Raw genomic sequence first — 56,036 nt, 5'->3', positions numbered from 1 at the left:
GGGCCGACCACCCAGCCGGGCAGGGTGTAGGGGCCGAGCAGACCCAGCAGGCTCAGCGCGCGTACCGCGGCGGCCGGCAGCAGTCGCAAGCTGAGTTCGACGCTGGCTCGCACGCTGAGATCCCCGATCCTCAGCTCGGCCAGCCGCCGGGATTCATCCTCGATTCGTTCCCGCAGCACCCGCAGCGACCAAGCCGGGCGGCCCGTGAGCTTGCCGCTGGCGATTCGGATCGCCAGCGGCAGGTTGCCGCAGCAGTCGAGGATCGCGTCGGCCTCCCCCGGTTCCCGCTCGACCCGCTGCCACCCGACGATTCCGGTGAACAACTCCCGCGCCTCTGCCGGGCTCAGTACGTCCAGGTCGATGTGCCGAGCGCCGGGGAGTTGCGTCAGCAGAGTGCGGCTGGTGATCAACACGGCACAGCCCTCGGCGCCGGGCAGTAACGGCAGCACCTGATCGGCGTGACCGGCATCGTCCAGAACCACCAGCATATGACGGTCCACCAGCAACGATCGGTAGAGCGCGGCTCGCTCGGACAGGCCGTTCGGGATCGCGCTGCCGGCGATCGAGAGCGCACGCAGTGCCTCGGCCAGCATCAGCCCCGGGTCCCGTGGCTCGTCCGATGTTGCCGCGAGGTCGAGGTAGAGCTGGCCGTCGGGGAAGTTGGCGCTCGCCAGCCGCGCAGCGTGCGTCACCAGGCAGGACTTGCCGACACCGGGACCGCCCACGACGACGGCCACCGGGGCCCGGTTCGGCGCCGACCCGTCGAGCATCCCGGCGATCTCGGCCAGTGCTTCGGCCCGGCCCACGAAGTCGGGTACGTCGAGGGGAAGTTGACGCACCGGCATCGCCATTGCCGGCTCGGGAGCCGCCGGGGCGGGGCTCTGCGGTGGCGTGGCCGCGGGGCCATGTGCCGGGATCGTGGCCGCCAGGGCGGGATCTGCGGTCAGGATGCGCTGATGCAGCGCCTGCAGCGGCGGGGTGGGATCGACGCCGAGTTCGTCGGCCAGTGTCCGGCGCAGCCGCTCGTACACCTGTAGCGCCTCGCCTTGTCTTCGGCACCGGTAGAGGGCGACCATCAGGTTTTCGACGACCTGCTCGTCGTAGGGGTGCTCGCGGAGCAGAGCGGTCAGTTCGTCGATGACCTCTCGATGACGCCCCAGGTCGAGTTCGATGGCCAGGCACTGTTTGTGCGTGGCAGCGCGTTTCTCGTTCAGCCGTGCCGCATCGATCTCCAGGGCTTGGCTGGGAGTGTCGACCAGGGCGTTTCCGCGCCAGCAAGCGAGCGCCCGCCGCAGCGCGGCTGCTGTCTCGAACGGGTCCGTGTGCTGTGCGGAGAGATGTCGCTGGTGGTCGAACTCCAGCAGGTCGAGTTGATCTCGAGCCAGATGGATCTCGTAGCCGCCGCGCCGCGTGCTGATCAAGGAGCCGGGTGCTCCACAGGCGACGAGGTTGCGGCGCAGCCCGGAGACAGCGTCCTGGACCTGGCGGACCGCGGTGGCGGGCGCGTTCGTGTCCCACATCACGGCGACGAGCCGTTCCATGGCGACGATGTTGTTGGCGTCGATCAGAAGTGCTGCCAGCATCTTGGCCTGCCGCGGCCCGTTCAACGGGACCGCGCGTCCGGCGATCTGGGCGTGTAAAGGCCCCAGTAAGCCGAATTTCATGCTCCCCCTGGTACGTGACGATGAGCGCCGATCCCCCTGGCTGACCTCGCACTAGGACGAATCTAGGACGGCCGACGGATCTGTGTCCATAGCGTCTCTGCAGCACGGCTCACCGAAGACGCGTGGGCAGGCAATGGGTGCGGAGGGTGCTTCTCCACACCCACCACCGCACCACTTCCGATCGGCAAACGACAGAAGGAGCATTCATCAACCATGCTTCACAACTGGAAGACCTTCGGCGCACTGGCAGTCGCAGGTTGCTGCGCCATGATCGGCCTCACCACGGGCACCGCTGAGGCACAGACGCAAATAAAGACCGGCAACGTCACAGCAGTCGGTCCGTACAACGACAACGGCAGGACCGGCAACTACCAGTTCGTGGCGAACAATTGGGACAGCCGTTACCAGCGCTACCAGCAGTCGTTCGTCTGGGTGTCCGGGCAGGACGGCGGCAAGGACATGGCCCACTGCCTCCGGGGCAACGGCGGAGGGAACTGGTACGAGTCCTCGATCGTCGCGCGCAACGGTACGAACTCCTCGCACTACGACTGCACCAACAACGGCACCTACAACCAGGGTTTCGACCAGGTGGGCGTCGACCTGAGCAACTGGTGACAGGTGCCCGCGCAGGCAACAGGTGCCCTGGTGCGTCCCGTTCGGGGCGCGCCAGGGCACACCAGTCGAAGGAGGAGGCCCCGACGATGCTGGGCAAACACAAGCCTGTTGCGGTCTCGCTGGCCCTGATCATTGCCGCGATGGTCGCGGCGGGGTTCGCGTATTTCCCGTCCGACGACGGCCAGACGGACCGGGCGACGGCCAACACCCGCCGTTTCGTGCTGATCCTGGCAGGTGTTTCCGGCCGGTCGGAGTCGGAAAAGTTCGACCTCGAGGTTGCCGCTCGCACGGAGGCCCTGACCTCGACATGCATGAAGTCGCACGGCTTCCAGTACCTGCCCAAGAACCCGCACAGCGTGGTTGATGTCGAGGACGCATCAGACTTTTCGAGCCTCGACTACGCGCGCAAGCACGGGTTCGGAATATCGGTGTTTCCCCACTTCGCCCCTGAGGCCAAGGCAGCCAAGAGCTATCTGAAGACCCTTTCTGCCGCTTCCCTCAGGGCTTACGATGCGGCCCTTCCCGGTTGCGTCGACAGCTCACAGCGTACGACCGAGAAGGAATACGGAATCCCGGAGGCGAACTCCGAGTGGGCTCGGGTGGACGGTGAGGTGCAACACGACGGACGTTACCGATCGGCACTTGAGACGTGGAGATCCTGTGCGGCGGCGGCCAATCATCCGGCGCAATCCCGCCTCGCGCTCATTACGGACCTGCGCAAGAAATACACGTCCGTGATGGCAGGCATTCAGGGCGGGGACCACGCGCTGCCCCAGGACAGATTGGCTGCGCTGGCCGCTCAGAATCCTACGTGGCGAAGGTTCCATCAATCGGAACTCGATGCCGCCGTGGCAACATTTTCCTGCTCGCAAGCTGCCGATCGGACCTATGTTTCCCTATTTCTCCACTACCTGAACCGGAACGGTTGAGGGCGGCGCGCCGGAGGGAGCCGCCGGCCTCAGAGGTCGCCGGGTGTCCCCAGCCCGGTCAGCGCCCCTACCGGGTCCAGGTCCGGGGTGCCCCGGGGCCACCAGTCGTCCCGGCCCGGTTCCGATTCGTAGGCGTACCACAAGCCGTCGCGGCCCAGGCGGAGTTGGACATGGCCGTGAGGATGGGTGAGGTGGTTGCGCCAGGGGCGGAATGCCGGGAGGTCGGCGGCCAGGAGCAGCGGCCGGGCCCGGTCGAAGCGGCCCGCGGGCGGGTCCCAGGGCTCCTCCAGGACGGTGAGTCCGTCGAGCCCGCCCTGCCGCCAGGCGGCGACCGCGCGCGCCAGCTCGGCCGGGGTGCGGCCGGCGGCCGAGGCGAGCGAGGAGTAGAGGGCGCGGGTGCCCGCGGTGAGGCCGGAGCCGGGGCGGGCCGCCGCGAGACGTACCGCGTCCTGCCACAGCGTCAGTTCGCCGACCGGGTCACGTCCGCTGCCGAGCAGCGCGTGCGCCCGTGCGGCGGCGTCCGTCGCCAACTGGTCCAGGGCGAAGGGGTCGGGTCCGCCCGGGGACGCCGGATACACCGGGGGCTGCTCCGGGTGCGGGGGCACCGGCAACGGCGGTGGCAGGGGCGGGAGTTCGCGTGGGGCCAGGGCATCGGCCGCGCGTACGCCGGGCAGGGGCGCGGGTCCCTGTTCCTGCGCGGCGCGGGCCGCCCGGGCGGCATTGCGGCGGGACAGCGCGTCCAGGAGCTCGCGCTCGCCGCGGCCACGCAGCAGAAGCAGCACGAAGGGGTCGGCGTCGAGCAGGCGTGCCGTCTGGTAGCAGAGCGCGGCGGCGTGCTTGCAGGGGTGGCCGGAGTCGGGGCAGCTGCAGCGCGGTTCGAGGTCGCCGGGGCCGGGCAGGAGCGGGACTCCGCAGTCGGTGAGGGACTGCGGCAGTTCCTTGTCGAGCAGGGCGGCGATATGGCCGGGCCGGTCGGCGGCCGCGTCCAGGAACCGCTCCCAGTCGGCCTCGGCGAGCGTACGCAGCCGCACCTGCACGCGGTACGGCCGCGGGCGGCTGCCCTGCACATAGGCGAGGAGGAGGCCGGGCGTCACGGTGATGGCGTCCACGTGTCCCTGCGCCGCGTACCCGCGTCCGCGCGCCAGCCGCTTCACATCCAGCGCGCCTTGCTCCAGCGCGTCCACCCAGGCATTGCCCCACCAGGTCTCGGCGAACCCGGCGCCCTCCGGCGAGGTGCGGGGAGGGAAGGCGGGGAAGGTCCGGCGGAGTTCACCGTCGCGGTGAGGGGTGGCCATCGTCCGGGGGACGGGTGGGGGCGTGGGGGTGGTGGGGGGCGGGGACGGTCTATCGGGGCGCGAGTCGTCGTCGGCGGTCGGCCGGGAGGCTTTGGTGGAGGGCTCCGGGTCGTCCGCCGACGAGGGCATCCTGAACCCGTTCGCGAGCAACTGCCGTACGTCACGCGCCACCCGCGCACGGTCGACGTGGCCGGTCCCACCGCTTCGGGACGGGGAGGGCGGTCGGCGTGGCGCATCAGGCGCCGATGTCTCAGCCTGCGCCGCGGTCTTGGCCGCCTCCTTGCGGGCAGTGCGCAGCGCCTTCCGAGCGACATCACCGGGGCGCCCGGGGTGAGCGGTGGGCCGGTCGTCGCCGGCTCCCTCCGCGGTGGCTTCCGCCGTGCCGTCGCCGTCATCGGCGTCCGCCCCCGAGTCATGCCGGGCGGAGATCGCCTGCCGAAGCGCCGACCGCGCGACATCCCCGGGCCGCGCCTCGTCGGCGACGGCAGGCGCTTCCTGCGTACCGGCCGTGCCGTCGGTCTCGCCTCCCGGCAACTTCGCCCCGCTCGCCCGGTCCCGGGCCTCTCGCAGTGCCCGGCGTACCACGTCACCCGGACGTGGCTGCCCGCTCGCCGGCGTCATGACGACCTCCGCAGCGACACCAGGTCGGACAGCTCCCGGTCCGTCAGTTCCGTGAGGGCGGACTCGCCGGAGCCGAGGATCGCGTCGGCCAGGGCGCGCTTGGACTCCAGCATCTGGGCGATGCGGTCCTCGACGGTGCCCTCGGTGACGAGCCTGTGGACCTGGACCGGCTGGGTCTGGCCGATGCGGTAGGCGCGGTCGGTGGCCTGCTCCTCGACGGCCGGGTTCCACCAGCGGTCGAAGTGGATGACATGGCCCGCGCGCGTGAGGTTCAGTCCCGTTCCCGCGGCCTTCAGGGACAGGATCAGCACCGGGGTCCGCCCGCTCTGGAAGCGGTCCACCATGTGTTCGCGCTCCGGGACCGGCGTACCGCCGTGCAGGAGGTCGACGGGGACGGCGCGGGCCGAGAGGTGGGAGGCGATGAGGCGGGCCATCCCGACGTACTGGGTGAAGACGAGCGCCGAGCCGTCCTCGGCCAGCAGGGTGTCCAACAGCTCGTCGAGCAGGGCGAGTTTGCCGGAGCGGGCGGACAGGCCGTCGCCGCGCGCGTCCTCCTTCAGATACAGCGCGGGGTGGTCGCAGATCTGCTTGAGCCCGCCGAGCAGCTTCAGCACCAGGCCCCGGCGGGCCATGCCCTCCGCGGTCTCGATGGCCAGCAGCGACTCGCGCACCACCGCCTCGTACAGCGCGGCCTGTTCGCGGGTGAGAGGGACCGGGTGGTCGGTCTCCGTCTTGGGCGGGAGCTCCGGGACGATGCCGGGGTCGGACTTCTTGCGGCGCAGCAGGAAGGGACGTACCAGGCGGGCGAGACGGGCGACCGCCGCGCTGTTCTCGTCGGCCGCGCCGTTCTCCACGGCGCGCGCGTGCCGGGCGCGGAAGGACTTCAGGGGGCCGAGGAGTCCGGGGGTCGTCCAGTCGAGCAGGGCCCACAGTTCGGAGAGGTTGTTCTCCACCGGGGTGCCGGTGAGGGCCACCCGCGCGGGGGACGGGATCGTGCGCAGCGCCTTGGCCGTGGCCGAGTACGGGTTCTTGACGTGCTGTGCCTCGTCCGCGACCAGCATGCCCCAGGGTTGCTCGGCCAGTCGCGCGGCGGTCGACCGCATCGTCCCGTACGTCGTGAGGACGAAGCCGCCGTCCAGGCCGTCCAGGGTGCGTTCCGGGCCGTGGAAGCGGCGTACGGGGACGCCGGGGGCGAAGCGGGCGATCTCCCGCTGCCAGTTGCCGAGCAGGGACGCCGGGCAGACCACCAGCGTCGGCTCGGTGCGGGCCCGCTTCAGGTGCAGGGCGATGACCGTGATCGTCTTCCCGAGGCCCATGTCGTCGGCGAGGCAGCCGCCCAGGCCGAGGGAGGTCATGAGGTCGAGCCAGGCCAGGCCCCTGAGCTGGTAGTCGCGCAGGGTGGCGTGCAGACCGGTGGGCGGTTCGGCGGGCCGGAGTCCGGCCGTCAGGCGGTCGCGCAGGTCGGCGAGCGCGCCGACCGGCACCGCCGGCACGGTCTCGCCGTCGACCTCCGCGCTGCCGGTGAGCGCGACGGAGAGCGCGTCGACCGGGTCGAGCAGGCCGAGTTCGCGCTTGCGGGCCTTGCGGACGAGGGCCGGGTCGACGAGCACCCAGCGGTCCCGGAGCCGTACGACCGGGCGGTGGGCCTCGGCGAGTTCGTCCATCTCGGCCTCGGTGAGCGGGTCACCGCCGAGGGCCAGCTGCCAGCGGAACTGGAGCAGTTCCTCGCTCTCGAAGAAGCCGGTGCCGTCGGTCGCCGAGCCCGGTGCGGCCCGTACCACCGCGGCCGCGCTCAGGTCCTGTGCCAGGTCCCTGGGCCAGTGCACGGCGACCCCGGCCGCGGCGAGCCGGGTGGCCGCCGCGCCCAGCAGTTCACCGAGTTCGTCCTCGGACAGGGCCAGTACGTCGGGCACGTCCTGCTCGGCGAGCCGGTCCAGCGGCGCCCACACGCGGGCGGCGCGGCGCACGGCCAAGGCCGCGTCCACGCGCGCGCGGGACCCGAACGCCGTGTCGGCGTCCCCCGCCCACAGGGCCGCCGCGTCGGCCACGAGGGTGGGGTCGGCGAGGCTGTGCACCTGGACGATCGCCGCGCCCGCGCCGCGCGCGCCGTCGCCGCCGGGAGTGGCGTCGAACAGGTGGTACGCGGAGAGGTCCAGGCGGAGCGAGATCCGCACGCCCGCGTCCATCCCGGCGGCGACCTCCGCGGCCCACTGGTGCGCATGCGGCAGATGCTGGGGGTCGCGGGCGGCGAAGGGTTTGCCGGAGGTGTACGGCGCGGCCGGGGTGCGGGGCAGGGTGTCCGCGACCGCGTCCAGGAAGGAGCGCAGCAGCGCTTCCGGCTCGGGCAGTCGCAGCGGGCCGGGGCCGGGCAGGGGCACGGCGTGTCCCTCGGCGGGCAGGGCCGCCGCCACCGCGCGCAGATGGGCGATGTCGTCGGGTTCCAGGGGGCCGGCTCGCCAGGCGTCGTGCCCGGTCGGGGTCAGGCCGGGGAGCAGCCGGCCGCGGGCGGCGAGGCGCAGCGCGTGCAGGGCGGCCGCGCCCCAACAGGCCGTGGCCGGGTGGGCGGCGGGGTCGCGGCGGGCCCGCACGAGCACCGGTAGGGCCTCGTCGAGCGGCAGGGACAGCGCGGGCACCTTCCTGCGGCGCACCCCGGCTCCGTGCCGTCGTACGACGGTCAGTTCCTCACCGTCGGTGGCGGGCAGGTTCGCGTCGGCGGCCAGTGGTTCCCCGTCGGGGTCCCAGAAGGCGACGCGGCCCTCGCGAGGCAGGGGGGCGGGCAGATAGACGGCCGCGAGACGCACCGGGACCGGCTCCCGCGGGGTCCCGTTCCCCCGCGCGCTCCCCGCCACCGCGGCCGTGCCGCTCATACGTCCTGCCACCTCCCACCCCTGTGTCGGATCAGACGTCTTCGACTGTACGGGCGGGGACTGACAATCGGCCCCGGCGGGCGCCGGGGCCCACCCGTCAGGGCACCGTGCGCGAGACGACGTACACCATCGGGAAGTTCGGATCGGCCAGGTTCACGACCACGTCCTGGGTCGGCGCCGGGTTCTTCTGCTTGTGGGCCATGCCCCACCACGGGCCGGGGCCGGTGAAGTTCCAGCCGGTGATCTTCTGGTCGCGGGCGCCGATGGCGATGTCGTCCTTCTTCAGGTCGTTCCGGTCGACGCGCATGCCCTGAAGGAAGCTGTCCAGTCCGGCGCTGTTGGTGCGGAACTGGACGTAGAGACGGCTGGTCTTCCAGTTGTTCGTCTCGTAGTAGGCGAGCTGGTCGGCGGGATGCGGGATCGGCACCTGGTACAGCCGGCGCTGCACCTTCGACGGCCAGCCCGCGGTGAGGCCGGTCGCCGAGTACTTCTGTTCCTTGTCCTTGCCGCTGTTGCGGCTCTGGTTGGCGGAGATCACCAGGTAGCCCGCCGGGACCCCGATGAGCAGCACGATGATCAGCAGGGTGAGTGCCCGGCGCCTGGCCTTGTGGCGCGGGTCCTCGGGCGGGCGGCGCGGTTCGTCCGGCGGCGTGGCCTGGCGGGGCAGGGAGGCGGTCATGCGGTGTCCTGGGTACGGCGGGCCGCCACGTACCGCTCGTAGCGTTCGTAGCGCTCCACCCGGCGCCGCTTGGCGCGCCGGAACCGGCGGGCGACCAGGCGGGCGAGGTCGGCGGCGCCGACCATGCCGGCCTCGGGGCCGAGCTGGGCGCGGGTGATCCGGGCCTCGGGGCGGTAGCCGCGGCCGGTGAGGTGGCGTTTGAAGGCGTCCCGCGCGGGGCCGATCAGCAGGTCGTCGGCCGCGCTGACGCCGCCGCCGATGACGAAGCAGGACGGGTCGAGGGCGGCCGCGAGGTTGGCGATGCCGACGCCGAGCCACTGGCCGATGTCCTGGAGCAGCTCGATGCACATGGCGTCGCCCTCGCGGGCCAGCTCGGTGATCATCGGGCCGGTGATGTCGGCGATGTTGCCCTTGACGTGCTCGATGATCCCGTAGGCCACCGGCGAGTCGGCGGCGGCCAGCTCCTTGGCCTCGCGGACCAGGGCGTTGCCGGAGCTGTACTGCTCCCAGCAGCCGCGGTTGCCGCACGGGCAGCGGTGGCCGCCGGGCACGACCTGCATATGACCGAATTCACCCGCGACGCCGTACTTGCCGCGCTTGACCTGGCCGTCCTCCAGGATCGCGCCGCCGATGCCGGTGCCCAGCGTGATCATGACCAGGTGGTCCTCGCCGCGCCCCGCGCCGAACCGCCACTCCGCCCAGGCGGCCGTGTTGGCGTCGTTGTCCACGAGGACGGGCACCGACAGGCGCCCGGAGATACGGTCGCGCAGCGGTTCGTTGCGCCACGACAGGTGGGGCGCGAAGAGCACGCGGTTGCGGTCGGCGTCGACCCAGCCGGCCGCGCCGATGCCGACGGCGTGCACGTCGTGCCGGTCGGAGAGGTCCAGGACCAGTTCGACGATGGTGTCCTCGACGACCTTGGGACTCTTCGACTTGTCCGGGGTCTCGGTGCGGACCTTCTCCAGGATGTTGCCGTCGGCGTCCACAACGCCCGCCATGACCTTTGTGCCGCCGATGTCGATCCCCACGGTGGGGACCCGGGGCGCGGTCAGGTGAGAGCGGCGTTCCCGGGTGCCCACGGTGCGCAGCACCGGGGCCCGGCGGGAGCCGATGGGGGCGGTGAGGTCGCGGTAGGTGCTCATCGGGGCCGATTCTGCCTCACCGTCGCCCCGAGTGCCGTACGGGGGAGCGACGGCCCGCGAGGCCGCATGCGTCGCATTGTCCGGACATTGCGACGAATGCCGTCATCGGCCGGGCGGCGGTCAGGACCGTACGAGCAGCTGGAACTCGAAGGAGTAGCGCGAGGGGCGGTAGGTGTGGTCGCCGAACTCGACCGCGCGGCCCGTGTCGTCGAAGGTGGTGCGCCGCATGGTGAGCAGCGGGGCGCCCTCCTCCTCGGCGAGCCGCTCGGCCTCGGGGGCCGTGGCGCCGCGGGCGCCGATGGACTGCCGGGCGCTGTGCAGGGTGATGCCGACGGAGCGCATCAGCCGGTACAGGCCGGTGGCCTCCAGCTGCGCGGTGTCCAGGTCGAGCAGCCCGGGCGGCAGATGGTTGATCAGGTACGCCATCGGCTCCCCGTGGGCCAGCCGCAGCCGCTCGATGCGGTGCACGTCGCTGCCCTCGGCGACCCCGAGCGCGGCCGCGACCTCGGCGGAGGCCGGGACGACGGTGTTGACCAGGACCTTGGTCGCGGGGCGCTGACCGGCCGCCTCCAGGTCGTCGTAGAGGCTGCTGAGCTCCAGCGGCCGCTTGACCTGGCTGTGCACGACCTGGGTGCCGACGCCGCGACGGCGCACGAGGAGTCCCTTGTCGACGAGGGACTGGATGGCCTGGCGGACCGTGGGCCGGGACAGGCCGAGCCGTGCAGCGAGCTCGATCTCGTTGCCCAGGAGGCTGCCGGGAGTGAGGTCTCCGTGCTCGATCGCGGCCTCCAGCTGCTGGGACAGCTGGAAGTACAGGGGCACCGGCGAGCTCCGGTCCACGGTGAGGGCGAGCGACACGGTCGGGTCCACTTCTGGTTTCGGCACGGGCCGAGCGTAGCTCTGTGAATGGTTGACGGGAAGTTGTGTAGTTTGATTGTCCGGACATACGCATTGACAGCGCGGCGGGTCGCCCCTCACTTTGTTTCCATGCGCATCGGGGTCATCGGCACGGGCCGCATCGGAGCCATTCATGCGAACACGCTCAGCCGCCATCGCGATGTCGGATCACTGATCCTCACGGACCGGGATCCGGCGCGGGCCCAGGCCCTGGCGCACCGTCTGGGAGAGACGGCCGCGCCGGGTGTGGACGAGATCTTCAAGTGGGGCGTGGACGCGGTGGTGATCACCACGGCGACCTCGGCGCACGCCGAGCTGATCGGCCGGGCGGCACGCTCCGGTCTCCCGGTCTTCTGCGAGAAGCCCATCGCCCTCGACCTGCCGGGCACGCTGCAGGCACTCGGCGAGGTCGACGCGGCCGGGACGGTTCTGCAGATGGGGTTCCAACGGCGCTTCGACGCGGGTTACATGGGCGCGCGAGAAGCGGTGCGCTCGGGGCGGCTCGGGCGGCTGCATACGGTCCGGGCGATGACCTGCGACCAGTCCCCTCCCCCGGTCGAGTGGCTACCGCTGTCCGGCGGGCTGTTCCGGGACACCCTGATCCACGACTTCGACGTGGTGCGCTGGGTGACGGGGCGCGAGATCGTCGACGTGTACGCGACCGGGTCGGACGCCGGGCCCGCGATGTTCCGCGAGGCGGGGGACGTCGACACGGGCGCGGCCGTCCTCACCCTGGACGACGGCACCCTGGCCACGGCGACGGCGACCCGGCTGAACGGGGCGGGCTACGACGTCCGCATGGAACTCGCCGGGGAGCGGGACACCGTCGTGGTGGGCCTGGACGACCGTACGCCGGTCGCCTCGACCGAGCCGACCGGACCACCCGCCGCGGACAAGCCGTGGACGGGGTTCCTGGAGCGCTTCGGCCCCGCGTACGAGGCAGAACTGTGCGCCTTCGTGGACGTGCTGCACGGCGCCCGGGCCAACCCCTGCGACGGACGGGAGGTCCTCCAGGCCCTGCGGGTCGCCGAGGCCTGCGAGCGGTCCCGCCGCGAGCGAAGACCCGTACGCCTGATGGAGATCCCCGGCGGCGCCGCGTCCGCGCTCGGCTGAGAGCCGTACGACGGGAACGACCGCCCCGCAGGTCCGCAGCCGCTACCAGCGCACCGGCAGACTCCGCACCCCACGCATCAGCATCCCCGGCAGCCAGTCACCGGGCGGGCCGTCCCGGGTCACCCCGATCCTGCTGCCCTCGGACAGCCGGGGGTCGGCGAGGCCCCACGCGCCTCCTCGTACCCCACGACGATCCAGGTCTCGTGGTGCTGGTCGGGAGCCGGACGCGGTGCACGGGCTGTAGTTCCCGCAGGCGCGCGTAGACCGGATGCGGGTCCCTGCGGAACCCGTCCCCGAAGTCACCCAGGTCAATCACCGAGTAACCGGAGGATGCCCCGTCCTTCAGGGCGGGGAGGAACCCCGCTTCCCGCGTAGCGGGGCACGGGATGGAGCAGTCGCCGTCAGGGCGATTGGTCGTCTCCACCGTCCGGGCTGAGCGCGACCTCGAGCAGGTGGACGATCTCGGAGTTGAGGGACCGCCGGTCGGCACGCGCTCTCTCAACCAGGCGTGCATGCAGGTCCGTTGGCAGGCGGAGAGAGATCCGCTTCTGGTCTTCCCGGCTAAAATCGTGCCATGACGACACCAAAGAAGCACTCCGGGGATACCGGGCACGCCCGGTACACCTACCGGCTTCGCGTGCCGTCGACCGCCCGCGTCGCCCTGCTCGCCGAGTGGGACCGATGCCGGTGGATCTGGAACGAATGCGTCGCCAAGTCCCGGCAGGTACACGCCCACAACCGGGCGCACCCCGACGACAAGCTGACGTGCGGCCCGGCCCAGCTCGACAAGATGCTGACCGAAGCCCGCGCTAGGACGCGGTGGCTGTGCGAGGGCGCATCAGTTCCGCAGCAGCAGATCATCCGCGACTTCGCCAAGTCCCGGTCCAAGGCGCTGAAGGACATCGACAGGTGTCTGCCGATGCGGCAACGCGCGGGCATGCCCCGGCCGAAGAAGAAGCGTGAGGCGCTGCCTACGCTGAACTACACGCAGCGCGGTTCCGGCTGAAGGACGGCCGCCTGCACCTCGCGGGCGGCATCAGCCTGACGGTGGTGTGGTCCCGCGAACTGCCCGCCACGCCCTCCAGCGTGCGCGTGTACCGCGACACGGTCGGGCACTGGCACGCGTCGTTCGTCGTCGCCACCGAGACACAGCCACTGCCGCAGACGGGCGCCGTCCTCGGTGTGGACTGGGGCGTCAAGGAGACCGCCACCACCACATCCGACCCGCACGACCTCCCCACCCGCAGCACGGGCGCAAGGCTCAGGCGAAGCTGACCCGGTACAACCGGATGATGGCGCACCGCAAGCCGAAGAAGGGCCAGGCCGGATCGAAGGGCTACCGCGAGGCGAAGAAGTGGCGCGCGAAGACCCACGAGAAGATCGCGCGTCAGCGGCAGGACACCGCCCGCAAGTGGGCCAAGCGCGTCGTCCGGAACCACGACGCCATCGCGGTCGAGGACTTCCGGCCGAAGTTCCTGAGCCGTACCATCATGGCCCGCAAGGCCGCAGACGCGGCGATCGGCGCCGCCAAACAGGCCCTGGTCGAGATGGGCCGCAAGCACGGGCGGGACATCCGCCTCGTGCACCCCGCGCACACCACCATGGACTGCGCATCGTGCGGAGCGAGAACCAAGCACGCACTTCCTCTTTCGGAACGTACCTACACCTGCACCGCGTGCGGAGCCGTCTCTCCCAGGGACAAGAACTCCGCACGCGTGATGCTGGTCCGGGCTGGTCTCAACCCGGCTGGTGTCGGGGGCGCAAGACCTGCGGGAGCACCGCTCCCGGAGGCAGTCTGAGCCAGGAATCCCCTCCGCCAGGGAGGGGAGGATTCAATTGGCCCATGGTCTCCCAAAACCCCAAACCCCAATCCATCTCGGACAACCCCCGAAGTCCTCCGGACCGGTCCCAGTGCACAGACAACGCACGGCCGGCCCGACTAGCGCACCGGGTGCTCGTTGTTTCCTTCCTCTCCCTCTTCCAGCAGCCCCGCGTCGTAGGTCAACAGGGCGATCTGCACGCGGTTGTTGAGGCCGAGCTTGGCCAGGATGCGGGACACGTACGTCTTGACGGTGGCGACGCTCATGAACAGCCCGGCGGCGATCTGGGCGTTGGCGAGCCCGCGGCCGACCGCGACGGCGACCTCCCGTTCGCGGTCGTTGAGGCCGGCGAGCCGCTCCCGCGCGCGGGAGCGCCGGGTGTCGGCGGGGGTGCCGGCCGCGTGCTCCATCAGCTGGCGGGTGACGGTGGGCGACAGGACGGGATCACCGGCCGCGACCCTCCGCACCGCCTCGACGATCTCGGCGGGCGGGGTGTCCTTCAGGACGAATCCGGCCGCACCCGCGCGCAGGGCGCGCAGCACCTGTTCGTCGGCATGGAAGGTGGTGAGGACGACGACCTGAGGGGCGTCCTCGCGGCCGCGCAGCCGCTCGGTGGCCGTGAGCCCGTCCACCGACGGCATACGGATGTCCATCAGGACGACGTCCGGCAGGGTGCGGTCGACGATGGCCTCGACCTCGCTGCCGTCGGCGGCCTCCCCGACGATCTCGATGTCGTCGGCCCCGCCCAGCATGAAGGACAGGCCCGCCCGCACGAGGGGATCGTCGTCGACGAGGAGCAGTCTGATCGCAGTCATGGGCCTTACGTAATCACGCTTGTGGGACGGCGCATCACGGTTGCGGGACCACCGATCACGCTTGTGGGACGGCGCATCACGCCCCACGGCGTCACGCCCCGCCCCACGGCAGTCGGCCCCTTACCTCGAACCCGCCGTCCGCCGTGGGTCCGTGCTCCAGTCGGCCCCCGGCCAGCGTCGCGCGCTCGGTCAGACCGATGAGGCCCTGGCCGGAGCCGGGGACGGGCCGGGGCACCGACTCGGGGGCGGGGTTGTGGACCGAGACGGCCAGACCGTCGCCGGGGGCGCCCGTGACGGTCACCGTGACCTCGGCGCCGGGGGCGTGCTTGCGGGCGTTGGTCAGGGCCTCCTGGGCGATGCGGTACGCGGTGCGGCCCACGGAGGCGGGGACGCCGGCCGGGTCGGTGACGCGGTTGTCGAGGCTGACCTTCATGCCGGCCTCGCGGGACTCGGCGACCAGGGCGTCCAGCGCGGCGAGCGTCGGCTGGGGGCGGCCGGTGTCGTCGGATTCGCCCGCCCGCAGCACGCCGATGATCTCGCGCAGGTCCTGCAGGGCCTCGTGCGCGCTCTCCCGGATCACACCGGCGGCCCTGGCGATCTCCTCGCGGGGCGCGTCCGGCCGGAACTCCAGGGCTCCCGCATGCACGCTCAGCAGGGTGAGCCGGTGGGCGAGCACATCGTGCATCTCCCGGGCGATGGCCTCCCGGGCGAGACGCTGCGCCTGCTCGGCACGCAGCCGCGCCTCCGTCTCGGCGCGCCGGGCACGGTCGCGCAGGCTCAGCACGAGCTGCCGCTTGGAGCGGACGAACAGGCCCCAGCTGATGACCGAGACGGTCATCAGCGTGGTGAACGTGACGCCGGCCGCGTAGGGCAGGTCGGGGTCGGGGCGCAGCCAGTAGAAGCCCGGCATCAGCGCGAGGCCGATCCCGCCGACCCAGGCCACGTACCGGAAGGGGCGGTGCACGGCGAGCGTGAACAGGGTGACCAGAGCGGCGCCGCCCGAGGTGTTCGAGAGGAAGCCGACGGGGATCATGGCGACGGCGAGCCCGACCGGCCACCGGCGGCGCAGCCAGACCGCGGCGCAGGCGAGCACGCCGAGCAACTGGTCCACGACGGCCAGCGCATGGGGCGTGTGGGGGTCGTGATGCAGGGTGTCCGCGGCGGCCAGGCCGAGGGCGACGGCCAGCAGGAAGCAGGAGAAGTCGACGACCCAGTCGCGCGCGGTGCGCCGCGGCGGCCGCCCGTCGAGTCCGGCGTCCGGGTCGAGTTCGTGCACCACGGCGGACGGGAACAGCCAACGGCGTCCCACGAACACCTGCGGCGCCTGCGCCTGTTCGTCACCACTCACGGTCGACAAATCTACGCAGCGCGAGCCCGCGCGGTCTGCCCGTGCGCAGGATCGCCGACCAAAGTCGAGGCGCCGTGGACCTTCGGTGATCCAGCCCGGTGCGAGGACCGACTTCCGGCGGGACGGGACTCGCCCCGCGGCCGATGCGTGGGGGGAGACCGCGGGGCGAGAGTCGTGCCATGAAGAAGCTGCTGGAAGTGACCGGATTCCTTGCCCTGATGCAGGGCGTGCTGGGCCTGGTGCACGAGTTCACCCACTGGGGCGTGGGTCTCGTGCAGAAGGTCGGCTTCCTCGACGGCTACGAGGTGTACGCGAGCCTCGCCCTGGTGGTGCTGGCGTTCGCGTTGTTCGCCGCCGCGGAGAGCCGGAGGCCGGGCTGAGCGCGGGCCCGGCCTCCGGCTGGTCGCACCGTTCTTACGGAATCGGCTACCGGCTCAGCAGCCGAAGTCGATCAGGTCGAACGTGGCGTAGTGGTCCGCCGTGTAGTAGTCCTCCTGGTACTCCTCACCGGTGACGATGCGCCGCGCACCGCGCGTGGAGGAGCCGGGGGTCTTCACCGTGTACTCGTGGTAGTAGCCGGTCGGCTGCTGGGGCAGGACGCGTTCGCGGTTCTGGAAGACGACCCCGTCCTGCGAGTACGGGAACGGACCGCCCTGGTCGATGAGCCTCAGGGTGGTGTACGCCTGCGAGGGCAGGTCGCTGTAGCAGATGCTGCCGACGGACGAGGCAGCCGCCTCCGCCGTGGTGGCGGAGACCGTACCGCCGACGAGGAGGGCGGACAGGAGGGCGCCCGCGGCGCCGATGCCACTGATTCGTGGGGGGAATCTCATGGGCCCATGATGACGCGCGTAGACAGTGGCATGTCAATGACAAAGTTGAAGGTTTTCCCTTCAAGCCCGATGAGTTTTCAGGGAGTTAACCTGCGGACCACGGTCCCCACGCGGCTCCCACAGGCGCGCTAGGCGTTGTCCGGAAGCTCGTACGAGCCGTAGTCGGGGCGGCCCGCGAAGTCGTACGTCTGGATGGAGACGCCCGCCGCGGTGATCCGTCCCTCGGTGTGGCGGAACTTGGTGGGTGTGGCGCCCTCCTGGAAGAAGCGGCGGCCGGCGCCGAGGACGACCGGGAAGGTCAGCAGGTGGAGCGTGTCGACGAGGTCGAGGGACAGCAGGGAGCGGACGAGGGCTCCGCTGCCGTGGACCTGGAGCTCGCCGTCCGTCTGTTCCTTGAGGGCGGTGACCTCCTTGGCGAGGTCACCGCCGATGACCGTGGTGCCGGACCAGTCGGGCGCGGTCAGGGTCGAGGAGGCGACGTACTTGGGGAGTGCGTTGAGCCTGGACGCGATCGGGTCGGCGGGGTCGGTCATCTTCGGCCAGTACGAGGCGAAGATGTCGTACGTACGGCGCCCGAGCAGGAAGGCGCCGACGCGGTCGAAGACCTCGGTGACGAACCGGCCGAAGTCGTCGTCGCCGTACGGAAAGCTCCAGCCGCCCTGGTCGAAGCCGCCGCTGGTGTCTTCCTGGGGGCCGCCCGGCGCCTGGTAGACGCCGTCGAGGGTGACGAACATGGTGGAGACGAGCTTGCCCATGTCGGGTGCCTTCTTCTTGGTGTGGGGTCCGTTGTCAGCAGTGCAGACCCCGGAGGCACCCGAAAGTCATCGGTCCGCCCGTCGGAGGGCGGGATCAGCCGCCCAGTTCCTGGTGGCGGGCGGCCAGGGCGGTGGCTCCTTCCTCCGTCAGGGAGCCGAACAGGCGCAGGCGGGAGATGCCACCGTCGGGGAAGATGTCCACGCGCGCGTGCGTGCCGACGGCGGGGTCCGGCAGGACGAAGCGGTGGTCGGTGTCGGGCTGGAGGCGGGTGCGCGGGAGGATCTCGCGCCAGTCGCCGCTGTCGCCGTTTCGCACGGACACCGACGCCCAGCCGGCGCTGTTGCCCTTCAGATAGGCCGTGTCGATCTCGATCGCGCGGATCCGGGACCGGGCGGCCAGCCGGTAGCTGATCCAGTCGTTGCCCCGGTCGCGGCGGCGGCGTGTCTCCCAGCCGTCGTCCATCTTGCGCGAGCGGCCCGGCTGGATGGTGTTCGTCGCCGGGGAGTAGAAGAGGTCGGAGGCGTCCTCGACCCGGCCTCCGTTCTCCAGGGCGACCACGTCGAAGGTGCCGAGCGCCTCCAGCCAGCCGGGGTCGGGCACGACCTCGCCGTACACCCGCAGGCGCGCGATACCTCCGTCGGGGTGCTGGTTGACGCGCAGGTGTGTGAAGCGCTGTTCCACCGAGACGGCGAAGCCGTTCGCCGCGTGGCCGCCGACGGGCGTGCGCGGGACGAGGGTCGTCCACTTCACGTCGTCACCGAGCAGTTCCTGAGGGGACGGGGCGCCCGGCACGGACGTGCCCTCGACCGACACCGCCTGCGGGTAGTTGCCACGGAAGTGGGCCGTGTCGACGACGATGCCCCGTACGACACCGGGCGCGCCGAGGCGGACCAGCGCCCAGTCGTGGTCCTCGGCCGTGGGCCAGGGGTGCTCGGCGGAGGCCCCGCGGCGGCGGCGTGTCTCCCAGCCGTCCATGATCTTGCCCTTGTGCCCGAAGTGCTCCGGGTCGAACTCGGCCCGCCCGGGCACCAGCAGGTTCTCCCGCTGGGCGAAGAACTCGTCGTTGGCGGCGATGACACCGGCGCCGAGCTGCCGGTCGGCGAGGTTGGCGTGGTGGGTGAAGGGGAAGTCGGCGGTGCGGTAGTCCGCGTACGGGTCACCGCCTCCGTAGGGGTTCGCGTCGCCGGTGAAGCCGGCCGGATCGGATGGACGCTGTGCCGTCACGGTGATCAGGTGTTCCTTTCGGGAGTCGGCCGCCGCGGATGCGGGAGATCAGGGGGTACGGGTCAGCAGTCGGCCCTTCGGCTCGGTGAACTCGCCGTCCGCGACGATGCGTTCGCCGCGCAGCCAGGTGGACTTCACCACCCCGTACAGGGTCTTGCCCGCGTACGCCGTCACGCGGTTGCGGTGCTGGAGGGCCGCCGGGTCCACGGTGAACGTTTCGTCGGGGGCAAGGACGGCGAAGTCCGCGTCGCGGCCGGCCTCGATGGCGCCCTTCTCGGACAGGCCCACCAGGGCCGCCGTACGCGTCGACATCCAGCGCACGACGTCCTCCAGGCCGTGGCCGCGCCGGCGCGCCTCGGTCCACACGGCGGCCAGGCTGAGCTGAAGGCCGGAGATGCCTCCCCAGGCGGTGGCGAAGTCGTCGGTCTTGAGGTCGGCCGTCGACGGCGAGTGGTCGGTGACCACACAGTCGATGGTGCCGTCCGCCAGCGCCTGCCAGAGCAGATCCTGGTTGGCCGCCTCGCGGATGGGCGGGCAGCACTTGAACTCGCTGGCACCGTCCGGGACTTCCTCGGCGGTCAGGGTCAGATAGTGCGGGCAGGTCTCCACCGTGATGCGCACGCCCTCGGCCCGGGCGGCGGCGATCAGGGGCAGTGCGTCGCTGGAGGACAGGTGCAGGACGTGCACGCGCGCGTGGAGGCGCTTCGCCTGGGTGATCAGGCTCGCGATGGCGGTGTCCTCGGCGTCGCGCGGGCGGGAGGCGAGGAAGTCGGCGTACTTGGGGCCGCCGTGCCGCGGGGCCGCATCCAGGTGGTGCGGGTCCTCGGCGTGCACGATCAGCAGGCCGTCGAATTCGGCGATCTCGGCCAGCGACCGGGCCAGTTGCTCCTGGTCGAGGTGCGGGAACTCGTCCACGCCGGACGGCGACAGGAACGCCTTGAAGCCGAAGACCCCGGCGTCGTGCAGCGGGCGCAGGTCCTTGACGTTGTCGGGCAGGGCGCCGCCCCAGAAGCCGACGTCGACGTGGGCCTTGTCGGCGGCGACCCGCCGCTTGGTACGGAGGTGGTCGACCGTCGTGGTCGGCGGGAGGGAGTTGAGGGGCATGTCGACAAGGGTGGTGATGCCGCCGGCCGCCGCGGCGCGGGTGGCGGTCCAGAAGCCCTCCCACTCGGTGCGGCCGGGGTCGTTGACGTGCACGTGGGTGTCGACCAGGCCGGGCAGCAGGACGTCGTCGGCGAGGTCCGCCAGGCGGGCCGCGGACGGTACGTCGGCGTCGTACGGCAGTACGGCCGTGATCTTCCCGGCGGAGACCATGACCGAGGCGGCCCGCGTCCCTTCCGCGGTGATGACGCGTGTCGAGCGCAGTACCAGTTCGGCGTCGGACACCCGGGCCCCTCTCTCTGCCGCCGTCTTGCTTCCAGGAAACGGGATGTACTGCCACGTAACGGAATTCAACGTTCTGTTGAAGGAGTCTTCACTCCCGTCCTTGCGCCGTCAAGAGGCACACTTCTTCCCAGTGCACCCGGCGCCATTACTCTGGACGTTTCCATAAAGCGGAATTAGAATTCCAGCAAGGAGAACGTAGCTACCTACGAGCAGGGAGTCAACCGACTGCCGGGTAGGCTGCTGCCCTTCCTGCCAGTCCCGAAAGGAACGCGCCGTGCCGTCGTCCAGCGCCAGCAACACCGGCTCCGCCAAGTCCGCCGGTGGCGGGGTCCAGTCCCTGGAGCGGGCCTTCGATCTGCTGGAGCGGATGGCCGACGCGGGCGGCGAGGTCGGTCTGAGTGAGCTGTCCGCGAGCAGCGGGCTGCCGTTGCCCACGATCCATCGGCTGATGCGCACGCTGGTCGTCTGCGGCTATGTACGTCAGCAGCCCAACCGCCGCTACGCCCTCGGCCCGCGTCTGATCCGCCTCGGCGAGTCCGCTTCCCGGCTGCTCGGCACCTGGGCCCGGCCCTACCTCGCGCGCCTCGTCGAGGAGACCGGGGAGACGGCGAACATGGCGCTGCTGGACGGCGACGAGGTCGTCTATGTCGCCCAGGTGCCGTCGAAGCACTCGATGCGCATGTTCACCGAGGTGGGCCGGCGGGTTCTGCCGCACTCCACGGGCGTCGGCAAGGCGCTGCTCGCCCATGTCCCCGACCACGAGGTGCGCGCCCTCCTGTCCCGCACCGGCATGCCGGCCGCGACGGAGAAGACCATCACCACGCCGGACGCATTCCTGGCCGCCCTGGAGGAGGTGCGCCGCCTCGGGTACGCCGTGGACGACAACGAGCAGGAGATCGGCGTCCGCTGCCTCGCGGTCCCGGTACCGGACTCCCCCACCGCCACCGCCATCTCCATCTCGGGCCCGGCGGGCCGCGTCACGGAATCGGCAACGGACAAGATCGTGCCGGTACTCCAGCAGATCGCAACGGAACTGTCCCAGACTTTGGCGAGCTGAGCCCGCCGGGGGTTCGACTCCCTCGCTCTTCGAAGCCGGAAGCCGCCGACGAGCAGCAGCCCGCCCCGGCGCACACCGGTCCGGCCGGGGTCGGCGGCACGACCGCCATCGGTCCCGGTTCGTGGTGCCTGAGCGGGGGGGGACCGCAGTCAGCAGTCGGCCCGCCCAGTCGCCCGTCGACGTCGACGGGCGACGTCGACGGGAAGATAGGACGGCGGTCACCGTGAGCGTTCTCCGCAGGCGCCCGGGACCTCGACCGCCGCGTCCGGGTCGCCCATTCGTGCGCGAGCCCCTTCAGCGTCGCGGCGGCTCCCCGAACAGGTCCACCGCGTCCCGGACCTCCGACAACCCCCGTGCCAGCGCGCTGACCGAGCCGATCGCGCCCGCGATCAGGAGCAGGGAGCGGCGCAGGCGGGGTATCTCGGGGATGCCGCCGGAGGTCATCGCGGCCAGGGCCGCCAGTTCGTCCTCGGCTATGCAGCGGTCGGGGAACTCGGCCGGGTGTGCGGCGAGTTCGCGGCGCAGCCGGGACACCGCGGTGCGCAGTTCCGCCACTCTCGAGTCTTCGTCGCTGCCGGTCACCGGCCTCTGTCCCAAGCTCCGCAACACAGCCCTCCCCCTCGCACGCCGTCGTGTGCGCACTGCTGCCCCGTGGCGTAGGTCCGGCGCCGGGCGACGCGGGTCAGTAAACGCCACCCGGTACGGGGAGCGCCACTGCGCGGACCGAAATTCAGTCCATCGAAACCGGGCACCCCGCCCCGCGTCAGGTATGCAGGACACATGACGGACAACCAAGGCCGGATCGCCGGTCTGCTCCTTGCCGCGGGCGGCGGAAGGCGGCTCGGCGGTCGGCCCAAGGCACTGCTCGAACACCGGGGACGCCCCCTGGTGGAGCACGCGGTCGGGGTGCTGCGCACGGCCGGATGTGATCGCATCCATGTGGTGCTGGGCGCCCGCGCCGACGAGGTCCGGAAACGGGCGGACCTGAGCGGCTGCGTACTCGTGGACAACCCCGGCTGGGCCGAGGGAATGGGGTCCTCGCTGCGAGCGGGGCTCGATTCGCTCACCGGTACGGGCGCCCGCGCGGCCCTGGTCTCGCTGGTCGACCAGCCCGGCATCGGCCCCGAGGCGGTCGGCCGCGTCCTGGCCGCCCACGAGGACGACAGGTCCCTGGTCTCCGCCGCCTACGACGGCGTACGCGGACACCCGGTCCTCTTCGGCTGCGCCCACTGGGCCGGCATCGCCCGCACCGCGACCGGTGACCGGGGCGCCCGCGCCTATCTGAAGGAGCACGAGCGGGAGATCCGGCTCGTCGAGTGCGGCGATGTGGCCGAACCGTACGACATCGACACGACCGAGGATCTGATCCACCTTGAGTGAGCGGGATGGCACCGAGAGCCACCTTGCCTCGACCCGGAGAATCTCGACGTCAACAAACTATTGAAGTTCCACGATGAGGAAACTAGTATCCACTGTTCAGAAGCGCCCTGCCGCTCCCCGGGCGTCCTCAGTCCTACCCGGTACGACTGGCACCCGGTGCCACCGCTGAAGGAAGTGACAGCTCATGTCCGCACCAGCGCCGTCTCCGCTGGCCATCGTCGACGCCGAGCCCCTGCCCCGGCAGGAGGAGGTCCTCACCGACGCGGCGCTCGCCTTCGTGGCCGAGCTGCACCGGCGGTTCACGCCGCGCCGTGACGAGCTCCTCGCCCGCCGCGCGGAGCGCCGCGCCGAGATCGCCCGCACCTCCACGCTCGACTTCCTCCCGGAGACTGCCGCGATCCGCGCCGACGACTCCTGGCGGGTCGCCCCCTCGCCCGAGGCCCTGAACGACCGGCGCGTCGAGATCACCGGCCCCACCGACCGCAAGATGACCATCAACGCCCTGAACTCGGGTGCCAGGATCTGGCTCGCCGATTTCGAGGACGCCTCAGCGCCGACCTGGGAGAACGTCGTCCTGGGCCAGCTGAACCTGATCGACGCCTACACCCGGAACATCGACTTCACGGACGCCGGTTCGGGCAAGTCGTACGCCCTGAAGGCGAATGACGAGCTGGCGACCGTCGTCATGCGGCCCCGTGGCTGGCATCTCAATGAGCGGCACATGGTCGTCGACGGCGAGCAAGTTCCCGGCGCCTTCGTCGACTTCGGGCTCTACTTCTTCCACAACGCCCAGCGGCTGCTCGACCTCGGCAAGGGGCCGTACTTCTACCTCCCGAAGACCGAGTCCCACCTCGAAGCCCGGCTGTGGAACGACGTGTTCGTCTTCGCGCAGGACCATGTCGGCATCCCGCAGGGAACCGTCCGCGCCACCGTGCTCATCGAGACGATCACGGCCGCGTACGAGATGGAGGAGATCCTCTACGAACTCCGCGACCATGCCTCCGGGTTGAACGCCGGCCGCTGGGACTACCTCTTCTCCATCGTCAAGAACTTCCGTGACGGCGGGCCGCGTTTCGTCCTGCCGGACCGCAACGCCGTCACGATGACCGCCCCGTTCATGCGGGCGTACACCGAACTCCTCGTCCGCACCTGCCACAAGCGCGGTGCGCACGCGATCGGCGGCATGGCGGCGTTCATCCCGTCCCGCCGCGACGAGGAGGTCAACAAGGTCGCCTTCGAGAAGGTCAAGGCGGACAAGGACCGCGAGGCGAACGACGGTTTCGACGGCTCCTGGGTCGCCCACCCGGACCTGGTCCCGCTCGCCATGGAGTCCTTCGACAAGGTCCTCGGCGACCGGCCCAACCAGAAGGACCGGCTGCGCGAGGACGTGCACGTCGAGGCGGCCGACCTGATCGCGATCGACTCGCTCGGGGCCAAGCCGACGTACGCGGGTCTGGTCAACGCCGTGCAGGTGGGCATCCGTTACATCGAGGCGTGGCTGCGCGGCCTCGGCGCGGTCGCCATCTTCAACCTCATGGAGGACGCGGCCACCGCCGAGATCTCCCGCTCGCAGATCTGGCAGTGGATCAACGCGGGCGTCGAGTTCGAGAACGGCGAGACGGCGACCCCCGAGCTGGCCCGCAAGGTCGCCGCCGAGGAACTGGCCGCCATCCGTGAGGAGATCGGCGGCGAGGCCTTCGCGGCCGGCCACTGGCAGCAGGCCCACGATCTGCTGCTCCAGGTCGCCCTCGACGAGGACTACGCGGACTTCCTCACCCTGCCCGCGTACCAGCAGCTCACCGGCTGAGACCTCATCCTTCCGAGTGGCCCAGGGACTTTCCCGGGGCCACTCGGTCGCGTACGGCCCGCTTCACCGCCGTGGGCTCCGGGAAACCCTGCTCCCGCCGGTCCCAGACCACCTCGTCGCCCACGCGGACCACGAAGACCCCGCCCTTGCCGGGCTTGAGGGCGAGCTCGGTCAGCTCCTCCTCGAAGGTCGTCAGCAACTCCTGCGCGAGCCAGGCGGCACGCGGCAGCCAGCGGCACTGGGTGCAGTACTCGATCTCGACGCGCCCGCTCATCCGAGGTGCGCCGACCAGTCCTGTTCCGCCGCCGGCCTGCCGTGCAGGTCGGGAACCCGCTTGAGCCAGTTCGGACGGCCCTGCTGGGTCCTCGCCGCCCGGCCGGCCTCCTCGGCGGCCAGCTCCTCCCGGGTGGGGAAGTCGGTCGGGAGCCAGGCGGCCGACGCCCGCACGCGCGCGTGGAGGTAGTCCACATACGTCCTGCGCACCTCGTCCGGCGTCGTGAACCCCTCGTCCCCCCTCAGCCAGGCGTCGGGGACCCCGGCGACGATCTCCCGCAGCAACTCCTCCGTCACCCTGGGCGCCAGCTCCGCGTCGGCCGCCCGGGTGTCGGGCGCGTAGTGCCCGAGGGCGTGATGGCGGAAGTCGTACGCCTTGGCGGGATCCGACGCGTCCCAGCGGTGGTGGAAGACGAGGGCGGCGCCGTGGTCGATCAGCCACAGGTGCGGGGGTACGGTGCCGAGGGTGGGCCAGACCATCAGGTTGGAGCTGTGGACCGTGCGGTCGACGTTCACGGTGAGGGCGTCGAGCCAGACGATCCGGCCCGCCTCCAGTGGATCGACCCGGAAGGTCTTCGCAACCTCCGGGGTGAAGTCCTTCGCGCCCGGCAGATAGTCCATGCCGAGGTTGAGGCCCTGGCTCGCGATGTGCAGGTCCCGTACCTCCTGGTGCGGCTCGCTGTCGGCGATCGCCGGGTCGAAGTGCACCAGGACCAGCTCGGGGAACCGCAGCCCCAGCGCCCGCGCGAGCTCGCCCACGATCACCTCGGCGACCAGCGCCTTGCGGCCCTGCGCGGAACCCGTGAACTTGACGACGTATGTGCCGAGGTCGTCGGCCTCGACGACTCCGGGGACGGAGCCACCGGAGCGCAGGGGTTCGATGTAGCGGGTTGCAGTAATCTGCCTCAGCATCTTCCAACGCCTCGAAGCGCGCCTGTCTTACGTTCCATGGCCGACTCCACTCCCCGGCAGCCCGTCATGGCAGTACGTCCCTTGCTTCCGGCCTCCGGCACGAAGCGAGCATAGTAACCAAGCGTGACAGCCGGAAAGGAGCGGCCGAGCCGTCTGCCGGCGTCGCCACCGACTTCCCTGCCGGCAGCATGATCGAGGCCCAGGTGTGCCGCAGCACGTGGAAGCCGTCCTTCGGCGGCGCCTCCCACTGCCACTCCTTCGCGCCCTCGGCCGCGGCGGAATGACGCCGGCCTTGGCCGTCGCCGGTTTCCCATGCCTGTCCGCCTCCGGCTTCCCCGCGGAAGCTCCACCTCTGGAGATCTTCGACGGCGAAGGACGCCTCGGTCACAGTCGACGTCCTCCGGGCTCAACCCGAAGACTTCACCCTGACGATGTCCGCACCCGAGTACGACAGCTGTCCGACGTCACCGGCCGGTAACGGCGTCCCAGCCCGACGCGTCTGCTGCTGTCGGTCTGCCTGCGACCTGCCTGCGACCTGCCGCAGAAGGCGGCGATGTTCTGCCGGCCGACGGGCGTGACCTCCTGGCGAGCCTGATTACGGACGCCCGCGAAGCGGCCGTCGTACTCGCCGAAGCCAGAACTGCCGGCTTCGGCACCGGCGCGGGGACCCCTCGCAGGTGTTCACCGTCCATGGCGACGCCGCGCGGCCGGGGCTAGGGCTGGGGCCGGGGCTAGGGCTGGGGCTGGGGCTGCCCTACAGGATCCCGCGCTCGCTCGCGCGTGCCAGGGCCTCCACGCGGTTGCGGGCGCCCAGCTTCTCCAGCGTCCGCTGGAGATAGGTCTTGACCGTGTTCCGGCTCAGGCCGAGCACGTCGGCGATCTCCGGGTTGGTCTCGCCCATCGCCACCCTGCGCAGGATCTCGTACTCTCGGCGGGTCAGGCCACTCTCCTTGAGCCTTCGGTTCAGCAGCACGCTGAGCAGGTGGTCCGGACTGGTGCGGACCACCCGTTCCCCGGCGTTGACCCGGCGGACGACGTCCATCAGATCCGAACGCTGCGCGTCCTTGACGACCACGGCGTGCGCTCCGGCGCCGAGTGCCTCCTCCAGGGCGGCGTGCTCGGGATAGGCGGTGAAGATCACCACTTTGACGCCGGGGACGTGGGTCCGCAGCTCCCGGACGACCTCGGGGGCGAGCATGTCGGGCAGGCGCAGGTCCAGCAGGACTACGTCCGGCACCAGCCGCTCGGCCTCGCTGATCGCCTCCCGCCCCGAGCTCGCGTACCCGGTGACGGTGATCCAGGAGGCGTTGCCGAGCGCCAGGGCGACACCGTCGCGGACGATGGGATGGTCGTCCACGACCAGTACGCGCACCGTCGGTTCGTTCACGCCGGCACCCACATCTGGACAGTCACGCCGCCGTCCTCGTTGCTGCCGACGTTGACCCGGCCGCCCACCCGTTCCAGGCGCTCCGTCATGGTGGACAGGCCGATGCCCCCGGAGGAGCCGCCCTCCGGGGGCAGACCGACGCCGTCGTCGGCGATGGTCACGCAGACGCCCCCGGACAGGGTGAACACGCTCATCACGACGGAACGGGCCCGCGCGTGCTTCTCCACGTTCAGCAGCGCCTCCCGCGCCGCGTCGGTCAGTGCCCTGATCCCACCCGGCGCGAGGCCCGGCACCTCGGTCACCATGATCAGCCTGGCGATCACGCCGGTACGCTGCTGGAAGGCCCTGCAGTCACCGCGCAGCGCGACGCCGAGAGCCACCTCCTCCGGGGGCGCGTGCAGCGCGTGCAGGGACACGCGCAGCGCGGCGGCCGCCTGGATCGCCTGCTCCTCCAGGTCTGCCAGACGTGCCGACACGGCGTCCCCGGCCGGCAGCTCCTCGGCCAGCGTGCGGATGCCCGTGCCCAGGGTGAAAAGCATGGCCCCCACGGTGTCGTGCAGGTCCAGCGCGAGCCGGCGCCGTTCCTCGTGCACGGCGACCTCCGCCGCGTGACGGGCACGCTCCGCCACTACAGCGGCTGCCGCCGCCCGGCTCGCCGCCTGTTCCAGGGCCTGCGTCGTGCGGTCGCCGTACAGGGAGGGCTCGCGGTTCGCGCCGTAGAGGACGCCCAGCAGCCGGTCGTCGTGGATGACGGGCACGGCGATCATCGCACCGAGCCCCTCGGTCTCCGCCTGTGCGTTGAAGTGGTGGGTGATGGTGTCGGAGCGGCGATAGTCACTGACCCACAGGGGCCGGCGCCGGAGCATCACCTGTCCGCCCAGCCCGCACCCGGCCGAGACGACCAGGCCGTCCACGGCGGGCGTGCGGGCGTGCACGACGTGCCCGAGCACCAGCCGGTCGGCCCCGTCCGGTTCGCCCACCCACGCGACGTCCACGCCGCCCAGCTCGGGAACGTCGTCCACGATCCGGCGCATGGCTACGGACTGGTCGAGCAGCGCGAGAACCTGGCTGTATCCCTCGGTGAGCTCGAACAGGGCGCTCGGCAGTGGCCGGTCCCGGCTCCCGTCTGACACGTTCGTCATGGTAGGTCGTCTCCCGCCGGCGGACCAGGAGTGAACGCACGCACTCCGGTCCCACATCCTGCCTCGCCGCAAGTGCCCTGACCATCTCCGAATGGAGACCTCCGGACTCATATCTCCGCCTGGAGCTACTCGCGCCCCGGTGCGGCGCCCAGGATCGCGGCACGAGCCGCAGCGGCCGGTGAGGTGGCGGAGCCGCACCCACCGGCATCGAGATCCGAGGGACGCCCACGCACATGCCCAGCCGAGACCCCATCCACAGCACCATGCAGGCCGTGCCCCTGCTCGTGAGAAGACTGCTTGAGAACGGTATGAGACTGCACGGTGGCAGTGAGGTCGTCACCGCCACGGACACCGGCACCCGCAGCGCCGACTACGCCCGCGTCGGCCGCAACGCCGCCGCGCTCGCCCACGCGCTGGCCGGCCTCGGCGTAGGACACGGCGACCGGGTGGCCACCTTCATGTGGAACAACCAGGAGCACCTGGAGGCGTACCTCGCCGTGCCCGCCATGGGCGCCGTGGTCCACCCCCTGAACATCCGTCTCTTCCCCGATCAGCTCACCTACATCGCCAATCACGCAGAGGACACGGTCGTCATCGTCGACGGCTCCCTGCTGCCGGTCTTCTCCGCGCTGCTGCCCGGCATGCGCACGGTGCGGCACGTCATCGTCAACGGGGAGGCGGAGTCCGCGCTCACGCCCGACGCCACGGTGAGCGTCCATGACTACGGCCGGCTGCTGGAGGGGCGGCCAGGGTCGTACGACTGGCCGGACCTGGACGAGAACCAGGCGGCGGCCATGTGCTACACCTCCGGGACCACGGGCAACCCCAAGGGCGTCGTCTACAGCCACCGCTCGCTGTACCTGCACTCGCTGGGCATCAGCCTGCCGGACCTGATGAACATCTCCGCCCGGGACCGCCTGCTCGCCATCGTCCCGCAGTTCCACGCCCAGGCCTGGGGCCTGCCGTACGCTGCCTTCCTCACCGGCGCCTCGCTCGTCATGCCGGACAGGTTCCTGGCTCCCGCGCCGCTCGCGCGGTTCATCGCCGCCTCCCGCCCCAACAAGGGCGCAGGCGTGCCGACGGTGTGGCAGGGCCTGGCCGATCACGTCCGGCAGCACCCCGGCGCCGACGTCTCCAGCCTCGAGGAGGCCGTCGTGGGCGGCTCCTCCTGCCCGCCGTCGCTGATGCGGACCTACGAGGACGAGCTGGGCATCCGGCTGCTGCACGCCTGGGGGATGACCGAGGTCTCGCCGCTGGGCGCCCTGGCCCGCGCGCCCGAGGGCACCGAAGGAGAGGACGCCTGGCGCCACCGCCTCAGCCAGGGCCGCTTCCCGGCACCGGTGGAGGCCAGGCTCATCGGCCAGGACGGGGCCGTGCTGCCCTGGGACGGGCTGAGCATCGGGGAGTTGGAGGTGCGCGGTCCCTGGATCACCGGCTCCTATCACCTCGACGACGACCCGGAGAACTTCCACGACGGCTGGCTGCGCACCGGTGACGTCGGAACGATCGGTGCCGACGGCTTCCTCACCCTCACCGACCGGGTCAAGGACGTGATCAAGTCGGGCGGGGAGTGGATCTCGTCCGTCGAGCTGGAGAACCACCTCATGGCGCACCCGGCGGTGGCCGAAGCGTGCGTCGTCGCGGTCCCGGACGACAAATGGGGGGAGCGTCCCCTGGCCACGGTCGTGCTCCGGGACGGGAGCGGCACCACGCACGACGAACTGCGGCGGTTCCTCGCCGGCAAGGTGGCCGCCTGGCAGCTGCCGGAGCGCTGGGCGCTTCTCGAGGAGGTGCCCAAGACATCCGTCGGCAAGTTCGACAAGAAGACGCTGCGCAAGCAGTACGCGGACGGGGAGCTGGCCGTCGACGTCGTCTCGTGAGCCGCACCCCGTCCGGGACCATCCACCCATCTCCCCGAGGAACTGTCATGAGCCGCATGACCCTCCCCCCCGAAGAGGATCAACAGTCGGTGTCGGCCCTGTACCTGAGCCGGCTCGATCACGAGTCCCTGTATTCCGACGCGGAGCTGCTTCGGGCCATCGCCGAGACCGTCGAACGAGTCGGGGGGCGACAGCGCCTCGCCGACCGGTACGCCGAGACACTGCGCGAGGAGGCTGCGGCGGGCGGCGACAGGCGCGGCGAACGGCACAAGTGGGCCCTTCGCATGGCGCGGGAGCTCGCCCGCGACCCGGCCGGTGCCGACCACCGGCTCGTGCACCGGGCGGTCGGCGGCCCGGGCAGCGAGCCACCGAGAGGGACGTCATGAGCCCGGCGTTCCCCCCGCCGCCGTCGCGGGGGCCCGATCCGGGGCAGGGCTCCGGTTCCTGGCAGGACTCCGGCCCCTGGCAGGACTCCGGCCCCTGGCAGGGACAGCAGCCATGGACGGATCCCGGCCCTCGGCAACGTCCCGCCGCTTCCGGGCGGCCGATGCCCCCGCCCCGTGCGCACCCCGCCAGGTACGGGGCACCGGCACCGTACGTCCCCGAGCGGCCCACGGACGATCCGGCCCTGCTGCGTCTGCGCGCGGCACGCCGGCGCCCGGTCTTCACCGTGGCCGGCGCAGTCATCGCGCTCTACCTGATCAACGCCCTGCTGGCGAGTGAGGCGCGCGGCGTGATGGCGGTACGGATCGCCGGGCCGCTGAACGCCGGCCTGGCCATGAGTCTCCTGCAGTGCGTCACCACCGTCTGGGCGGTCCGGTGGTACAACCGCCATGCCAGGACCCACTTCGCCCCCGGCGGCCCGCATCCGGGTGACCGGTCCGGCTCACGGGAGGATGCGCGATGACCACTGCCGCATCCGCCGCCGGCTCGTTCCCGGTGTTCGTGGTCTTCGCCGCCTTCGTGGCCAGTGCGCTGTTCCTGGCCCTGTGGGTCACGACGGACCGGGTCGCCCCGGGCGACTTCTACGTGAGTGACGGCCGGCTCACGCCGGCACGCAACGGTGTCGCACTCTTCGGTGACTACATGTCGGCCGCGACCCTGCTCGGCTCCCCCGGAGTGGTCGCGCTGGCGGGGTACGACGGCATCTCCTATCTGCTGGGCCCGATCGTCGCCTGGGTGGTGATGCTCCTGCTGATCGCCGAGCCGTTCCACAGCACCGGGCGCTACACGATCGGCGACAGCCTGGGGCGGCGTCTGCGCCCTCGGTCCGTGCACCTGGCCTCCGGCATCTCCGCCGTCGTCATCTCCCTGGTGTACCTGATCGCCCAACTGGTCGGCGCCGGGGTGCTCGCCGCGCCGATCCTCGGTCTGGACGGCACCGGTGCGCGGCAGATCATGGTCGGTGCGCTCGGCATTCTCATGGTGATCTACGTGCTGATCGGCGGCATGCGGGCGACGACGGCCGTACAGCTGGTCAAGGCCGTCCTGCTGCTCGGCGGCGGCGGATGCCTGGCCGTCCTCGTCATGTCGCGTTGTGGCTGGAACCCCTCGGTCCTGCTGACCCGGGCGGCGGACCACAGTGGGCTGGGGGAGGCCTTCCTACGGCCGGGCGTGCGCTACGGCGACGACACCGTGGGCAGGCTCGACTCGCTCAGCCTGCAACTGGCCGTGCTGCTGGGGGCCGCGGGACTGCCGCACCTGCTCATGCGGCTCGGGGCGGTACCCACCGCACGTGCGGCACGCGGATCGGTCACGTTGGCGACCTATCTGACGGTGGTGTTCTGCCTGGCGGGCGGTGTGCTGGGATTCGGCGCGATGGCCGTGCTCGGACGCGGTGCCATCACCGCCGACAGCGCCACGGGCAACTCCGCCGTCCTGCTCCTGGCCGAGCGCCTCGGCGGGGCGTTCCTGCTCACCGTGATCTCCTGCGTGGCCTTCACCACGATCCTCGCGGTGGTCGCCGGAATCGTGCTGGCCGCGTCGACCGCGCTGGCACACGACCTCTACCAGGTCGGGCTGCGGGCCGGCGGGGCATCGGAGAAGAGCGAACTCCTGGTCGCCAGGGGCGGGGTCCTGCTGATCGGGGTCACCGCCACGGGACTGTCCATGTACGCCCAGGGCCAGAACATCTCGTTCCTGGTGGGCCTGGCCTTCGCCGTCGCGGCGTCCGCGATCCTGCCGGCGCTGCTGTACCACCTGTACTGGAAGGGCTTCACCACCAGGGGAGCGCTCTGGAGCATCTACGGCGGACTGCTCTCCTCGGTGCTGCTGGTGTTGTTCTCCCCCGCCCTGTCCGGAGGTCCGGCCGCGCTGCTGCCGGACATGGACTTCGCCGTCTTCCCGCTCAGCAACCCGGCGCTGGTGTCCATCCCGCTCGGCTTCCTGTTCGGCTGGCTGGGATCGGTCCTCGACCGGAGGGAACGGGGCGGGGCGGAGTACGCCGAACTGGAGGCGCGGGTCCTGCTGGGAGCCGGAGCCGGCCCGTCCCGCGGAACCGGCCCGTGACAGGGAGACCACCGCGTCGCTGAGCCGCCCCAACCGATCCGCCGTCCCCGGCCCACCTCGGGCGGGGACGGCGCGTGCGTCAGGTGCCGGGCGTTCCGGCGGACGGGAGCCCCGTCAGCAGACGGTGCGCCTCCAGAGCGAGGTGGATCTCGCTCGCCCCCACCGGGTCGGTGGGTGAGCGCCCCGTGAGTTCCAGTACGCGCCGCAGACGGTAGGTCACGGTGTTGCGGTGGCAGTACATCCGGGCGGCCGTCTCGGTGGCGGACCCGCCCGAGGCGAACCACCGGCTCAGCGTTTCCAGCAGCACGTCCCGTTCGTGCGACGGGAGTTCGAGAACAGGGCTGAGCACCTCGCGCACCGCGTGCCGGGCCGAGTCCGGGGCGCTCACCACCATCAGGCGGACCGGTGAGTCGCCGTACGAGACCACCTCGCTGGTGCCCGGCTCGACGCAGGCGCAGGCGAGCCGAGCCTGGCGGAAGGCGCTCGGCACCTGCTCCAGGCCGTGGAAGAGGGGGCTCACCCCCACCCGTCCGGCGCCTCGCCGGCGAATGAGTTCCATGGCCTGGGCAAGGCCCCGGCCAGACCGCAGCGAGAGCAGCCCCACCTGCGCGTCCTCTTCCTGGCGCCAGACCGACCAGATGCCTTGGACCCGCAGCGCGCCCTCCACGTCGTACAGCGAATCCTCGTCCGCCGGACGTCCCCCGGCCCCGCACTCGGCACTCACCACGGCGAAGACTCCGCGCTGCGGCAGCCGCAGCGCGTCGGCGCACTCCCACAGGTGCGTGCCCTCGTCCAGTCTGCCGTCGAGCAGCGCGGCGAGCAGCAGGCTTCTCACCTGCCGGTCGTGGTGGGCCCTTTCGGTCATGGTCTCGCGGTAGGCCGTCGCCACCGCGTCGGTGAAGGCGTCACTGACCGACCAGACGGCCGTGGCGACGTACGGCATCTCGCGGGTGACGGTGTCTCCCGCCTCGCTCAGGACGCACTCCCACAGGAACCGTCCGGCGAGCCGGTAGGCGTGCGTCACCGCCGACAGCGGCACTCCGTGCTCGGCCTTGAAGCGGCCGGTGTCGTGCGGCACGCGCAGGTCGAGGGCGTCCCGGCCCAGCTGGGTGACCATGGAGTGCAGGTTGTCCGCGCAGGAGGTGCGCAGCTGGTCGTGCTTCACGTGGCCGTGGTCGCGGTAGGCGTCCTCCTCCTCGGTGATCCGGCAGGTGAGGAGGTCGGCGAACCGGTCGATCCCGGGCAGCAGCACATCGACCAGCCTGCGCATGCCGTCGTCCGTTCGCGCGCCGTCGTCCTCGCGTACACCTTTGTCCTGGGAGATGACAGTCATGGGGGCTCCCGCAGCGAAGTGAGCGGGACCGCCGCGCGGGCGGTCCCACCACGTCGGGCCAGTGGCCCGGTAGGGCCGGGCCACTGGCAGAGTAACCACGCGACGTGGCGGTGGCGAGGGGCCGCCGACGTCAGACGCCGCCGACAGCAGTGCCGCGGATGAGGTCGGCCGCCCGCTCCGCGATCATGATCGTCGGCGCGTTGGTGTTGCCCCGGACGACGGTCGGCATGACGGACGCGTCGACCACCCGCAGCCCCGCCACCCCGTGCACGCGCAGCTCGTGGTCGACCACCGGGCCGATGGCGCAGGTGCTCGTGGGATGGTAGAGGGTCTGCAACTCGCGACGCGCGTACGCCAGGAGGTCGGCGTCACTGTCGGACGCCGGCGTCAGGAAGTCCGCTCTGCGGTGCGCCCGCAGGGCGGGCCGTCCGACGATGTCCAGCACCAGCCGCAGCGCGCGGACCGCCGTGGCCCGGTCCTCCTCGGTGGTCAGGTAGTTGTGCAGGATGCGCGGCTTCGCGCTGGGCAGCGCCGAACGCAGCAGGACCTTTCCCCGGCTGGTGGGAGCGAGCAGCACCGCACCGATGTGGAAGGCGTGGTCGGTGGCCGCTCCCAGCCCCTCCTGGTGGAACATCGCCGGTACGGCGTGGATCTGCACGTCCGGGGCGTCGAGACCGTCGGTGGTCCGGAAGAACCCGCCGCCCTCACCGACGTTGGAGGTGAGGGGCCCGCGGCCCTCGGTCTCCAGCAGCCGCAGGTTTTCGGGAGTCTCGGCGGTGAGCAGGGACTCGGTGTCGGTGAGGTGGACGACGGCCAGGTGCGGATGGTCCTGGAGGTTCTCGCCCACGGGCAGGTCCACCCTGGGCGTGATGCCGAGAGCCGCGAGTTCGTCGGCGACGCCGATCCCGGAGAGCATGAGCAGCTGCGGTGAGTTGTACGCGCCCGCCGAGAGGACGACCTCCCGTTCGCACCGGAGCTCCTGCGTCGTCCCGTCCCGGTCCACCTCGACACCGACGGCCCGTTCCGCGTCGAAGAGGATCCGGGTGCACTGCGCCCCGGTGAGCACGGACAGATTGGGGCGTTCCCTCGCCGGCTTCAGATACGCGGCGGCCGTGCTGCACCGCAGGCCCCCACGCTGGGTCAGCTCGTAGTAGCCGACGCCGTCCTGCTCGGGGCCGTTGAAGTCGGGGTTGACCATGTGGCCGGCCTGCCGCGCCGCCGCCATGAAGGCGTCGACGAGGGGACTGCGGGAGCGTCCGGGGCTGACCGGGAGCGGACCGCCGGCGCCGTGCCACTCGGAGGCCCCACCGTGGTGGTCCTCGGAGCGCAGGAAGTACGGCAGGACGTCGTCCCAGCCCCAGCCCTTGGCTCCGGCGGCGGCCCAGGAGTCGTAGTCCCGGCGGTTGCCGCGGATGTAGATCATCGCGTTCATCGAGGAGGATCCGCCGAGCATCCGGCCGCGCGGCAGATAGCGCCGGCGGTCTCCCAGGCCCGGCTCGGGTTCGGTGAGGTAGTCCCAGTCGTACTTGCTGCGGAAGAGCTTGGCGAAGGCGGCCGGAACGTGGATCTCCTGCGCGTCGTCGGCCGGGCCGGCCTCCACGAGCAGGACGCGTACGTCCGGGTCCTCGCTGAGCCGGGCGGCGAGCACACAGCCCGCGGATCCCGCGCCGACGATGATGTAGTCGTACATGGTGTGTCCTCTCCCGGGCGCCGGCGGCCGGCGGCCGACGGGCAGTCAGTGCTGGATGGCCTTGGTCTCCAGGAACTCCTCGAAGCCCAGGCGTCCGGCCTCGCGGCCCACGCCCGACTGCTTGTAACCACCGAACGGGGCAAGGGGGTTGAAGGCGCCGCCGTTCACGTCGACCATTCCGGCCCGGATCCGCCGGGCAACGGCCCGCGCCCGCTCGAGGTCGCCCGACCACACGGCGCCGGCGAGGCCGTAGGGCGTGTCATTGGCGATGGCGACCGCCTCCTCCTCGGTGTCGTAGGGAAGGATCGACAGCACCGGCCCGAAGATCTCCTCTCGGGCGATGGTCATGTCGTTGGTGACGTCGCTGAAGACGGTCGGGGCGACGAAGTAGCCGGGTCCGTCGTGCGGTGCGTCCGGGCCGCCGGTAAGGAGGGTGGCGCCCTCGGCGATCCCGGTCGCGATGTAGTCGCGTACCCGCTTGAGCTGGACGTCGGAGACCATGGGACCGATCCGTGTCTCCTCCTCCTGCGGGTCTCCGACGCGGTAGCCGCGCGCCACCTCGGCGGCGATCCGCCCGGCCTCCTCGAGCTTGTCACGGGGAACGAGCATGCGGGTGAGGGCGATGCAGGTCTGGCCGGAATTGAGGTAGCACTTGGCCACTCCGTCGGCGACCGCGGCCTGCAGGTCGGCGTCGTCCAGGATGATGTTGGGTGACTTGCCCCCGAGTTCGAGCGCCACCTTCTTGACGGTCCCCGCCGCGAGCGCCGCCACCCGGCGGCCGGCCCGGGTCGATCCCGTGAAGGAGACCATCGCCACGTCGGGGTGGTCCACCAGTGCCTCGCCCACCACCGGACCGTATCCGGTGACCACGTTGAACACTCCGGCGGGCAGCCCCACCGACTCGGTGATCTCCGCCAGCAGCATGGCGGACAGGGGGGCGACCTCGGACGGCTTGAGCACGACGGTGCAGCCCGCGGCCAGCGCGAGCGCCACCTTCAGCGAGACCTGGTGGAGCGGAAAGTTCCACGGCGTGATGCAGCCGACGACCCCGACGGGCTCGCGGACGACGTGGGAGTTGCCGATCTCCTCGGGCCCGAAGTCGAAGCCGGCCGCCAGGTCGGCGGCGTGTCCGAAGGTGAACACGGGCAGTCCCGACTGCAGGACCCGGCTCTCCTGGACGGGGGTGCCGACCTCGCTCGCCACCAGGCGCGCGATGTCCTCCGCGCGCTCCTCCAGCGCCAGGTGGATCCTCCGCAGGTAGTCCGCGCGGACCTCGGGGGCGGCCTGCGACCACGTCTCGAACGCCCGGGCCGCCGCGCGCACCGCCCGGTCGACGTCCTCGGGCGTACCGGCCGGAACCGAGCCGATGACGCGTTCGTCCGCCGGGTTGACGACCTCGATCACCTCGGGGTCCGGCGCCTGCGTCCACTGCCCGTCGATGAAGTGCCCGCTGTATGCCTTCATGATTGTGCTCCCTTGCCAACTGCCGGCCGGATGTTTCCGGGGCAGTGTGCGCGAGCCGTCATGGCGGGGTCGATGGAGCGGTGAAGCCGGATCGGCCCGCCCGATTGTGCATCTGCACATCCGGCCGGTTCCGAGCGGGTCAGCGGGCCGGAGACGGGGCCTTTCCCGCGTTCGGTCGGCCGGCGTCGGCCCTCGGTGCCCGTGCGACGCCGGCGATCTCGCGGACTTGCCCACGAACGGGAGCTGGATGTTCGCGTCGGCCGCAATCGCCCCAGGCAACGGCAGGCGCTGGGTGTTCCGTCACCGGTCGGCGTGAGGCAGCGCTCCCGTCAGGCGCCGAGGAGCGGGTTGGGCAGCGGCAGGTAGCGGGCGTCGGCGCCGTCCGCTCCGGTCCAGCGCAGCAGCAGGTTGGTCTTGCCGGGCAAGGTGGGCGAGGTGAGCAGGGCGGCGATCTCGGGGAGGCGGTGGCGGGCGAGTTCGCGGCGGGCGGCGGGCCAGGGGCCGAGGCCCCGGTGGTGCTCGGCCAGGGCCGCGGCGATCTCGGCCAGGTGGTTGACGACCAGGGTGTACACCAGCCGTTCCCACCCGGCGGCCCGGGAGACGTCCGGCAGCAGCTTGACGCCCTCGGCGTCCCGGAACAGCGCCTGCACGGGGGTGCCGGAGGCGTCCACGGCGATCAGGGAGTTCTGCAGATGGGCCTCCAGGACGACGCCGTGGTCCGCGAAGGCCGCCAGGGCCGGCGGCACCACCTGGCGCAGATAGGCCTCCCACCAGGCCTCGGGGTCGGCGGCGGTGGCGAGCGGGTTGCCGTCGAAGCCCTCCGCGAGGCCGGCGGCGAGCAGCGGGGTCGCGCCGGGCAGGAGGCGGCCGCGCAGGCCGTCGCGGACGAGGACGGCCAGTTCCTCGAAGGCGAAGTCCGCGGTGCGGTAGCCGCGGTCGCCCAGCCAGGCGGCGGGCGGGCCGATCCGGGCGAAGGCACGGGTCACGGCCGTGTCGGTGCGGCGCAGTTTCAGCAGGTCGTGGCGCCACAGCCGACGGATGTCGTTGGTGATGCGCACATCGAGGCTGAATTTCAGGTAGAGGTCGCGGCACGGCTCGTACAGGGTGCGGATCGCGGCCGTCGGCCAGGTCTCGAACCCGGTCGTGCCCAGCCGCACCAGGCGGCCGTCCGCGAACGCGGGGGCGAGATCCGGGCCGACCAGGTCGAGCTGCCAGGGGTGGGCGGGCAGCAGCCGGTAGCCGGGCGGGGCGGTGCCGAGGGCGTCCAGCGCGGAGGTGTCGCCCTCCTCGACGACGGTGTCCTCGCGCACGCCGAGCAGCACCAGCGGGAAGCGGGCGTGCGCCTCGGGGGCGTACGGCAGCCAGCCCGTGACGGGGCCGCCGCCGCGGGCCTTGGGGGCGGGATGGTAGGGATGGCCGGTGATGAGGGAGTGCTCGGAGCGCAGATACGGGTCGTCGGGCGCCGTCGCCCCGGCGCGCGCGGTGAGCAGCGCGGCGACCGCGTCGCGGCTGTCGGCCATCTCGATCGGCAGCTCGTCGTTCGACACCCCGGTGTGCCGGCGCAGCTCGTCCGCGACCAGCTTCACCAGATCGGCGTGGCCCAGCGGCTGCCAGAGGCCGTCCGCGTGCACCTCGGGCTCCCTGGGCCGCCGCTCGCCGCGCACCCGCAGCAGGCGGCCGCCGCCCGGCAGCCGGTACACCCGCCGTTCCCCGGGCTCCGGGAGGGGCTGGGCCACCTCCCGCAGCAGACAGTTGAGCAGGGGCGCGACCGCGTACGCGTCGGCACGCTGTCCGACGTCGTCGCTGGGGGGCATGGGGTCCACGCGTTCCATTCGTTCTCTCGCAGTCCACACGACCGCAGTCCACTCGTTCCCCTGCAGTCCACACGATCGCGGTCCGCACGGTCCGGTCGCGATCAGTATGTCTGTCGTCGCCGGCCGTCGTTGACCGTCGTCGACCTTCCTGTCCCGTACCCCGAGGAGCCCGTCCGTGCACCGTCCCCCCACCGCCGAGGCGCAGGTCGCCGCCGAGCTGGCCGAGATCCGGCCCGCTCTCCTGCCCCTGTATGCGGCCGGGCTGCCCGGTGCCCGGGCGGCCGTGCTGACCCGTCTGTGGCGGGCGCTCGCATACGAACCGCTGCCCTGGATCACCCGCCGTGTCCGCGGCCCGCGTGGCCTTGCCCTGTGGCTCTCCGACGGCCGCGCGCTGCACGGGCCGCACGCGGATCCGTACGCGACCACCGCGTACGTCACCACCGTGCACCTCGGCGGTGTGCCGTACGACGATCCCGCCCGCCTGATGACGGACCTCGCGGTGCCGCACGGGGCGGACTTCGCCGCCGAACTCGGGCACAGCGCGGCCTCGTTGGCGCTGTCCCTGGCCGGACACCCGGATCGCCCGAAAGAGTGGCCGACGCGGGACCGGGAGTGGGAGCAGCGGGTGGTCGACGGGCATCCGTTCCACCCCAACTGCCGTTCCCGGCCCGGTTTCTCGGTGGCCGAGCAGCTCGCGTACGGCCCGGAGCACGGGCCCGTGGTGGAACTGGGGACGGTCCCGGTCCGCCCGGAGGAGTGCCTGCTGACGGGGTCCTGGCCCGAGGAGATGCGCGACGGCGGGCACCTGCTGATCCCGGTGCACCCCTGGCAGGTCGAGCACGTCCTCAAGCTGCCCGTCGAGGGCACCCTGCCCGCACACCCCCTGATGTCCCTGCGGACCCTGGCCCTCCCCGACGGGCCGCACGTCAAGACCGCGCTGACCACCCGGCTGACGTCCTCGGTGCGGGACATCTCGGAGTACTCGATCGGCATCTCCGCGACCCTGTCGTCCTTCGCGGAGGACCTGGCGGCGCGCACGGACGGGCTGCTGCACATCACCCGCACGCGGGGCGCGGTGACGGCGCACTCGCCGGATCTGGCGGCCGTGCTGCGCGAGTCGCCGCAACGGTTCGCGGCGCCGGGCGAGTACGTGCTGCCGGTGGGCGCCCTGGCCACCACGGACCTGCCGGACTCCCCCGCCTGGCTGGCCGGCTTGATGCGCCTCGCGCTGACGGTCGGCCTGCGGCTGCTCGAGCTGGGCGTGGCGCTGGAGGCGCACGGCCAGAACCTCCTCGTGGTGCTGTCCGCGACGGGCTCCCCGCTGCGCCTGGTCTACCGCGATCTGGCCGACATCCGGATCAGCCCCGCCCGGCTGGTCCGCCACGGCATCACCCCGCCCGCTCTGACGGGGCGCGTGGTCACGGACGACGAAACGGCCCTGCGCCGCAAGCTGTTCGGCTCCCTGGTGGCGGGCGCGCTGGCGGGTGCGGCGGGTTCCGGCGCCGCGCTCGCCACGGCCCTGGAGACCGCCGTACGGGACCTGCCGCGCAGCCCCGATCTGACGGCCCTGTGCGAAGAGCCGCTGCCCGCCAAGGCGTTGACGCTGATGCGGCTGTCGCCGCGGACTCCCGGTGACCAGTGGGTCGATCTGCCGAACCCGCTCGTTTTGGAGCCCGACACCTCTGGTCACTAGGATCCGCCGATGATCAGAAGACAACGGCTGGCGGCGGGCGTCTGCGCCCTGCTCGCCACCCTGACGGCCGGGATCGCGTTCCCCGCCGGAGCGGTTGCCGACGAGACGGACCAGGCGGCCGCCCCGAAGGTGGAACTGGTTCTCGACGTCAGCGGTTCCATGCGGGCGCGGGACATCGACGGCGGCTCGCGGATGGCCGCGGCGAAGCAGGCGTTCAACGAGGTGCTGGACGCGACGCCCGAGGAGGTCCAGCTCGGTATACGGACGCTGGGCGCCAACTACCGCGGCAACGACCGGAAGACGGGCTGCAAGGACACCGCGCAGCTCTATCCGGTGGGCCCGCTGAACCGGACCGAGGCGAAGACCGCGGTGGCGACCCTGGCACCGACCGGCTGGACGCCGATCGGTCCCGCGCTGCTGAAGGCGGCCACCGATCTCGACGGCGGTGACGGCACCCGCCGTATCGTCCTGATCAGCGACGGCGAGGACACCTGCCAGCCGCTGGATCCGTGCGAGGTGGCCCGCGAGATCGCCGCCAAGGGCATCGGGCTGACCATCGACACGCTCGGCCTGGTGCCGGACGCGAAGACCCGTGACCAGCTCAGCTGTATCGCGGACGCGACGGGCGGCACCTACACCGACGTGCGGCACAAGGAGGAACTCAGCGACAAGGTCGGCCAGTTGGTCGACCGGGCGGCCGATCCGGTGGTGACGCCGGTGGCCACGCAGGGCGCGACGCAGTGTTCGAGCGCGCCCGCGCTGAAGTCCGGCCTCTACACGGACCGTGAGGAGTTCGGGCAGCAGCGCTGGTACAAGGTGGACGTCAACCCCGGCCAGGAGCTGCGCGCCTCGGTGAGCGTGGCGGACGACCGGGCCGTCAACCCGGACTACGGGGTGCTGCTGCGGGCGGTCACGGCGCACGGCCGCGAGATCGTGCGCGGGGAGGCCGCGGGCAACGGCCGTACGGACATGATCTCGACGGGTCTGCGCTACCCGAAGCCCGAGAGCGACGACGACACGGCGAGTGCCGAGACGGTGTGCCTCCAGGTCACCAACTCCTTCTCGGCGGCGGCCGGCGTGAAGACCACGCCGGGTCTGCCGCTGGAGCTGACCGTCGACGTCGTGGACGGCCCGGACAAGGTGAGCGACGTGGCCTCCTTCGGCCTCGGGCGCGGCTGGTGGCTGCTCGGCGCACTGGTGCTGACCGGCTTCGTCGCGGGTCTGCTGTGGGGCTGGGTGTCGCGCTGGCGGGTCGCGGTCTGGAGGACCAACTGATGCGAATCACACGTGTGCTGAGCGCCGCCCTGCTGGCCGTCGGGCTGGCCGCGGGTCCGGCCGTCGCCGACTCCTCTCCGTCCCCGAGCGCCTCGGACGACGGCAAGGCGCCCACTCAGGCGGGTACGTCCTTCCGTACGGCGGCGGAGATCGACCAGGGGCAGCAGGCCACGGCCGGCGCCTCCACCGGCGACTACCTGTACTGGTCGTTCCCGGCCGACGCCGGTCAGCGCCCCACCGTCAAGGCGACGGTGAAGCTGCCCGAGTCGCACTCCGGGCAGACCTGGCAGATGGACGTGTACGACGGTCTGCGCCGCCGTCAGTCCTGCCAGTACGGCGCCCAGACCCGCACCGCCGCCCAGGGCGCCGCCTCGGTCGAGCTGGCCTGCGTCCTGCGTACCGTGCGCGCCTGGTCGGAGCCGTGGGCCAACGACCCGCTGCCCGGCACGTACTACATCCGGCTGACGGTGGTGAACCTCGGCTCCGCCGACCTCGGCCAGCCGGTGAGCGCCGAGGTCCGCGTCGACTCCGAGGACATCGGCGGCTCGGCCGCGGTGGACGGCTCGCTCGCGAAGCCGCTGGTCCCCGGGATCGCGGTCAAGTCGGCGGCGGACGACAGCGGTTCGGACTCGTCGAAGTCGGCCGTACTGTCCGCCATCGAGCCCGACGACGGCTGGTCCTCCGGCTGGTGGACCGACCGCTGGGTGTGGACCGCGATCGGCGGTGTGCTGGCCGCCCTCGCGGGCATCGGCGGGTACGCGCTGACGCGCGGTACGGGACGGCCGGCACGGGTGCCGCCGGGCGCCTGAGCCGCCCCGGGCCCGCCGCGTTCGCGTGGCGGGCCCTGTCTTTTTCACGCCTCCCGCAACGTCTTGGCCAGGGTGCTGTCACCGGTCACCGTGATCCGGCCGTCCCGCACCGCGCGCAGCACGCTCAGCTCTCCGCGGGTGACGGCGGCGCAGGTGGCGGAGTCGAGTACGAGCCGGGCGTCGGGCTCGGTGGGGGCCCGCCCGTCGCCGTACACGGCGCCTTCCTCCGCTCCCAGGTACAGATGGAAGTCACCTTCCTCCACCTGGACCTCGACGATCCCCTCGCCCTCAAGACCGCGCGTCAGCGGCAGCGCGAACCAGTGCGCCCGTACGGCGTCGGTGGGCCGCCGCTCCCCCAGCTCGGCCTCGCCCCACGTGCCCAGCGCCTGCAGCACGGACAGCAACCCGCGTCCACGCCCGGTGAGTTCGTAGACGTAGGCCGCTCCCGGCGGAGGCAGCCGGCGCCGGGTCGCGAGGCCGTCGCGCTCCATGTCCTTCAGCCGTGAGGCGAGTACGTCCGTGCTGACCCCCGGCAGGTCCGCGTGCAGGTCCGTGTAGCGGCGGGGACCGGCGAGCAGCTCCCGGACGATCAGCAGGGTCCAGCGGTCGCCGACCAGGTCGAGCGCACGGGCTGCGGAACAGTACTGGTCGTAGCTTCGGCGAGGTGACATACGGCGCAGTCTAGACGTGTTGTTGGACTTTCCAAGCTCGAACTTGGTAAAACCAAGCATCACGAGTTCCTGGAGGGGCGCATGGAGTTCCGGCAGTCGAACAAGCTCAGCGAGGTCTGTTACGAGATCCGCGGCCCGGTGATCGAGCACGCCAACGCGCTGGAGGAGGCGGGCCACAGCGTGCTGCGCCTGAACACCGGCAACCCGGCGCTCTTCGGCTTCGAGGCACCGGAGGAGATCCTCCAGGACATGATCCGGATGCTCCCGCAGGCGCACGGCTACACGGACTCGCGCGGCATCCTCTCCGCCCGCCGCGCCGTGGCCCAGCGCTACCAGAGCCTCGGCCTGCAGGTCGGCGTCGACGACGTGTTCCTCGGCAACGGCGTCTCCGAGCTGGTGTCGATGGCCGTCCAGGCGCTGGTGGAGGACGGCGACGAAATCCTCATCCCCGCACCGGACTTCCCGCTGTGGACGGCAGTGACGACCCTCGCGGGCGGCAAGGCGGTCCACTACGTGTGCGACGAACAGGCCGACTGGAACCCGGACCTGGACGACATCGCGTCGAAGATCACCGATCGCACCAAGGCCGTCGTCATCATCAACCCGAACAACCCCACCGGGGCGGTCTACCCGAAGGAGATCGTCGAGGGCATCCTCGACCTCGCCCGCCGCCACGGCCTGATGGTCTTCGCCGACGAGATCTACGACCAGATCCTGTACGACGACGCCGTCCACCACTCCGCCGCCGCCCTCGCTCCCGACCTGGTCGTCCTCACCTTCTGCGGGCTGTCGAAGACGTACCGGGTGGCGGGCTTCCGCTCCGGGTGGCTGGTCGTCACCGGTCCCAAGCAGCACGCGAAGGACTATCTGGAGGGCCTGACCATGCTGGCCTCCATGCGCCTGTGCGCCAACGCGCCCGCGCAGTACGCCATCCAGGCCGCGCTCGGCGGGCGCCAGTCCATCCGCGAACTCGCCGCTCCCGGCGGCCGGTTGTACGAGCAGCGGAACGTGGCCTGGGAGAGGCTGAACGAGATCCCGGGCGTGTCCTGCGTCAAACCCAAGGGCGCGCTGTACGCCTTTCCGCGCCTCGACCCCAAGGTGCACAAGATCCACGACGACGAGAAGTTCGTCCTCGACCTGCTGCTCCGTGAGAAGATCCAGGTCGTCCAGGGCACCGGCTTCAACTGGCCCGCTCCGGACCACTTCCGCATCCTCACCCTCCCGCACGCGGAGGACCTGGAGGCGGCGATCGGCCGGATCGGACGGTTCCTGAGCGGATACCGGCAGTAGGAGACCGCGCGCACGGCCCGCCTGGCGGCACACGGCCGTCTGGCCCAGTCCCGCCTGCGGGCGGCGGGCGCCGTGTGAAACGGTGCTGTCAGGCGAGCGGGAAGGGCACGGACGTGGGTGACCTCTTTCTCGTCCGGCACGGTGAGACCGAGTGGTCGCGGTCCGGACGGCACACCGGCTGGACGGACGTACCCCTCACCGAGCACGGGAGACAGGAGGCGCGCCGGCTGGTGCCGCTGATCCGCTCGCACCACATCGGCGCCACCTTCGTCAGCCCCCTGCAGCGGGCCCGGGAGACCGCCGAACTCATCGGGATCCCCGACGCCCGGGTCGACGCCGACCTGCGCGAGTGGGACTACGGCGGCTACGAGGGCATCACCACGGTCGAGATCCAGCGCACCCGGCCCGACTGGTTCCTGTTCACGGACGGGGTCGCGCCGGGCCCGCCCGAGCACCCCGGGGAGACTCCGGAGCAGGTCGGGGAGCGTGCCGACCGGATGCTCGGCAAGGTGGACGCCGCCCTCGCCAACACCGAGGGTGTCGTCCTCCTGGTCGCCCACGGCCACTTCCTGCGCGTCCTCACCGCCCGCCGCCTCGGCCTGTGCCCGCAGCACGGGGCCCTGTTCCAGCTGGCGACGGGCACACTGTGCCGGCTCGGCACGGAGCACGGGCGGCCGGTGGTGGCGGGGTGGAACGTCCGGCCGCGCGACTGACCCGGACGGCTGCGGCAGCCGGCGGCCCCGGCCAGTCGTCAGACCCCGGCCGGTTGTCAGACCCGGGCCGTACTCTTCGAATGGGCCGTCCGACGGGTGAGCCGTCCGCCGGACGGGCCGTCCACCGGGAAGGAGCACGCCGTGACACGACCGCCGAGCGCCGCGCAGCGGCGTGTCATCGACGCCGCCGATCCGGTCACCGGTCTGCTGCGGGGTACGCAGGCGCAGCTCGCGTCGCTGGTGCGGCACGGGCTCGCCTTCCGGCACCCGCGTCCGCCGCACGACCACTTCCTGACACCGGCGGGGCATCGCATACGGGAGGCGGTGCCGACGGCGGCCGCCGCCGAACCGGTGGAGCCGTCACCCGCCGACGGGGTCTTCGCGGCTCGCGTCGGCGATCCGCAGGAGTCGGCGTCCGGCTCCGGCCCGGAGCGGGTGCGCCAGGTGCACAGCGCCTGGCAGGGCCTGCTGGAGCTGCGGCGGATGACCAATCCGGACGGTGCCACGGACCGGCCGTGCGGGTGGGAGCGTACGCATCTGGTGCGGGCCGCCGCGCTCGCCCTGGAGGCCGCCGGACACCGGCCTGCGGGGCAGGACGCCGACGGGTACCGGGTGCGCGCGACCCCGCAGCCCGAGGCGGTCGCCGTGTACGCGCCGGACGGCGAGGCCCTGAGCGCGTGCGCGGCCACACTGGAGGGCGCCGGCTGGCAGGCGGGTGAGTACACGGAGCCGCGGACGAGGGCGCGTTATCTGCTGGCGTCCCCGCGCCGGGTGTGAGCGGCGCGCCAGGCAGGCCCCCGCCCCTGAATTGGGATGCGGTGGACCGCTCCCGCCTGCGATGCTCCGGTTCCATGTCCGCACGACGTATCAAGCCGAGTCTGTACATCTCCGTCGACATCGAGGCGGACGGCCCGATCCCCGGCCCCTACTCCATGCTGAGCCTGGGGGCCGCCGTCGCCGGTACACAGGACGCCGACGGATTCACCGCCGCCGACCCCGAGCAGCTGACCTTCTATCGCGAACTGCGGCCGATCAGCGATGAGTTCGTGCCCGAGGCCCTCGCGGTGAGCGGACTCGACCGGGAGCGGCTGAGGTCCGAGGCAGCGGAACCCGCCCTCGCGCTGGCCGAGTTCTCCGCCTGGGTCCGGGAGGTGAGCGCGGGTGCCCAGCCGGTGATGTGCGGCTACCCGGCCTCGTACGACTGGACGTTCCTGTACTGGTATCTGATCCGCTTCACCGGGGCGAGCCCCTTCGGGCACTCGGGCTGCCTGGACATGAAGACGCTGTACGCGACGAAGGCCCGCGTTCCGCTGCGGGCCGTCGCCAAGGGGACGATGCCCCGGCATCTGCTGTCACGGCGCTCCCACACCCATCACGCCCTCGACGACGCCGTCGAGCAGGCCGAGTTGCTCGCCAACCTCATGCTGTGGCCGGGTCCCGGGTCGGGACCGGTACCTGACTGAAGCCGGGGCGGGACGGGGACCGTCCCGGGGCGTGCGCGTTCACGCACGCCCCGGACGCGGCCGCCACGGACCCCGCTCGGGTCCATGGCTTCCGGCCGGGAGCCGTCCCTCCCGACCGGAGTCCTTCGGTTGTTCAGCCCTGGGCGGCGATCCGTGCCAGGCGCTGGGCCTCGTCCCGCGTGGAGCGGGCGATGGCGTCCTCGTCGACGTGCAGCAGGCGGCCGTGCTCGACGATCTGCCGGCCGTTCACGAACGAGGCGGTGACCGGTGCCGCCGCGCCGAGGACCAGCGCGGTCACCGGGTCGGCGATGGAGGCGTGGGCGAGGGTGTCCAGCTTCCAGAGCACCAGGTCGGCGAGCTTGCCCGGCTCCAGGGAGCCGGTCTCGGCGGCCCGGCCGAGGACCTGGGCGCCGCCGTAGGTGCCGAGGCGCAGCGCCTGCCGGGCGTTCAGGGCGGCCTCGCGGTGGGCGCCGAGGCGGTTGATGAGCAGCGCGTTGCGCAGTTCGGTGTGGAGTTCACCGGACTCGTTGGAGGCGGTGCCGTCGACGCCGAGGCCGACGGGGACGCCGGCCGCCAGCATGTCGGGGACGCGTGCGATGCCCGCCGCCAGACGCGCGTTGGAGGAAGGACAGTGCGCGACACCCGTCTTCGTACGGGCGAAGGCGGCGATGTCGGAGTCGTTCATATGGACGCAGTGGGCCATCCACACGTCCTCGCCGAGCCAGCCGGTGGACTCGAAGTAGTCGGTCGGGCCCATGCCGAACAGTTCGTGGCAGAACTTCTCCTCCTCGACCGTCTCCGAGCCGTGGGTGTGCAGGCGCACGCCGAGGCGGCGGGCCAGCTGGGCACCTTCACGCAGGAGTTCGGTGGAGACGGAGAACGGCGAGCAGGGGGCGACGGCGACCTGGGTCATCGCCTCGAAGGAGGCGTCGTGGTGCTCCTTGACGGTCTGCTCGGTCGCGGCGAGGGCTCCCTCCAGCGTCTCGACGGCGAAGTCCGGGGGCAGGCCGCCGTCCTTCTCACTGCGGTCCATGGAGCCGCGGGCGAGGGTGAAGCGGACGCCCGTCTCACGGGCGGCGCGGATGACGGCGCCGGACAGGTCGCCGGAGTCCTTCGGGTAGACGTAGTGGTGGTCCATGGCGGTGGTCACGCCGCCGCGGGCCATCATCGCCAGGGACCCCTGAGCGGCCGCGTGGACCATCGGCTCGTCGATGCGCGCCCAGGTCGGGTAGAGCGCGACCAGCCAGTCGAAGAGGTTGTGGTCGGTGGCCAGGCCCCGGGTGATCCACTGGTAGAAGTGGTGGTGGGTGTTGATCAGGCCGGGGGTCACGAGGTGGCCGGAGGCGTCGATGCGCCGTACGACGTTCTCCAGTCCCTCGGGGGCCCTGCCCGCGCCGAGCGACTCGATGCGGTGGCCTGCGATGACGACATGTCCGGTGGCGTACTCGGTGTCGTTCGCGTCGACCGTGGCGATCGAGCAGTTCTCGATGACGATGCGCCGGGCTGCTGCCATGGTTCGTCCTTTGCGCTGTTTCGGAGGGGGCACGGCAGGACCCTGGGAGTTTGAGTGCCGCGGCCGGGGAGCGGGTGGAGCGGGGCTCTCCGGCCGCGGGTGCCGAAAGTGGGTTCTTACAGGTTGGTGAGGTCGACCGGGATCCTCGGCTCGCAGCCGTCCCGTACGACGGTGGCCTCGATGAGGCCGTAGGGGCGGTCGGCGGCGAAGTACACCTCGTTGTTGTTCTTCAGCCCGAAGGGTTCCAGGTCCACGAGGAAGTGGTGCTTGTTCGGGAGCGAGAAGCGGACCTCGTCGATCTCGTCACGGTGGTCGATGATCCGCGAACCCATCTGGTACAGCGTCTGCTGGAGCGAGAGCGAGTACGTCTCGGCGAAGGCCCGGAGCAGATGCTCCTTCGTCCGCTCGTAGGACTCCTCCCAGTCGGGCATCTCCCGCTCGTCGTCGGTCCAGTTGAACCGCCAGCGGCCGGAGACCTCGGTGGCGAGGATACGGTCGTACGCCTCGGGGAGCGTCGTGTACTTGTCCTTGACGTAGCCCCAGAACTCCGAGTCGGTGGAGTTCAGCACGACGAGGTCCTTGAGGCCGGAGACGACCTCCCAGGACGAGCCGTCGTACGTGATCTGGGCGAGCCGGGTCTCCTGGCCCTTGCGGGCGAACGAGTGCGCGCCCTCCTTGGAGTGCTCGATGCGCTCCCAGGCGTACTCCTCGATACGGATACGGGCCCGGCGGATCGGCTCCTGGCTCGTCACGAAGTGACGGGCGAGGTGGATGCCGAACTGCTCGGCGGACTCGATGCCGTGCTCCTTGGCGAACGCGTACACCGTGTTCTTGGTGGTGTCGGTCGGCAGGACATGCGCGTTCGAGCCGTCGTAGTGCACCGCGTCCATGTCACCGGACAGGGACACGGAGACGTTCAGGTCCTTGATGTGGTGGGTGGCGCCGTCCCGCGTGATCTTGACGACTCGGTTCTCGGCCTTGCCGTACTGGTTCTGTCCCAGAATGGTGGGCATCTAGCTAGCTCCCTCGGTAAACGGAGTAGCCGAACGGGTTGAGCAGCAGCGGTACGTGGTAGTGCTCCCCGCGGCGTACGGCGAAGGTGATCGCCACCTCGGGGAAGAACGCGGCACCGCTGTCCCGATTCGCGGGGGCGTCCTGCTGCGCATCGGCTTGCTTCTTCACGGATCTTCCGAAGTACGGTTCGACCGCGAAGTCGAGCCGTACGTGGGTCGTCCCCTCCGGCAGGTCCGGAAGGTCCTTGCACCGCCCGTCCGCGTCGGTCACGGAGCCGCCGAGCGCCTGCCATGCGGCGTCCCGGCCGCTGCGGGCCGCGAGCCGTACGGCGACGCCCTCGGCGGGGCGGCCGACGCTGGTGTCCAGGATGTGCGTGGACACGGAAGCGGTGGCGCTGGTGCTCATGCTGCTCTCAGTCCTCTTCGGCGATGCGGGCGAGCCGGATACGGTTGATCTTTCCCAGCTCGGTGCGGACGATCTCCCGCTCCCGCTCCGGCGAGTTGCCGATCCGCTCCTTGAGCGCGTCGCGCATCTGCTCGCCGGTTCTGCCGGTGGCGCAGATGAGGAAGACATGGCCGAACCTGTCCTGGTAGGCGAGGTTCAGTTCGAGCATCTGCGCCTTGAGCTCCTCGGAGGCGCCGGCCATGCCGCGCTGCTCCCGGGCGGAGGCCGGGTCGCCGGGCTTGGGGCGGCCGATCGGCGGGTGCCCGGCCATCGCCTCCGCGAGGTCTTCGCGGGTCAGCTCGGCCATGGCGGCGTCACCGGCTTCGTAGAGGTCGTCGGCGGTGGCGTACGGGCGGGCGGCGAGCAGCCGCCGGACCCATGCCGTGCAGGCGCACGCCTCGTGGAGGACGGCGAAGGCCGCCGGCTCCTCCAGGACGTTGAGCCGGGCCAGGCCCGTGGGCGTTGAAGTGGAAGTCACAAGTGCCTCCGTGGCCGCGGACGGCCTTCGTGCTGAACGGGCTGCGAACAGCTAACGCTCTCCGCCGGACGACGTCAACACTTTGTTGAAAATTCCGCGTTACATCCCCGCCGGTGCGCTCAGCCCTTCTCGCGGTTCAGATAGTTGTAGACGGTGAAGCGGCTCACCCCGAGCGCGCTCGCCACGGTCTCCACTCCGTGCCGTACCGAGAAGGCGCCGCGCGCCTCCAGTATCCGTACGAGCTCCTGCTTGGCCTTGCGGTCCAGATCGGCCAGGGGCTTGCCCTTCTTGCGCTCCATGGCCGCCAGGATGTGGTCGAGGGAGTCGGCGAGCTGGGGCAGGCGTACGGCGAGCACGGCGACACCCTCCCAGGCGAGCACGACGTCGTCGGGGCCGGCCTCGTCCGGCGGGAGCATCTCTGCGCCCATGGCGTCGACCAGTGGCTTCACGGCCGTGATGAAGGGTTCGTCCCTGCCGGTCACTCGCCCTCCCCGATGACGTTGACCTGCAGCGAGATCCGGGTGGCGCCCGCCTCCAGGGACCTGCGCAGCAGCGCGTCCACGGCGGTCAGCACCTCGTCGGCGCCGCCCTCCGCGGTGTTGCCGAACGGGCCGACGTCGACCGTGTCCAGCTTCGCCGCCCCGATCACCTCGCGGGCCGCCACCGCGTGCGCGGGCGCCTCCTCCAGATCGAAGGGCTCGGTGGTGAACTCCACTTTCAGTCGCACTGTGCCCCCATGGCATCCGCTCCGACCCGCGCGTTCCGCCAGGTCCACGACCGGGGTGGGAACACCCTGCCCGCTGCGTGAGACCTTAACCGACCCACCCACACACCTCGCCCCCGAAAGCACGCCCGAATTCCATCCCCACCCGGGCCGCGGGCGCCCTCACCCCTGCCCGCACGGGCTTTTTCTCATGAGGCCCCTTGACAGCCCTCCCCGGACACAGGCAGTCTTCCATTAAGCAGAAATAAACTTCCGCATTACGGAATCAGGTCGCCAACGGAAGGGAGCGCGGCCCCGATGGGATTCGCAGACCAGCGCTTCAACGTCAACCTGTCGATCCTCTTCACGGAACTCCCGCTCCTGGAGCGCCCCGCGGCCGCCGCCGCGGCCGGCTTCTCCGCGGTCGAGCTGTGGTGGCCCTGGGTCGGCTCCCCCACCCCCGAGCGGTCCGTCCTCGACGCCCTGAAGCAGGCCATCGAGGACGCGGGCGTACAGCTCACCGGGCTGAACTTCTACGCCGGACGGCTCCCGGGCCCGGACCGCGGCGCCCTGTCGGTCCCGGGCGAGGAGTCGGCGAGGTTCCGCACCAACATCGACGTGGCCGCCGACTTCGCCGCCTCCCTGGGCTGCGAAGCGCTCAACGCGCTGTACGGCAACCGCGTCGACGGCGTCGACCCGGGCGCGCAGGACACCCTGGCCCTGGAGAACCTGGCACTGGCGGCCCGGGCCGCCGACCGCATCGGCGCGGTCCTGCTGATCGAGGCGCTCAACCGGCCGGAGTCCCCGCTGTACCCGCTGGTGTCGGCCCCCGCGGCGGTCGGGATCGTCGACAAGGTCAACGACGCGACGGGCCTCGGCAACGCGCGCTTCCTGATGGACCTCTACCACCTGTCCATGAACGGCGAGGACCTGCCGTCGGTGATCGAGCGGTACGCCGCGAAGACCGGCCACGTCCAGATCGCCGACAACCCGGGCCGCGGCGCCCCCGGCACGGGGACGCTCCCGCTGGAGGAGCTCCTCGGCCAGCTGCACAAGGCCGGTTACGAGGGCTGGGTCGGCCTGGAGTACAAGCCGGGCGACCGCCCGAGCGCCGACGCCTTCGACTGGCTGCCCCACGAGGCACGCGCCGCCCGCTGACCCATCGCCCCGTACCGAGAGGCCCCCAAGATGAGCAACCCCGCGGATTCCTCCCGCCCGTCGATCGCCTGGATAGGCCTCGGCATCATGGGCTCCCCCATGTCGGAGAACCTGATCAAGGCGGGTTACGACGTCACCGGCTTCACCCTCGAGCAGGACAAGCTGGACCGCCTGGCCGCCGCCGGCGGCACCGCCGCAGGCTCCCTCGCCGAGGCCGTCAGGGACGCCGACGTGATCATCACGATGGTGCCCGCGTCCCCACAGGTCGAGGCCATCTCCTACGGCCCCGCCGGCATCCTGGAGAACGCGCGGTCCGGCGCCCTGCTGATCGACATGTCCTCGATCACCCCGCAGACCTCGGTCGACCTGGCCGCGGCCGCGGCGCGAAAGGGCATCCGCGTCCTCGACGCCCCCGTCTCCGGCGGTGAGGCCGGCGCCGTCGAGGCGGTTCTGTCGATCATGGTCGGTGGCGAGCAGGCCGACTTCGTCGAGGCGAAGCCGGTCTTCGAGGCGCTCGGCAGGACCATCGTGCTGTGCGGCCCGCATGGCTCCGGCCAGACCGTGAAGGCCGCGAACCAGCTGATCGTCGCCGTGAACATCCAGGCGTGCGCCGAGGCCGTGGTCTTCCTGGAGAAGTCGGGCGTGGACCTGACGGCCGCCCTGGACGTCCTGGGCGGCGGCCTGGCGGGCTCGACCGTGCTGTCACGCAAGAAGGAGAACTTCCTGAAGCGCGACTTCGAACCGGGCTTCCGTATCGACCTGCACCACAAGGACATGGGCATCGTCACGGACGCCGCCCGCACCGTCGGCGCCGCCCTGCCGGTCGGTGCCGTGGTCGCCCAGCTGGTCGCGAGCCTGCGCGCCCAGGGCGACGGCGGCCTGGACCACTCGGCCCTGCTGCGGGCCGTGGAGCGCCTCTCAGGCGCCCAGGTCTGAGCCCCCCAGCTTCCGGGCGGTGCCGCCGCCGACATCTGTCCTGTCGCGCCCAGGCGTCGGCGCCGCCCGGAATCCACTTCGCCAGGAGGCGGTCGGTGTCCTGCGCGAGGACTGAACTCCCGCACCGCGTACCGGCGAACGGCCCGTATGAGGGCTGGCCGTCGGGACCCGGTGCGGGCAGGTGAGGGCCGCGGCGGCGTGCGAGCCAGTGCGGTGGTGAAGGATCCGGTTCCCCTTCTCGACCTGAGGGGAGGGCGTTGCCGGTCCGTCGCCGCCGCCGCGGTCCCAGCCACACCTCATGGACATCGTCCGGCCAAGGCTCCTCGGGGGTGCGGATCCGTCCGCCCCGCAGGAGCCTTTACCCATGACGTATCCACCGACCGAGTTTCCGCACATCGTGGTGCACCCCCCGGCCCTGGACGGCTCCCGGCGGGTGACCGAGGGCGACGTGACCCTCGGCATCGCCTCCCATCTGGACGACGTGGTCGAGATCCTGCGCATGGCCGACCTGGACCGGATCGAGGTCGAGGAGAGCGACCTGATCGAGTGGCAGGGCGGTGGCCCGGAGGACTGGCCGGGTCTGATGGGGCCGGAACCCTGACGAGACGCGTACGGCACCGGGCGTACCCCTGCCTACGGCACCCTCAAATCAAGCTCTGAAACACCGCCGCCGAGGCTTCGACCACCCCCGTCGGCGGGCACATTCCCGGCACGCGGAGCCTGTCGGCACGGTGGCGGCCGGCGCCCGCACGGGGGTGGGTCATGAGCAGTACGCCGACGGGCCGGCTGGAGCCGTACGAGATCGCGCTGGTACGGGGCGGTCCTCGCGCCGCCGTCACGGTCGCGGTGCTGGATCTGCATCTGCGCGGCGCCGTCGGTGCGGGCCGGGCGGGAACGATGCGGACCTCGGGGCCAGTCGGCGGGTCGGAGCTGCCGCCCCTGACCAGGGCCGTGCACGCGGCCCTCTACCGGAGCGCGGGCATGCGCCAGTTGCTGGACCGCCAGGGCGTACGGTCGGCCCTCGCCGAGGCGCGCGGCAACCTCACGACCGCGGGGTTGCTGCGCAGCTTCCCGCCCGGCCGTCCCCGCGCCGCCCGCCGCGCCCTGAAGGACCTGCGCGAACAGCATCCTCTCCCCGCCGTTCGGACCGGCCTGTCGGCACGGGACACCCTGCTCGCGGTCGCCCTGTACGGCGACCGGGCACTGACCGCGCTCGCCCCGCGCTTCGCGCAGGAGGCGGGACTGACCGGCCGGGGCGGCACCACGGACCACGAGGTACCGCGCTCCTCCTCCGGCGGGGGCGGCTTCACCTGCGGCTCGGTGTGAAGGCCCGTTCTGTGCGTTGCAGGGTGCGGGTTGTTCGTGGCTGGTCGCGCAGTTCCCCGCGCCCCCTTTGGGTGGTGCTTCGCACCTACAAGATGGCAGGGCGGCCCGTCCCCCTCGGACGGGCCGCCCCCTCGCTGACGGAGGTCAGACCCTCAGGGCTTTGATCGACGTGGGCGCGTGGGACGGATCCGTGGCCAGTTCCTCGAACTCGACGACGTCGGAGATGTCGTTGGTGGTCGACATGGAGATGTCGGTGACGCGCTCCAGGATCGCCTCGACGACGACCGGCACCTGGAACTCGGTGGCGAGCTTCTTGGCCTGTTCGAAGGCGGCGCCGAGTTCGTTCGGGTCGGTCACGCGGATCGCCTTGCAGCCGAGGCCCTCGACGACCTTGACGTGGTCGACCCCGTAGACGCCCAGCTCAGGAGAGTTGATGTTCTCAAACTCCAGCTTGACCTGGAAGTCGATGTCGAACGCCCGCTGCGCCTGGCGGATCAGGCCCAGGTAGGAGTTGTTGACCAGCACGTGCACGTACGGGATCTTGTGCTGCGCGCCGACCGCCAGCTCCTCGATCATGAACTGGAAATCGTAGTCGCCGGACAGGGCGACTACGGACGCCTCCGGGTCGGCCTTCGCCACTCCCAGCGCGGCCGGAACGGTCCAGCCGAGGGGGCCCGCCTGGCCGCAGTTGATCCAGTGCCGGGGCTTGAAGACGTGCAGCAGCTGCGCGCCGGCGATCTGCGAGAGGCCGATGGTGGAGACGTACCGGGTCTCCGGTCCGAAGGCCTTGTTCATCTCCTCGTAGACGCGCTGCGGCTTGATCGGGATGTCGTCGAAGTGCGTACGACGCTGGAGGGTCGCCTTCTTCTCCTGCGCGGCCGCCGCCCAGGAGGACCGGTCGGGCAGCCTGCCCGCCGCCTTCAGTTCCCGCGCCACCTCGACGAAGAGCTCCAGCGCCGCCTTGGCGTCGGAGGCGATGCCGTAGTCGGGCGCGAAGATCCTGCCGATCTGGGTGGGCTCGATGTCGACGTGGACGAACGTCCGGCCGGCCGTGTAGACGTCCAGCCTGCCGGTGTGGCGGTTGGCCCAGCGGTTGCCGATGCCGAGGACGAAGTCGGACTCCAGGAAGGTCGCGTTGCCGTAGCGGTGCGAGGTCTGCAGGCCGACCATGCCCGCGTTCAGCTCGTGGTCGTCCGGGAGTACGCCCCAGCCCATCAGGGTCGGGACCACCGGAGTACCCGTCAGCTCGGCGAACTCGACGAGGAGTCCGGCCGCGTCGGCGTTGATGACACCACCGCCGGCGACGATCAGCGGGCGCTCGGACTCGCCCAGCATTGCGATCGCCTTCTCTATCTGCGGGCGGGTCGCGGCGGGCTTGTAGACCGGGAGCGGCTCGTACGTCTCCGGGTCGAACTCGATCTCGGTGAGCTGGACGTCGATCGGCAGGTCGATCAGGACGGGGCCGGGGCGGCCGGAGCGCATGAGGTGGAAGGCCTGCTGGAAGACGCCGGGGACCTGCGCGGCCTCCAGGACGGTGACCGCCGTCTTCGTGACCGGCTTGGCGATCGAGGTGATGTCGACGGCCTGGAAGTCCTCCTTGTGGATCACCGCGGTCGGGGCCTGGCCGGTGATGCACAGGATCGGGACCGAGTCGCCGATGGCCGAGTACAGGCCGGTGATCATGTCGGTGCCGGCCGGGCCGGACGTACCGATGCACACGCCGATGTTGCCCGGGTAGGTGCGGGTGTAGCCCTCGGCCATGTGCGAGGCACCCTCGACATGGCGGGCGAGGGTGTGGTTGATGCCGCCCGAGGCCTTGAGCGCCGCGTAGAAGGGGTTGATCGCCGCGCCCGGCACACCGAACGCGGCGGTGACGCCCTCGCGCTTGAGGATCTCAACTGC

Annotated in this window: 52 protein-coding genes and 2 pseudogenes (2 of these 54 running past the window's edge); 23 read left to right on the top strand and 31 right to left on the bottom strand. The window is 71.4% G+C overall.

Features of this window, described 5'->3' with window-relative positions:
• A protein-coding gene (locus N8I87_RS32530) for an AfsR/SARP family transcriptional regulator (protein WP_263214065.1) crosses the window boundary here: on the bottom strand, positions 1-1,583 show its 5' portion. 1,273 nt of this gene lie to the left of the window's left edge; the window shows 1,583 of its 2,856 coding nt (coding positions 1-1,583); the start codon lies at positions 1,581-1,583; its stop codon lies beyond the left edge, outside the window.
• A 294-nt stretch (positions 1,584-1,877) separates the two neighbouring features.
• Here N8I87_RS32530 and N8I87_RS32525 point away from each other — a divergent pair, with 294 nt between their 5' ends.
• Both N8I87_RS32525 and N8I87_RS32520 read left to right on the top strand, forming a co-directional pair.
• A complete protein-coding gene (locus N8I87_RS32525; protein ID WP_263214063.1) occupies positions 1,878-2,279 on the top strand; it encodes a hypothetical protein in 402 nt (133 codons plus the stop codon).
• An 86-nt stretch (positions 2,280-2,365) separates the two neighbouring features.
• Positions 2,366-3,208 carry a hypothetical protein gene (locus N8I87_RS32520; protein ID WP_263214062.1) on the top strand — a complete coding sequence of 281 codons (843 nt, stop codon included), beginning with the start codon at positions 2,366-2,368 and terminating at the stop codon, positions 3,206-3,208.
• Between the two features lie 29 nt (positions 3,209-3,237).
• On the opposite strand, the gene N8I87_RS32515 is transcribed toward N8I87_RS32520, so the two are convergent.
• The 5 genes from N8I87_RS32515 to N8I87_RS32495 all read right to left on the bottom strand — a co-directional run bounded on the left by N8I87_RS32515 (position 3,238) and on the right by N8I87_RS32495 (position 10,670).
• Positions 3,238-5,124 (bottom strand): SWIM zinc finger family protein, encoded by a 1,887-nt coding sequence (locus N8I87_RS32515; RefSeq protein WP_263214061.1) that lies wholly within the window; start codon positions 5,122-5,124, stop codon positions 3,238-3,240.
• Entirely contained in the window at positions 5,121-7,991 is a 2,871-nt protein-coding gene (locus N8I87_RS32510) for an SCO1167/SCO6262 family helicase (RefSeq protein ID WP_263214060.1), read from the bottom strand. The genes N8I87_RS32515 and N8I87_RS32510 overlap by 4 nt, the downstream gene beginning before the upstream one ends.
• A gap of 97 nt (positions 7,992-8,088) precedes the next feature.
• Entirely contained in the window at positions 8,089-8,670 is a 582-nt protein-coding gene (locus tag N8I87_RS32505) for a sugar kinase (RefSeq protein ID WP_263214059.1), read from the bottom strand.
• Complete coding sequence (locus N8I87_RS32500) at positions 8,667-9,812, bottom strand: ROK family glucokinase (RefSeq protein WP_263214058.1); 1,146 nt, start codon at positions 9,810-9,812, stop codon at positions 8,667-8,669. The genes N8I87_RS32505 and N8I87_RS32500 overlap by 4 nt, the downstream gene beginning before the upstream one ends.
• Positions 9,813-9,932: 120 nt before the next feature.
• Positions 9,933-10,670, bottom strand: coding sequence for a GntR family transcriptional regulator (locus N8I87_RS32495; RefSeq protein ID WP_263216769.1), 738 nt, complete (start codon positions 10,668-10,670; stop codon positions 9,933-9,935).
• A 48-nt stretch (positions 10,671-10,718) separates the two neighbouring features.
• Here N8I87_RS32495 and N8I87_RS32490 point away from each other — a divergent pair, with 48 nt between their 5' ends.
• Positions 10,719-11,822 carry a Gfo/Idh/MocA family protein gene (locus tag N8I87_RS32490; protein WP_263214057.1) on the top strand — a complete coding sequence of 368 codons (1,104 nt, stop codon included), beginning with the start codon at positions 10,719-10,721 and terminating at the stop codon, positions 11,820-11,822.
• 117 nt (positions 11,823-11,939) lie between these two features.
• On the opposite strand, the pseudogene N8I87_RS32485 reads toward N8I87_RS32490, so the two are convergent.
• Together N8I87_RS32485 and N8I87_RS32480 are read right to left on the bottom strand one after the other, a co-directional pair.
• Positions 11,940-12,138 (bottom strand): annotated as a pseudogene (locus N8I87_RS32485) (cytochrome P450); the annotation flags it as partial.
• Between the two features lie 85 nt (positions 12,139-12,223).
• Complete coding sequence (locus tag N8I87_RS32480) at positions 12,224-12,406, bottom strand: Arc family DNA-binding protein (protein ID WP_317633481.1); 183 nt, start codon at positions 12,404-12,406, stop codon at positions 12,224-12,226.
• Between N8I87_RS32480 and N8I87_RS32475 the strand changes: the two are divergent.
• Positions 12,397-13,621, top strand: a pseudogene (locus N8I87_RS32475) (RNA-guided endonuclease InsQ/TnpB family protein). The gene N8I87_RS32480 and the pseudogene N8I87_RS32475 overlap by 10 nt on opposite strands.
• A 140-nt stretch (positions 13,622-13,761) precedes the next feature.
• On the opposite strand, the gene N8I87_RS32470 reads toward N8I87_RS32475, so the two are convergent.
• Entirely contained in the window at positions 13,762-14,457 is a 696-nt protein-coding gene (locus N8I87_RS32470; RefSeq protein WP_263214056.1) for a response regulator transcription factor, read from the bottom strand.
• 91 nt (positions 14,458-14,548) lie between these two features.
• Positions 14,549-15,814 carry a sensor histidine kinase gene (locus tag N8I87_RS32465; RefSeq protein ID WP_263214055.1) on the bottom strand — a complete coding sequence of 422 codons (1,266 nt, stop codon included), beginning with the start codon at positions 15,812-15,814 and terminating at the stop codon, positions 14,549-14,551.
• Between the two features lie 170 nt (positions 15,815-15,984).
• On the opposite strand from N8I87_RS32465, the gene N8I87_RS32460 reads away from it, so the two are divergent.
• Positions 15,985-16,185: a hypothetical protein gene (locus tag N8I87_RS32460; RefSeq protein ID WP_263214054.1), complete on the top strand. Its 201-nt coding sequence runs from the start codon at positions 15,985-15,987 to the stop codon at positions 16,183-16,185.
• A gap of 54 nt (positions 16,186-16,239) precedes the next feature.
• Here N8I87_RS32460 and N8I87_RS32455 read toward each other — a convergent pair whose 3' ends face one another.
• The 4 genes from N8I87_RS32455 to allB form a co-directional block, all read right to left on the bottom strand.
• On the bottom strand, positions 16,240-16,635 hold the full coding sequence (locus tag N8I87_RS32455; protein WP_263214053.1) for a guanyl-specific ribonuclease: 396 nt from the start codon (positions 16,633-16,635) through the stop codon (positions 16,240-16,242).
• A gap of 128 nt (positions 16,636-16,763) precedes the next feature.
• Positions 16,764-17,390 carry a dihydrofolate reductase family protein gene (locus N8I87_RS32450; protein ID WP_263214052.1) on the bottom strand — a complete coding sequence of 209 codons (627 nt, stop codon included), beginning with the start codon at positions 17,388-17,390 and terminating at the stop codon, positions 16,764-16,766.
• Positions 17,391-17,484: 94 nt separating this feature from the next.
• Entirely contained in the window at positions 17,485-18,615 is a 1,131-nt protein-coding gene (alc, locus tag N8I87_RS32445) for an allantoicase (RefSeq protein ID WP_263214051.1), read from the bottom strand.
• A gap of 48 nt (positions 18,616-18,663) precedes the next feature.
• On the bottom strand, positions 18,664-20,001 hold the full coding sequence (gene allB, locus N8I87_RS32440; protein ID WP_263214050.1) for an allantoinase AllB: 1,338 nt from the start codon (positions 19,999-20,001) through the stop codon (positions 18,664-18,666).
• 274 nt (positions 20,002-20,275) lie between these two features.
• Here allB and N8I87_RS32435 point away from each other — a divergent pair, with 274 nt between their 5' ends.
• Positions 20,276-21,058: an IclR family transcriptional regulator gene (locus tag N8I87_RS32435; protein WP_263214049.1), complete on the top strand. Its 783-nt coding sequence runs from the start codon at positions 20,276-20,278 to the stop codon at positions 21,056-21,058.
• Positions 21,059-21,352: 294 nt separating this feature from the next.
• On the opposite strand, the gene N8I87_RS32430 is transcribed toward N8I87_RS32435, so the two are convergent.
• Positions 21,353-21,667, bottom strand: coding sequence for a DUF5955 family protein (locus tag N8I87_RS32430; protein ID WP_263214048.1), 315 nt, complete (start codon positions 21,665-21,667; stop codon positions 21,353-21,355).
• A 171-nt stretch (positions 21,668-21,838) separates the two neighbouring features.
• Between N8I87_RS32430 and N8I87_RS32425 the strand changes: the two genes are divergently transcribed.
• On the top strand, positions 21,839-22,438 hold the full coding sequence (locus N8I87_RS32425) for a nucleotidyltransferase family protein (protein ID WP_263214047.1): 600 nt from the start codon (positions 21,839-21,841) through the stop codon (positions 22,436-22,438).
• 184 nt (positions 22,439-22,622) lie between these two features.
• The gene (gene aceB / locus N8I87_RS32420; protein ID WP_263214045.1) at positions 22,623-24,245 is read left to right on the top strand and encodes a malate synthase A; all 1,623 of its coding nucleotides are present in this window, start codon (positions 22,623-22,625) and stop codon (positions 24,243-24,245) included.
• A 4-nt stretch (positions 24,246-24,249) separates the two neighbouring features.
• On the opposite strand, the gene N8I87_RS32415 is transcribed toward aceB, so the two are convergent.
• From N8I87_RS32415 to N8I87_RS32400, 4 genes are all read right to left on the bottom strand, one after another.
• The gene (locus N8I87_RS32415) at positions 24,250-24,519 is read right to left on the bottom strand and encodes an Rdx family protein (RefSeq protein ID WP_263214044.1); all 270 of its coding nucleotides are present in this window, start codon (positions 24,517-24,519) and stop codon (positions 24,250-24,252) included.
• Positions 24,516-25,430: a HipA family kinase gene (locus N8I87_RS32410; RefSeq protein ID WP_263214043.1), complete on the bottom strand. Its 915-nt coding sequence runs from the start codon at positions 25,428-25,430 to the stop codon at positions 24,516-24,518. The genes N8I87_RS32415 and N8I87_RS32410 overlap by 4 nt, the downstream gene beginning before the upstream one ends.
• A gap of 754 nt (positions 25,431-26,184) precedes the next feature.
• Positions 26,185-26,817 carry a response regulator gene (locus tag N8I87_RS32405; protein WP_263214042.1) on the bottom strand — a complete coding sequence of 211 codons (633 nt, stop codon included), beginning with the start codon at positions 26,815-26,817 and terminating at the stop codon, positions 26,185-26,187.
• On the bottom strand, positions 26,814-27,950 hold the full coding sequence (locus N8I87_RS32400; protein ID WP_263214041.1) for a GAF domain-containing sensor histidine kinase: 1,137 nt from the start codon (positions 27,948-27,950) through the stop codon (positions 26,814-26,816). Before N8I87_RS32400 ends, N8I87_RS32405 begins: the two co-directional genes overlap by 4 nt.
• 242 nt (positions 27,951-28,192) lie before the next feature.
• Between N8I87_RS32400 and N8I87_RS32395 the strand changes: the two genes are divergently transcribed.
• From N8I87_RS32395 to N8I87_RS32380, 4 genes are read left to right on the top strand one after another with little or no spacing between them, the layout of a single operon-like run.
• A complete protein-coding gene (locus N8I87_RS32395; RefSeq protein ID WP_411577312.1) occupies positions 28,193-29,839 on the top strand; it encodes a long-chain fatty acid--CoA ligase in 1,647 nt (548 codons plus the stop codon).
• A 47-nt stretch (positions 29,840-29,886) separates the two neighbouring features.
• The gene (locus N8I87_RS32390; RefSeq protein ID WP_263214039.1) at positions 29,887-30,225 is read left to right on the top strand and encodes a hypothetical protein; all 339 of its coding nucleotides are present in this window, start codon (positions 29,887-29,889) and stop codon (positions 30,223-30,225) included.
• Positions 30,222-30,746 carry a DUF485 domain-containing protein gene (locus N8I87_RS32385; RefSeq protein WP_263214037.1) on the top strand — a complete coding sequence of 175 codons (525 nt, stop codon included), beginning with the start codon at positions 30,222-30,224 and terminating at the stop codon, positions 30,744-30,746. The genes N8I87_RS32390 and N8I87_RS32385 overlap by 4 nt, the downstream gene beginning before the upstream one ends.
• Positions 30,743-32,347 (top strand): solute symporter family protein, encoded by a 1,605-nt coding sequence (locus N8I87_RS32380; protein ID WP_263214036.1) that lies wholly within the window; start codon positions 30,743-30,745, stop codon positions 32,345-32,347. The genes N8I87_RS32385 and N8I87_RS32380 overlap by 4 nt, the downstream gene beginning before the upstream one ends.
• 79 nt (positions 32,348-32,426) lie before the next feature.
• On the opposite strand, the gene N8I87_RS32375 is transcribed toward N8I87_RS32380, so the two are convergent.
• The 4 genes from N8I87_RS32375 to N8I87_RS32360 all read right to left on the bottom strand — a co-directional run bounded on the left by N8I87_RS32375 (position 32,427) and on the right by N8I87_RS32360 (position 38,666).
• Positions 32,427-33,680, bottom strand: a complete 1,254-nt coding sequence (locus N8I87_RS32375; protein ID WP_263214035.1) for a PucR family transcriptional regulator — start codon at positions 33,678-33,680, stop codon at positions 32,427-32,429.
• A gap of 130 nt (positions 33,681-33,810) precedes the next feature.
• Complete coding sequence (locus N8I87_RS32370; protein ID WP_263214034.1) at positions 33,811-35,370, bottom strand: GMC family oxidoreductase; 1,560 nt, start codon at positions 35,368-35,370, stop codon at positions 33,811-33,813.
• A gap of 45 nt (positions 35,371-35,415) precedes the next feature.
• Positions 35,416-36,834 (bottom strand): aldehyde dehydrogenase family protein, encoded by a 1,419-nt coding sequence (locus N8I87_RS32365; RefSeq protein ID WP_263214032.1) that lies wholly within the window; start codon positions 36,832-36,834, stop codon positions 35,416-35,418.
• A 329-nt stretch (positions 36,835-37,163) separates the two neighbouring features.
• Positions 37,164-38,666 (bottom strand): IucA/IucC family protein, encoded by a 1,503-nt coding sequence (locus tag N8I87_RS32360; protein ID WP_263214030.1) that lies wholly within the window; start codon positions 38,664-38,666, stop codon positions 37,164-37,166.
• A 157-nt stretch (positions 38,667-38,823) separates the two neighbouring features.
• Between N8I87_RS32360 and N8I87_RS32355 the strand changes: the two genes are divergently transcribed.
• From N8I87_RS32355 to N8I87_RS32345, 3 genes are read left to right on the top strand one after another with little or no spacing between them, the layout of a single operon-like run.
• The gene (locus tag N8I87_RS32355; protein ID WP_263214029.1) at positions 38,824-40,341 is read left to right on the top strand and encodes an IucA/IucC family protein; all 1,518 of its coding nucleotides are present in this window, start codon (positions 38,824-38,826) and stop codon (positions 40,339-40,341) included.
• A gap of 9 nt (positions 40,342-40,350) precedes the next feature.
• Positions 40,351-41,616: a VWA domain-containing protein gene (locus tag N8I87_RS32350; protein ID WP_263214027.1), complete on the top strand. Its 1,266-nt coding sequence runs from the start codon at positions 40,351-40,353 to the stop codon at positions 41,614-41,616.
• Positions 41,616-42,425 carry a hypothetical protein gene (locus N8I87_RS32345; RefSeq protein WP_263214025.1) on the top strand — a complete coding sequence of 270 codons (810 nt, stop codon included), beginning with the start codon at positions 41,616-41,618 and terminating at the stop codon, positions 42,423-42,425. Before N8I87_RS32350 ends, N8I87_RS32345 begins: the two co-directional genes overlap by 1 nt.
• 44 nt (positions 42,426-42,469) lie before the next feature.
• Here the strand turns inward: N8I87_RS32345 and N8I87_RS32340 are convergent, their stop codons facing one another.
• A complete protein-coding gene (locus N8I87_RS32340) occupies positions 42,470-43,096 on the bottom strand; it encodes a winged helix-turn-helix transcriptional regulator (protein WP_263214024.1) in 627 nt (208 codons plus the stop codon).
• 81 nt (positions 43,097-43,177) lie between these two features.
• On the opposite strand from N8I87_RS32340, the gene N8I87_RS32335 reads away from it, so the two are divergent.
• From N8I87_RS32335 to N8I87_RS32320, 4 genes are all read left to right on the top strand, one after another.
• A complete protein-coding gene (locus tag N8I87_RS32335; protein ID WP_263214022.1) occupies positions 43,178-44,386 on the top strand; it encodes a pyridoxal phosphate-dependent aminotransferase in 1,209 nt (402 codons plus the stop codon).
• Between the two features lie 113 nt (positions 44,387-44,499).
• The gene (locus tag N8I87_RS32330) at positions 44,500-45,099 is read left to right on the top strand and encodes a histidine phosphatase family protein (RefSeq protein WP_263214020.1); all 600 of its coding nucleotides are present in this window, start codon (positions 44,500-44,502) and stop codon (positions 45,097-45,099) included.
• A gap of 141 nt (positions 45,100-45,240) precedes the next feature.
• Positions 45,241-45,876 (top strand): hypothetical protein, encoded by a 636-nt coding sequence (locus N8I87_RS32325; RefSeq protein WP_263214018.1) that lies wholly within the window; start codon positions 45,241-45,243, stop codon positions 45,874-45,876.
• Between the two features lie 74 nt (positions 45,877-45,950).
• Positions 45,951-46,562: a 3'-5' exonuclease family protein gene (locus N8I87_RS32320; protein WP_263214015.1), complete on the top strand. Its 612-nt coding sequence runs from the start codon at positions 45,951-45,953 to the stop codon at positions 46,560-46,562.
• 133 nt (positions 46,563-46,695) lie between these two features.
• Here the strand turns inward: N8I87_RS32320 and N8I87_RS32315 are convergent, their stop codons facing one another.
• From N8I87_RS32315 to N8I87_RS32290, 6 genes are all read right to left on the bottom strand, one after another.
• Positions 46,696-48,075, bottom strand: a complete 1,380-nt coding sequence (locus N8I87_RS32315) for an 8-oxoguanine deaminase (protein WP_263214013.1) — start codon at positions 48,073-48,075, stop codon at positions 46,696-46,698.
• A gap of 116 nt (positions 48,076-48,191) precedes the next feature.
• On the bottom strand, positions 48,192-49,088 hold the full coding sequence (gene pucL / locus N8I87_RS32310) for a factor-independent urate hydroxylase (RefSeq protein ID WP_263214011.1): 897 nt from the start codon (positions 49,086-49,088) through the stop codon (positions 48,192-48,194).
• 4 nt (positions 49,089-49,092) lie between these two features.
• Positions 49,093-49,494 (bottom strand): hydroxyisourate hydrolase, encoded by a 402-nt coding sequence (uraH, locus tag N8I87_RS32305; RefSeq protein ID WP_263214009.1) that lies wholly within the window; start codon positions 49,492-49,494, stop codon positions 49,093-49,095.
• A 7-nt stretch (positions 49,495-49,501) separates the two neighbouring features.
• Entirely contained in the window at positions 49,502-50,011 is a 510-nt protein-coding gene (uraD, locus tag N8I87_RS32300; protein WP_263214007.1) for a 2-oxo-4-hydroxy-4-carboxy-5-ureidoimidazoline decarboxylase, read from the bottom strand.
• A gap of 119 nt (positions 50,012-50,130) precedes the next feature.
• Positions 50,131-50,493, bottom strand: coding sequence for a helix-turn-helix domain-containing protein (locus tag N8I87_RS32295; protein WP_263214005.1), 363 nt, complete (start codon positions 50,491-50,493; stop codon positions 50,131-50,133).
• Positions 50,490-50,738, bottom strand: a complete 249-nt coding sequence (locus N8I87_RS32290; RefSeq protein WP_263214003.1) for a YkoF family thiamine-binding protein — start codon at positions 50,736-50,738, stop codon at positions 50,490-50,492. Before N8I87_RS32290 ends, N8I87_RS32295 begins: the two co-directional genes overlap by 4 nt.
• 294 nt (positions 50,739-51,032) lie before the next feature.
• Between N8I87_RS32290 and N8I87_RS32285 the strand changes: the two genes are divergently transcribed.
• The 4 genes from N8I87_RS32285 to N8I87_RS32270 all read left to right on the top strand — a co-directional run bounded on the left by N8I87_RS32285 (position 51,033) and on the right by N8I87_RS32270 (position 54,134).
• Positions 51,033-51,872: a TIM barrel protein gene (locus N8I87_RS32285; protein ID WP_263214002.1), complete on the top strand. Its 840-nt coding sequence runs from the start codon at positions 51,033-51,035 to the stop codon at positions 51,870-51,872.
• A gap of 30 nt (positions 51,873-51,902) precedes the next feature.
• Positions 51,903-52,808 (top strand): 2-hydroxy-3-oxopropionate reductase, encoded by a 906-nt coding sequence (locus N8I87_RS32280; RefSeq protein ID WP_263214000.1) that lies wholly within the window; start codon positions 51,903-51,905, stop codon positions 52,806-52,808.
• A 364-nt stretch (positions 52,809-53,172) separates the two neighbouring features.
• Positions 53,173-53,409: a hypothetical protein gene (locus tag N8I87_RS32275; RefSeq protein WP_263213999.1), complete on the top strand. Its 237-nt coding sequence runs from the start codon at positions 53,173-53,175 to the stop codon at positions 53,407-53,409.
• A gap of 101 nt (positions 53,410-53,510) precedes the next feature.
• Positions 53,511-54,134: a TIGR04222 domain-containing membrane protein gene (locus N8I87_RS32270; RefSeq protein WP_317633569.1), complete on the top strand. Its 624-nt coding sequence runs from the start codon at positions 53,511-53,513 to the stop codon at positions 54,132-54,134.
• A 144-nt stretch (positions 54,135-54,278) separates the two neighbouring features.
• Here the strand turns inward: N8I87_RS32270 and gcl are convergent, their stop codons facing one another.
• Positions 54,279-56,036, bottom strand: the 3' portion of a protein-coding gene (gcl, locus tag N8I87_RS32265; RefSeq protein ID WP_263213996.1) for a glyoxylate carboligase. It continues 27 nt past the right edge of the window; the window shows 1,758 of its 1,785 coding nt (coding positions 28-1,785); its start codon lies off the right edge, out of view; its stop codon occupies positions 54,279-54,281.

Origin of the sequence: Streptomyces sp. HUAS 15-9, assembly GCF_025642155.1 — a bacterium.
In the GTDB taxonomy this organism is placed as follows: domain Bacteria; phylum Actinomycetota; class Actinomycetes; order Streptomycetales; family Streptomycetaceae; genus Streptomyces.
This window is presented reverse-complemented; position numbering and strand designations above follow the sequence as displayed.

Excerpts from the sequence above, each read along its gene's own strand:
- N8I87_RS32370 (WP_263214034.1), bottom strand. The coding sequence starts at position 35,370 with ATGTACGACTACATCATCGTCGGCGCGGGATCCGCGGGCTGTGTGCTC.
- N8I87_RS32380 (WP_263214036.1), top strand. The coding sequence starts at position 30,743 with ATGACCACTGCCGCATCCGCCGCCGGCTCGTTCCCGGTGTTCGTGGTC.
- N8I87_RS32280 (WP_263214000.1), top strand. The coding sequence starts at position 51,903 with ATGAGCAACCCCGCGGATTCCTCCCGCCCGTCGATCGCCTGGATAGGC.
- N8I87_RS32510 (WP_263214060.1), bottom strand. The coding sequence starts at position 7,991 with ATGAGCGGCACGGCCGCGGTGGCGGGGAGCGCGCGGGGGAACGGGACC.
- N8I87_RS32515 (WP_263214061.1), bottom strand. The coding sequence starts at position 5,124 with ATGACGCCGGCGAGCGGGCAGCCACGTCCGGGTGACGTGGTACGCCGG.
- N8I87_RS32335 (WP_263214022.1), top strand. The coding sequence starts at position 43,178 with ATGGAGTTCCGGCAGTCGAACAAGCTCAGCGAGGTCTGTTACGAGATC.
- N8I87_RS32275 (WP_263213999.1), top strand. The coding sequence starts at position 53,173 with ATGACGTATCCACCGACCGAGTTTCCGCACATCGTGGTGCACCCCCCG.
- N8I87_RS32450 (WP_263214052.1), bottom strand. The coding sequence starts at position 17,390 with ATGGGCAAGCTCGTCTCCACCATGTTCGTCACCCTCGACGGCGTCTAC.
- N8I87_RS32315 (WP_263214013.1), bottom strand. The coding sequence starts at position 48,075 with ATGGCAGCAGCCCGGCGCATCGTCATCGAGAACTGCTCGATCGCCACG.
- N8I87_RS32375 (WP_263214035.1), bottom strand. The coding sequence starts at position 33,680 with ATGACTGTCATCTCCCAGGACAAAGGTGTACGCGAGGACGACGGCGCG.
- N8I87_RS32395 (WP_411577312.1), top strand. The coding sequence starts at position 28,193 with ATGCCCAGCCGAGACCCCATCCACAGCACCATGCAGGCCGTGCCCCTG.
- N8I87_RS32500 (WP_263214058.1), bottom strand. The coding sequence starts at position 9,812 with ATGAGCACCTACCGCGACCTCACCGCCCCCATCGGCTCCCGCCGGGCC.
- N8I87_RS32385 (WP_263214037.1), top strand. The coding sequence starts at position 30,222 with ATGAGCCCGGCGTTCCCCCCGCCGCCGTCGCGGGGGCCCGATCCGGGG.
- N8I87_RS32320 (WP_263214015.1), top strand. The coding sequence starts at position 45,951 with ATGTCCGCACGACGTATCAAGCCGAGTCTGTACATCTCCGTCGACATC.
- N8I87_RS32425 (WP_263214047.1), top strand. The coding sequence starts at position 21,839 with ATGACGGACAACCAAGGCCGGATCGCCGGTCTGCTCCTTGCCGCGGGC.
- N8I87_RS32410 (WP_263214043.1), bottom strand. The coding sequence starts at position 25,430 with ATGCTGAGGCAGATTACTGCAACCCGCTACATCGAACCCCTGCGCTCC.
- N8I87_RS32520 (WP_263214062.1), top strand. The coding sequence starts at position 2,366 with ATGCTGGGCAAACACAAGCCTGTTGCGGTCTCGCTGGCCCTGATCATT.
- N8I87_RS32285 (WP_263214002.1), top strand. The coding sequence starts at position 51,033 with ATGGGATTCGCAGACCAGCGCTTCAACGTCAACCTGTCGATCCTCTTC.
- pucL (WP_263214011.1), bottom strand. The coding sequence starts at position 49,088 with ATGCCCACCATTCTGGGACAGAACCAGTACGGCAAGGCCGAGAACCGA.
- N8I87_RS32390 (WP_263214039.1), top strand. The coding sequence starts at position 29,887 with ATGAGCCGCATGACCCTCCCCCCCGAAGAGGATCAACAGTCGGTGTCG.
- N8I87_RS32415 (WP_263214044.1), bottom strand. The coding sequence starts at position 24,519 with ATGAGCGGGCGCGTCGAGATCGAGTACTGCACCCAGTGCCGCTGGCTG.
- uraH (WP_263214009.1), bottom strand. The coding sequence starts at position 49,494 with ATGAGCACCAGCGCCACCGCTTCCGTGTCCACGCACATCCTGGACACC.
- N8I87_RS32345 (WP_263214025.1), top strand. The coding sequence starts at position 41,616 with ATGCGAATCACACGTGTGCTGAGCGCCGCCCTGCTGGCCGTCGGGCTG.
- N8I87_RS32525 (WP_263214063.1), top strand. The coding sequence starts at position 1,878 with ATGCTTCACAACTGGAAGACCTTCGGCGCACTGGCAGTCGCAGGTTGC.
- N8I87_RS32340 (WP_263214024.1), bottom strand. The coding sequence starts at position 43,096 with ATGTCACCTCGCCGAAGCTACGACCAGTACTGTTCCGCAGCCCGTGCG.
- N8I87_RS32365 (WP_263214032.1), bottom strand. The coding sequence starts at position 36,834 with ATGAAGGCATACAGCGGGCACTTCATCGACGGGCAGTGGACGCAGGCG.
- aceB (WP_263214045.1), top strand. The coding sequence starts at position 22,623 with ATGTCCGCACCAGCGCCGTCTCCGCTGGCCATCGTCGACGCCGAGCCC.
- N8I87_RS32360 (WP_263214030.1), bottom strand. The coding sequence starts at position 38,666 with ATGGAACGCGTGGACCCCATGCCCCCCAGCGACGACGTCGGACAGCGT.
- N8I87_RS32505 (WP_263214059.1), bottom strand. The coding sequence starts at position 8,670 with ATGACCGCCTCCCTGCCCCGCCAGGCCACGCCGCCGGACGAACCGCGC.
- N8I87_RS32490 (WP_263214057.1), top strand. The coding sequence starts at position 10,719 with ATGGTTGACGGGAAGTTGTGTAGTTTGATTGTCCGGACATACGCATTG.
- N8I87_RS32350 (WP_263214027.1), top strand. The coding sequence starts at position 40,351 with ATGATCAGAAGACAACGGCTGGCGGCGGGCGTCTGCGCCCTGCTCGCC.
- N8I87_RS32455 (WP_263214053.1), bottom strand. The coding sequence starts at position 16,635 with ATGAGATTCCCCCCACGAATCAGTGGCATCGGCGCCGCGGGCGCCCTC.
- N8I87_RS32460 (WP_263214054.1), top strand. The coding sequence starts at position 15,985 with ATGAAGAAGCTGCTGGAAGTGACCGGATTCCTTGCCCTGATGCAGGGC.
- N8I87_RS32470 (WP_263214056.1), bottom strand. The coding sequence starts at position 14,457 with ATGACTGCGATCAGACTGCTCCTCGTCGACGACGATCCCCTCGTGCGG.